The 57,671-nt window shown below is 35.0% G+C and carries 56 protein-coding genes and 1 riboswitch (1 of these 57 only partly in view); of the genes, 45 read left to right on the top strand and 11 right to left on the bottom strand.

Annotated features, from left to right (window positions below; translation table 11 throughout):
* Window positions 1-47: 47 nt before the first annotated feature.
* The 4 genes from J5J03_RS03810 to J5J03_RS03795 are packed head-to-tail and all read right to left on the bottom strand — an operon-like array spanning window position 48 to window position 3,853.
* Window positions 48-719, bottom strand: coding sequence for a YesL family protein (locus tag J5J03_RS03810; protein WP_208586172.1), 672 nt, complete (start codon window positions 717-719; stop codon window positions 48-50).
* Window positions 720-759: 40 nt separating this feature from the next.
* The gene (locus J5J03_RS03805) at window positions 760-1,629 is read right to left on the bottom strand and encodes a carbohydrate ABC transporter permease (protein ID WP_208586171.1); all 870 of its coding nucleotides are present in this window, start codon (window positions 1,627-1,629) and stop codon (window positions 760-762) included.
* 12 nt (window positions 1,630-1,641) lie between these two features.
* Complete coding sequence (locus tag J5J03_RS03800) at window positions 1,642-2,541, bottom strand: carbohydrate ABC transporter permease (protein ID WP_208586170.1); 900 nt, start codon at window positions 2,539-2,541, stop codon at window positions 1,642-1,644.
* Window positions 2,542-2,581: 40 nt separating this feature from the next.
* The gene (locus tag J5J03_RS03795) at window positions 2,582-3,853 is read right to left on the bottom strand and encodes an ABC transporter substrate-binding protein (RefSeq protein ID WP_208586169.1); all 1,272 of its coding nucleotides are present in this window, start codon (window positions 3,851-3,853) and stop codon (window positions 2,582-2,584) included.
* 815 nt (window positions 3,854-4,668) lie between these two features.
* Here J5J03_RS03795 and J5J03_RS03790 point away from each other — a divergent pair.
* Both J5J03_RS03790 and J5J03_RS03785 read left to right on the top strand, forming a co-directional pair.
* Window positions 4,669-5,391, top strand: coding sequence for a MerR family transcriptional regulator (locus J5J03_RS03790; protein ID WP_231710589.1), 723 nt, complete (start codon window positions 4,669-4,671; stop codon window positions 5,389-5,391).
* A gap of 158 nt (window positions 5,392-5,549) precedes the next feature.
* Entirely contained in the window at window positions 5,550-6,233 is a 684-nt protein-coding gene (locus J5J03_RS03785) for a DUF554 domain-containing protein (RefSeq protein ID WP_208586168.1), read from the top strand.
* 287 nt (window positions 6,234-6,520) lie between these two features.
* Here the strand turns inward: J5J03_RS03785 and J5J03_RS03780 are convergent, their stop codons facing one another.
* Both J5J03_RS03780 and J5J03_RS03775 read right to left on the bottom strand, forming a co-directional pair.
* The gene (locus J5J03_RS03780) at window positions 6,521-6,826 is read right to left on the bottom strand and encodes a monooxygenase (protein WP_208586167.1); all 306 of its coding nucleotides are present in this window, start codon (window positions 6,824-6,826) and stop codon (window positions 6,521-6,523) included.
* A 15-nt stretch (window positions 6,827-6,841) separates the two neighbouring features.
* Window positions 6,842-7,768 carry a DsbA family protein gene (locus J5J03_RS03775; protein ID WP_208586166.1) on the bottom strand — a complete coding sequence of 309 codons (927 nt, stop codon included), beginning with the start codon at window positions 7,766-7,768 and terminating at the stop codon, window positions 6,842-6,844.
* Window positions 7,769-7,961: 193 nt separating this feature from the next.
* On the opposite strand from J5J03_RS03775, the gene J5J03_RS03770 reads away from it, so the two are divergent.
* From J5J03_RS03770 to J5J03_RS03745, 6 genes are all read left to right on the top strand, one after another.
* Complete coding sequence (locus J5J03_RS03770; protein WP_208586165.1) at window positions 7,962-8,531, top strand: TetR/AcrR family transcriptional regulator; 570 nt, start codon at window positions 7,962-7,964, stop codon at window positions 8,529-8,531.
* Window positions 8,532-8,866: 335 nt separating this feature from the next.
* On the top strand, window positions 8,867-9,730 hold the full coding sequence (locus J5J03_RS03765) for an aminoglycoside phosphotransferase family protein (RefSeq protein ID WP_208586164.1): 864 nt from the start codon (window positions 8,867-8,869) through the stop codon (window positions 9,728-9,730).
* Window positions 9,731-9,864: 134 nt separating this feature from the next.
* Window positions 9,865-10,380, top strand: coding sequence for a hypothetical protein (locus tag J5J03_RS03760; protein ID WP_208586163.1), 516 nt, complete (start codon window positions 9,865-9,867; stop codon window positions 10,378-10,380).
* Between the two features lie 118 nt (window positions 10,381-10,498).
* Window positions 10,499-10,759, top strand: a complete 261-nt coding sequence (locus tag J5J03_RS03755) for a YesK family protein (RefSeq protein ID WP_208586162.1) — start codon at window positions 10,499-10,501, stop codon at window positions 10,757-10,759.
* Between the two features lie 203 nt (window positions 10,760-10,962).
* Window positions 10,963-11,169: a helix-turn-helix transcriptional regulator gene (locus J5J03_RS03750; protein WP_208586161.1), complete on the top strand. Its 207-nt coding sequence runs from the start codon at window positions 10,963-10,965 to the stop codon at window positions 11,167-11,169.
* A complete protein-coding gene (locus tag J5J03_RS03745; protein ID WP_208586160.1) occupies window positions 11,166-11,555 on the top strand; it encodes a hypothetical protein in 390 nt (129 codons plus the stop codon). The genes J5J03_RS03750 and J5J03_RS03745 overlap by 4 nt, the downstream gene beginning before the upstream one ends.
* A 245-nt stretch (window positions 11,556-11,800) precedes the next feature.
* Here the strand turns inward: J5J03_RS03745 and J5J03_RS03740 are convergent, their stop codons facing one another.
* Both J5J03_RS03740 and J5J03_RS03735 read right to left on the bottom strand, forming a co-directional pair.
* A complete protein-coding gene (locus J5J03_RS03740) occupies window positions 11,801-12,397 on the bottom strand; it encodes a bifunctional transcriptional activator/DNA repair enzyme AdaA (protein ID WP_208586159.1) in 597 nt (198 codons plus the stop codon).
* Window positions 12,387-13,649, bottom strand: a complete 1,263-nt coding sequence (locus tag J5J03_RS03735) for an APC family permease (protein ID WP_208586158.1) — start codon at window positions 13,647-13,649, stop codon at window positions 12,387-12,389. The genes J5J03_RS03740 and J5J03_RS03735 overlap by 11 nt, the downstream gene beginning before the upstream one ends.
* A 305-nt stretch (window positions 13,650-13,954) precedes the next feature.
* Here J5J03_RS03735 and J5J03_RS03730 point away from each other — a divergent pair, with 305 nt between their 5' ends.
* From J5J03_RS03730 to J5J03_RS03695, 8 genes are all read left to right on the top strand, one after another.
* Window positions 13,955-16,246 (top strand): glycoside hydrolase family 3 C-terminal domain-containing protein, encoded by a 2,292-nt coding sequence (locus J5J03_RS03730; RefSeq protein WP_231710587.1) that lies wholly within the window; start codon window positions 13,955-13,957, stop codon window positions 16,244-16,246.
* Window positions 16,247-16,306: 60 nt separating this feature from the next.
* Entirely contained in the window at window positions 16,307-17,575 is a 1,269-nt protein-coding gene (locus tag J5J03_RS03725; RefSeq protein WP_208586157.1) for a prolyl oligopeptidase family serine peptidase, read from the top strand.
* A 550-nt stretch (window positions 17,576-18,125) separates the two neighbouring features.
* A complete protein-coding gene (locus tag J5J03_RS03720; protein ID WP_208586156.1) occupies window positions 18,126-19,103 on the top strand; it encodes a substrate-binding domain-containing protein in 978 nt (325 codons plus the stop codon).
* Window positions 19,104-19,105: 2 nt separating this feature from the next.
* Window positions 19,106-20,563 carry a sensor histidine kinase gene (locus J5J03_RS03715; RefSeq protein ID WP_208586155.1) on the top strand — a complete coding sequence of 486 codons (1,458 nt, stop codon included), beginning with the start codon at window positions 19,106-19,108 and terminating at the stop codon, window positions 20,561-20,563.
* Window positions 20,560-21,879, top strand: a complete 1,320-nt coding sequence (locus tag J5J03_RS22230) for a response regulator transcription factor (RefSeq protein ID WP_208586154.1) — start codon at window positions 20,560-20,562, stop codon at window positions 21,877-21,879. Before J5J03_RS03715 ends, J5J03_RS22230 begins: the two co-directional genes overlap by 4 nt.
* A 105-nt stretch (window positions 21,880-21,984) precedes the next feature.
* A complete protein-coding gene (locus J5J03_RS03705) occupies window positions 21,985-23,328 on the top strand; it encodes an ABC transporter substrate-binding protein (RefSeq protein WP_208586153.1) in 1,344 nt (447 codons plus the stop codon).
* 199 nt (window positions 23,329-23,527) lie between these two features.
* Window positions 23,528-24,436 (top strand): carbohydrate ABC transporter permease, encoded by a 909-nt coding sequence (locus tag J5J03_RS03700; RefSeq protein ID WP_208586152.1) that lies wholly within the window; start codon window positions 23,528-23,530, stop codon window positions 24,434-24,436.
* Window positions 24,436-25,248 carry a carbohydrate ABC transporter permease gene (locus J5J03_RS03695; protein WP_208586151.1) on the top strand — a complete coding sequence of 271 codons (813 nt, stop codon included), beginning with the start codon at window positions 24,436-24,438 and terminating at the stop codon, window positions 25,246-25,248. Before J5J03_RS03700 ends, J5J03_RS03695 begins: the two co-directional genes overlap by 1 nt.
* Before the next feature lie 126 nt (window positions 25,249-25,374).
* Here the strand turns inward: J5J03_RS03695 and J5J03_RS03690 are convergent, their stop codons facing one another.
* Entirely contained in the window at window positions 25,375-26,289 is a 915-nt protein-coding gene (locus J5J03_RS03690; protein WP_208586150.1) for a class I SAM-dependent methyltransferase, read from the bottom strand.
* Window positions 26,290-26,494: 205 nt separating this feature from the next.
* Between J5J03_RS03690 and J5J03_RS03685 the strand changes: the two genes are divergently transcribed.
* Window positions 26,495-26,782: a hypothetical protein gene (locus J5J03_RS03685; RefSeq protein WP_208586149.1), complete on the top strand. Its 288-nt coding sequence runs from the start codon at window positions 26,495-26,497 to the stop codon at window positions 26,780-26,782.
* 201 nt (window positions 26,783-26,983) lie between these two features.
* Here J5J03_RS03685 and J5J03_RS03680 read toward each other — a convergent pair whose 3' ends face one another.
* Entirely contained in the window at window positions 26,984-27,886 is a 903-nt protein-coding gene (locus J5J03_RS03680) for a LysR family transcriptional regulator (protein WP_208586148.1), read from the bottom strand.
* A gap of 129 nt (window positions 27,887-28,015) precedes the next feature.
* Between J5J03_RS03680 and J5J03_RS03675 the strand changes: the two genes are divergently transcribed.
* The 4 genes from J5J03_RS03675 (at window position 28,016) to J5J03_RS03655 (ending at window position 30,212) form a co-directional block, all read left to right on the top strand.
* Window positions 28,016-28,555 carry a flavodoxin family protein gene (locus tag J5J03_RS03675; protein ID WP_208586147.1) on the top strand — a complete coding sequence of 180 codons (540 nt, stop codon included), beginning with the start codon at window positions 28,016-28,018 and terminating at the stop codon, window positions 28,553-28,555.
* Window positions 28,556-28,700: 145 nt separating this feature from the next.
* Complete coding sequence (locus J5J03_RS03665) at window positions 28,701-29,177, top strand: GNAT family N-acetyltransferase (protein ID WP_208586145.1); 477 nt, start codon at window positions 28,701-28,703, stop codon at window positions 29,175-29,177.
* Between the two features lie 134 nt (window positions 29,178-29,311).
* Complete coding sequence (locus tag J5J03_RS03660) at window positions 29,312-29,791, top strand: SRPBCC family protein (protein WP_208586144.1); 480 nt, start codon at window positions 29,312-29,314, stop codon at window positions 29,789-29,791.
* A 7-nt stretch (window positions 29,792-29,798) separates the two neighbouring features.
* On the top strand, window positions 29,799-30,212 hold the full coding sequence (locus J5J03_RS03655; protein ID WP_208586143.1) for a hypothetical protein: 414 nt from the start codon (window positions 29,799-29,801) through the stop codon (window positions 30,210-30,212).
* A gap of 162 nt (window positions 30,213-30,374) precedes the next feature.
* Here the strand turns inward: J5J03_RS03655 and J5J03_RS03650 are convergent, their stop codons facing one another.
* Window positions 30,375-31,376 (bottom strand): nuclease-related domain-containing protein, encoded by a 1,002-nt coding sequence (locus J5J03_RS03650; RefSeq protein ID WP_208586142.1) that lies wholly within the window; start codon window positions 31,374-31,376, stop codon window positions 30,375-30,377.
* A gap of 430 nt (window positions 31,377-31,806) precedes the next feature.
* On the opposite strand from J5J03_RS03650, the gene J5J03_RS03645 reads away from it, so the two are divergent.
* From J5J03_RS03645 to J5J03_RS03530, 24 genes are all read left to right on the top strand, one after another.
* Window positions 31,807-32,250, top strand: coding sequence for a YrvL family regulatory protein (locus tag J5J03_RS03645; RefSeq protein ID WP_208586141.1), 444 nt, complete (start codon window positions 31,807-31,809; stop codon window positions 32,248-32,250).
* 419 nt (window positions 32,251-32,669) lie between these two features.
* Window positions 32,670-32,891: a hypothetical protein gene (locus J5J03_RS03640; RefSeq protein WP_208586140.1), complete on the top strand. Its 222-nt coding sequence runs from the start codon at window positions 32,670-32,672 to the stop codon at window positions 32,889-32,891.
* Window positions 32,892-33,411: 520 nt separating this feature from the next.
* Complete coding sequence (locus J5J03_RS03635) at window positions 33,412-33,873, top strand: GNAT family N-acetyltransferase (protein ID WP_208586139.1); 462 nt, start codon at window positions 33,412-33,414, stop codon at window positions 33,871-33,873.
* A gap of 549 nt (window positions 33,874-34,422) precedes the next feature.
* A riboswitch (cyclic di-GMP riboswitch) is annotated at window positions 34,423-34,509 on the top strand.
* 98 nt (window positions 34,510-34,607) lie between these two features.
* Window positions 34,608-35,237, top strand: a complete 630-nt coding sequence (locus J5J03_RS03630) for a LuxR C-terminal-related transcriptional regulator (RefSeq protein ID WP_208586138.1) — start codon at window positions 34,608-34,610, stop codon at window positions 35,235-35,237.
* Window positions 35,238-35,435: 198 nt separating this feature from the next.
* Window positions 35,436-36,200 (top strand): YveK family protein, encoded by a 765-nt coding sequence (locus tag J5J03_RS03625; RefSeq protein ID WP_208586137.1) that lies wholly within the window; start codon window positions 35,436-35,438, stop codon window positions 36,198-36,200.
* On the top strand, window positions 36,175-36,867 hold the full coding sequence (locus tag J5J03_RS03620) for a CpsD/CapB family tyrosine-protein kinase (protein WP_331460421.1): 693 nt from the start codon (window positions 36,175-36,177) through the stop codon (window positions 36,865-36,867). The genes J5J03_RS03625 and J5J03_RS03620 overlap by 26 nt, the downstream gene beginning before the upstream one ends.
* Before the next feature lie 209 nt (window positions 36,868-37,076).
* Window positions 37,077-37,838 carry a CpsB/CapC family capsule biosynthesis tyrosine phosphatase gene (locus J5J03_RS03615; protein ID WP_208586136.1) on the top strand — a complete coding sequence of 254 codons (762 nt, stop codon included), beginning with the start codon at window positions 37,077-37,079 and terminating at the stop codon, window positions 37,836-37,838.
* 159 nt (window positions 37,839-37,997) lie between these two features.
* The gene (locus J5J03_RS03610; protein WP_208586135.1) at window positions 37,998-38,765 is read left to right on the top strand and encodes a tyrosine-protein phosphatase; all 768 of its coding nucleotides are present in this window, start codon (window positions 37,998-38,000) and stop codon (window positions 38,763-38,765) included.
* An 87-nt stretch (window positions 38,766-38,852) separates the two neighbouring features.
* Entirely contained in the window at window positions 38,853-39,734 is an 882-nt protein-coding gene (gene galU / locus J5J03_RS03605; RefSeq protein WP_208586134.1) for a UTP--glucose-1-phosphate uridylyltransferase GalU, read from the top strand.
* A 25-nt stretch (window positions 39,735-39,759) separates the two neighbouring features.
* Window positions 39,760-41,589 carry a polysaccharide biosynthesis protein gene (locus J5J03_RS03600; RefSeq protein ID WP_208586133.1) on the top strand — a complete coding sequence of 610 codons (1,830 nt, stop codon included), beginning with the start codon at window positions 39,760-39,762 and terminating at the stop codon, window positions 41,587-41,589.
* Between the two features lie 64 nt (window positions 41,590-41,653).
* Window positions 41,654-42,814 (top strand): DegT/DnrJ/EryC1/StrS family aminotransferase, encoded by a 1,161-nt coding sequence (locus J5J03_RS03595; RefSeq protein ID WP_208586132.1) that lies wholly within the window; start codon window positions 41,654-41,656, stop codon window positions 42,812-42,814.
* The gene (locus tag J5J03_RS03590; RefSeq protein ID WP_208586131.1) at window positions 42,768-43,424 is read left to right on the top strand and encodes a sugar transferase; all 657 of its coding nucleotides are present in this window, start codon (window positions 42,768-42,770) and stop codon (window positions 43,422-43,424) included. Before J5J03_RS03595 ends, J5J03_RS03590 begins: the two co-directional genes overlap by 47 nt.
* Before the next feature lie 13 nt (window positions 43,425-43,437).
* Window positions 43,438-44,250, top strand: coding sequence for a sulfotransferase (locus tag J5J03_RS03585; RefSeq protein WP_208586130.1), 813 nt, complete (start codon window positions 43,438-43,440; stop codon window positions 44,248-44,250).
* A gap of 42 nt (window positions 44,251-44,292) precedes the next feature.
* Entirely contained in the window at window positions 44,293-45,351 is a 1,059-nt protein-coding gene (locus J5J03_RS03580; RefSeq protein WP_208586129.1) for a lipid II:glycine glycyltransferase FemX, read from the top strand.
* A gap of 26 nt (window positions 45,352-45,377) precedes the next feature.
* On the top strand, window positions 45,378-46,547 hold the full coding sequence (locus J5J03_RS03575) for a glycosyltransferase family 2 protein (RefSeq protein ID WP_331460420.1): 1,170 nt from the start codon (window positions 45,378-45,380) through the stop codon (window positions 46,545-46,547).
* Window positions 46,548-46,572: 25 nt separating this feature from the next.
* Window positions 46,573-47,883 carry a nucleotide sugar dehydrogenase gene (locus J5J03_RS03570; protein WP_269435778.1) on the top strand — a complete coding sequence of 437 codons (1,311 nt, stop codon included), beginning with the start codon at window positions 46,573-46,575 and terminating at the stop codon, window positions 47,881-47,883.
* 17 nt (window positions 47,884-47,900) lie between these two features.
* Window positions 47,901-48,998, top strand: a complete 1,098-nt coding sequence (locus J5J03_RS03565; protein ID WP_208586128.1) for a glycosyltransferase family 4 protein — start codon at window positions 47,901-47,903, stop codon at window positions 48,996-48,998.
* A gap of 13 nt (window positions 48,999-49,011) precedes the next feature.
* Entirely contained in the window at window positions 49,012-50,139 is a 1,128-nt protein-coding gene (locus tag J5J03_RS03560) for a glycosyltransferase (protein WP_208586127.1), read from the top strand.
* A 57-nt stretch (window positions 50,140-50,196) separates the two neighbouring features.
* Window positions 50,197-51,456 (top strand): O-antigen ligase family protein, encoded by a 1,260-nt coding sequence (locus J5J03_RS03555; RefSeq protein ID WP_208586126.1) that lies wholly within the window; start codon window positions 50,197-50,199, stop codon window positions 51,454-51,456.
* A 174-nt stretch (window positions 51,457-51,630) separates the two neighbouring features.
* Window positions 51,631-53,136, top strand: a complete 1,506-nt coding sequence (locus J5J03_RS03550) for a flippase (RefSeq protein ID WP_208586125.1) — start codon at window positions 51,631-51,633, stop codon at window positions 53,134-53,136.
* Window positions 53,137-53,149: 13 nt separating this feature from the next.
* The gene (locus tag J5J03_RS03545) at window positions 53,150-54,106 is read left to right on the top strand and encodes a sulfotransferase family protein (protein ID WP_208586124.1); all 957 of its coding nucleotides are present in this window, start codon (window positions 53,150-53,152) and stop codon (window positions 54,104-54,106) included.
* Between the two features lie 111 nt (window positions 54,107-54,217).
* Window positions 54,218-55,120 (top strand): sulfate adenylyltransferase subunit CysD, encoded by a 903-nt coding sequence (gene cysD / locus J5J03_RS03540; RefSeq protein ID WP_208586123.1) that lies wholly within the window; start codon window positions 54,218-54,220, stop codon window positions 55,118-55,120.
* Window position 55,121: 1 nt separating this feature from the next.
* Window positions 55,122-56,948 carry an adenylyl-sulfate kinase gene (cysC, locus tag J5J03_RS03535; protein WP_208586122.1) on the top strand — a complete coding sequence of 609 codons (1,827 nt, stop codon included), beginning with the start codon at window positions 55,122-55,124 and terminating at the stop codon, window positions 56,946-56,948.
* Between the two features lie 66 nt (window positions 56,949-57,014).
* On the top strand, window positions 57,015-57,671 hold the start of the coding sequence (locus J5J03_RS03530) for an SLC13 family permease (RefSeq protein ID WP_208586121.1). Its footprint extends 1,122 nt past the window's final position; the window shows 657 of its 1,779 coding nt (coding positions 1-657); it begins with the start codon at window positions 57,015-57,017; the stop codon falls past the right edge of the window.

Here is a 57,671-nt window from a genome sequence, read left to right as displayed (position 1 = left end):
CATAGGCTACCAAAGCCTATGAGTAGTTTTTCTATAAACAACCCTCATCAACGGCTTATTGCTTTCTTGCTACGTAATGGCTTGTATTCCTCACTCTGTTGTTGATATTCTATATTTTTGAAGGCACGGTACCCGAACCACATCAAATTTAGGCAAAATAAACTAACACAAAGTAATGGTATTAAACCAGAGAAGAACCAATACATACAGAAAACTACAACACTGCCCAGGATCATCATGATGGTAATCGGCAGCTGTGTAAGACCGATAATCAAGGCATATTTAAAATAATGCCATAACGGAACCTCGAAATGCACGTATACCGGAAAGAAATACAACAGTATAATGGCATACAATACTCCTAAAGAGAGTGTGATACCTAGGAGCAGTTGAAACGGAAATGATGGAAATGCTTTTAATAGTATGATATCCATTCGCAAAATAATGGCTGCCACTAGAAAGATCAAACCACATAAATTTGCTTTTAAGAATTCTTTTCGAAAATACTGCCGAAATGTTGGAAATACCGCAACAAATTCCTTACCTTGAATCCACTGACGTAAAACAGCAAATAAGCTCACGGTCGCTGGCATGATCCCAAACACTACTAAACCTAAAATCGTAAAGCCTATCCATAATAGGTTGAGATAGATAAGTCGGATTATCCATACACCAGCGTTGTAAAATACATTTAATAAACCATTTAACTGCATGCTCATCAGACCCTTTTCTCATAGAGTAGGTTTCGTTCATTGATCGTTAACCTTTGACTGCACCGATCGCTACACTACCGATAATTCGCTTCGAAAAAATTGTAAATACAATGATAATCGGCAGGACAGATAAGGCAACCCCTAAGTACTGCACGCCATAGTTAGAGCCATAATAGCCTTGCAGCATTTGTACAAGGACTGGTAATGGATACTTTTCATTAGAGAACAGTAGCACCAATGGACTGATGAAATTATTCCAAGAACCTATAAAGGCAAAGATACCTAGTGCGGCTAAGGCTGGTGTCAGCATAGGAAGTATAATCCGATTAAACGTTTTGAATTCACTAGCCCCATCCATCCTCGCAGACTCAATGACCTCATCAGGAATGGTTCCATCGATAAATTGTTTGACAAAAAATACGGCGAATGCGTTAGCAGCGGCTGGTAAGATAAGGGCAGCATATGTATCGAGTAAATTGAGGATATACATAATCCGAAATGTTCCTACTAGGCCTAACTGCTGAGGAACCATCATCGTTGCTAACACAAACCAAAACAATACCTTATTGCCTCTAAATTTATATTTCGCAAATCCGTATGCATTAAGTGCGCCGAAATAGAGGGTAAGTGCCGTTGAACAGCCTGCTATAATAAAGCTATTTAAGAACCCTCGCCAAATGTTAATATTTTCTGTCATATTTTGGTAATTGTCAATGAGTGCTTCCCCTGGGAAAAAGATAAATTTGGAAGCAATATCCGCATTTGTATGGGTACCATAAACGATCATAATGTAGAACGGAACAATACAAACAATGGCAAGTAGTATGAGAAGTATATGAATGATAATGTGGCTAGGCTTGATTCTTTTCGATTTTCTCTTGTCATGAATGGCTTCCACTTTTGTTTCTGAGATCATTCTATTTCCTCCTTATTTTTGTTCATTCTTTGTTCTGGCGTTCATTGTGGCAAAGGATATAATCGAGAAGACGACAATGACAAGGAACAACCCAAAGGCAATTGCGGAACCATATCCATATTGATAGCGAGTAAATGCCGTCTCATACAAATACATTACACTGGTGAGTGTTGAATTATCTGGCTGTCCCGATCCATCCGTCAAGGCATAAGGTTGATCAAAAATTTGCATGCCTCCAATAATAGAGGTTACTACTTGGAATAAAATGATTGGCTTTAGTAGGGGGAGAGTTATACTAAAAAACACCCTAACTTTGGAAGCGCCATCAATTTCTGCAGCCTCTAATAAGTCCCTTGAAATGCCTTGGAGACCTGCTATATAGATAATCATCGAGTAGCCAAAATATTGCCAGAAGAGAATAGACGATACTAAGCCCCTCATAAAATTCGGCATATCTGTCCATTGGATTGGATCATTAATCATTCCTATAGCCATTAGAAACTGATTAAAGCTTCCTGTTTGCCAGCTGAAGATTAAGGCGACTAATAAACCTAGCGATGCGGCTGTAACAATGTTAGGAAAGAAGAACACTGCCCTGAAAATACTTTTACCTTTAACAAATTTTTCATGCAAAATAACAGCTAATACTAAACTGACAGTTAACTGGGGGATGACCGAAACAATCCAAATAACCAACGTATTGAATAAGGATTTGTAAAAAAAGAAGTCACCAAAAAGTCTTAGATAGTTTTCCAACCCTACGATGGTTGGATTGGTAAAACCGTCCCAGTCTGTAAAGCTTAAGTAGAAGGAATACATGATAGGATATAGCCCGAACACAAGAAATATAATAAAGAATGGAGCGATAAATAGATAACCATAAGTATCTTTTCGTAATGTCTTTGAAAACATTATTTCTCCTCCTCAGAAAATCTAATAAGTCAGAATGACACTAATCTACTTGAATTTCTGGAAAATGATGACCGACATCTTTCTTAAATGATGCAATCATATCCTCTATCGTTTCTAATCTACCATTTAAAAAATCATTCACTTTTTCATCCCACAAGCCATTTATATCATTATCGTATGTTGATTGGGGGGAAGAAGGCGCTTCTTCGCCTGCCTCATTAAAGAATGCAAAGTATTTCTGACCGTTTAAAAAGTCTGAGGTTAATTCAGGTGCTAAATCGATATTAATCTCTTTGTTGCTTAGAAAGTACTGCTCGTTCTTGGCCAATTCAGTTAAAAAATCTCTATCTGTGGTGTAAAATTTCATAAATTCCCAAGCAACCTCTTTATTTTCACTTCCGCTATACATGGCTAAGAAAGTCCCACCACCAGTAAAGGCTTTTGGCCCATGGGTTACCCCCCATTTACCGGCTGTTTCAGGAGCATTATTCTCAAAAACATGGGGAAGCGCCCAAGTAGGCATGGCATAAAACATAACTGTTCCTTGCTGCATAGATGCAGTCCAAGCAGGGCCCCAGGATTCATAATTTGCCAATACCTTTCGCTCTCTAGCCTCCTTGGCAAGTTCTGCTGCTTCCACTCTAACTGGATCGATCACTAATTTCTTATCTACTACCCAAGGCTCTTTTATATTAGAGCTTTCTACTGAACCGATATCACTCCAATTTGCCAATGCATGAACCTCGCCATTACTTTCTTCTACTACCCGCTCTCCGATATCCATTATTTTATCCCAGTTTGAAATCAACTTACTTACTTCCTCTGGATCATCTGTGCCCAAATATTCCTTGGCTAGATCACGTCGATAGTAGAAAGCCCCTGGTGTACCTTGATATCCCAGTCCTCTTATGATGCCTTCTTCGTCTTTTTCATCATCCTGAATATATTGGTATTGCTGATCTAGTATTTCTTCGGCGTTATAAGGAGATTGCGATAAATCCTCTAATCGAGGAATCTCCCTAATCTGTGGCCAATAGGCTTTTTCTACAAAAAACACGTCGGGGACATTTTTTTCAACCTGTAACACAGACATTAGCTTTTTTACATGATTATCGTTATTGATAAAAAGGACGTCTACCTTAATATCTGGGTTTGCTTCTTGAAACTTTTCCACAGCATATTTGGCCTCATCTGTGAAAGTCCAAATCCTAAGCTCTTTTTTATCTTCAGCTGAAGATGACGAACAACCAACAAGTACAACGATTAACATGAGCCACACTAAAAAAACAAACAATAAATTACTTTTTGTCATTTCTACTCCACCTTTTACGTTTGGATTACACTGCTAATCTCTCAAGAGGGTTGGTCAGTATACGTAATGATGTCTCGCCTCATGCCAAAAAACTTGTATCCACTTCCTTCTATAAATTAAGGGTTTAAAAAGTAACCGCTTACAAATTCGTGGTGTGTCGTCAATTTGCCTGAGAAAGTAATTCATTTGTAACTCACTTTGTTCAAACGATAAACTTACTATGAAATTTTAAATGATTTTCCAATCCTTGTCAAGGAGGTATTATCATCATATTATACTCGTGTGACACACCTATATATAATATTGATTTATAGTCTTTCATTAAAAAAGGAGGGAACAAAGAAACATAAAGACGTGATCTTTTGATATGAAGGTATTTACCTGTTTCTTTTTAGTGTGGCAAACCAGTGACATAGGAACATTCGTGGGTAAAAAGGAACAAATACATGCAAAATGGAACCTCTAAGCGCCTAAAAATGATTGCGCCTTCGCATTAAAAAATACTTTCGCACATGCAGTAATTTCCCCGAAAAAGGAACATTTTGACCCCAAAAAGAAACAAAAAGTGCTCATTAAAGGAACAGGGTTTCATTATATAGAAACTTGTTGTAAGGGAATAAATAGTCATTCTTTATTTTATAATAGACCTAGATTGTAGTATCTCTTATTACGTAGTAGACGGATACTGCGCAGCTAGGAACATCTAGTTTAATTGACTTTATGAAATGCACTTTTACCATAGAAGCGCGATAGATTAACATCACACAAACAAGTATAATCGTATTAATAAAATGCTTTTGAAAAGGAAGATTAAATTGAAGAATCAATTTTCAATTGGAGAAATGGCTAAACTTCATAATACCACGATTAAAGCCCTTCGATATTATGATGAAATTGATTTATTAAAACCTATACATACGGATGTAAATAACGGTTATAGATATTATTCAACAGAACAATTCGAACATTTGAACACCATCCATTATTTAAAGGAATTGGGTTTTTCTTTAAAGGAAATTAAAGGACATCTGGATCACAGGGATATCGACAGTTTTTTAAATCTTTTAGAGGAGCAAAAACGTTTAACGGAAGAAAAAATTAAAGAACTAACACGAATTAACCACAGGTTTCAAAATCGAATCAAGGACATTAAATTGGCGCGAGAATCAAAGGAATTGGGCATTCCATTTATAAAGGAAAAGGAAGAGAGAAAAATAGTAAGATTAATGGAGAGAATTAGTTCAGAACCAGAGCTGGAAGTTTCGTTGAGGCGACTAGAGAGCCAGTCCAAAAGAAGTTCTTCTGTTTTCATTGGAGGAGTAGGTCTTACTGTAAGTTTGAATGATTTACTAATCAACAACTTTACTCAATATAACTCAATATTTATCTTAGCCGAGGAAGATGATATCCAGGGTCCTTTAGTAACAACGCTTCCAGAAGGAATGTATGCCTGCATTTTTTATAACGGCAATCATAGCGAATCCCCAGAACATTATAGATCCTTATTAAAGTTCATTCGAGATAATGGTTTGAAGTGAGCGGTGATTCCATTGAAAGAACAATCATTGACCATTATATCTCTCGCAGTAAAGATGACTATCTGACAGAAATTCAAATACCAATAAAATGTTGACCCTCCTCTTACAGGAGGGTCTATATTTTTAGATAGGAAAAATAATTAATAGGAGAGATGACTATGTTTGGAACGATATTCAATGTAGTAATGATACTACTCGGTAGCATTGTGGGCAGTATTCTCAAAAAAGGGATAAAAGACGAGTATCATAACATTCTAATGCAGGCTATGGGGTTAGTTGCATTAGGGTTAGGTATTAATGCACTAGTACAACACTTACCTTCCAGCAATTATCCTGTACTATTTATTGTCAGTTTAGCTGTAGGGGGAGTACTTGGTCAAAGGTTGGATTTAGAATCAAGATTTAATGCCTTAGTTAATAAATATTCAAAAGGTAATTTAGCTGAAGGGCTAGCGACTGCGATTCTTTTATTTTGTGTTGGAACACTATCTATTTTAGGCCCTGTCGAGGCAGCGTTAAACAAGGATTATACTTATTTGCTTGCTAATGGGATGTTGGATGGAATTACTTCAATTGTTTTAGCATCCACTTTTGGCATTGGTATAGCTGTTTCGGCAATTGTTTTATTTTTTTGGCAAGGTTCTATTTATTTGATTGCTACTTTAATAGGAAATTATATTAATCAAGATCTTTTGAACGAAATATCGATTATAGGGGGGATCTTGATAATAGCATCGGGTTTAAGTATTTTAGGGATTAAGAAATTTAATACTTTAAATCTTCTACCATCCATCATGATTCCTCCATTGGTATTTTGGGTCATGCATTTATTCCAATTATAATGTTATAAAAGATTTATACTTAATTAGAGAGATGAAATAAGTCACAACTGCACAGTACAAATATACTTGTAATTAAATTATCATGTGGGGCGATCACTCTTTTTAGGGTGGTCTTTTTTCGTATTAGACTAAATACAGTGCAACAAATATCTTCTTTTTTAGTCGACTTTGTGAAAGAATGGATTAAGCTAACGAGCAGTTTTTGTATAAGAAGGTAATAGAATAAAAAAGGAGTAGCAATTGAGCTACTCGCTTTCCTTTTTATTAGTGATTATATCAAATGTTACTTATTTTACTTTACCTTTAGTGATCTCAGTTAGTTTAGAATTGATGGCAAAGATCTTTGCATTAACATCTGATATTCCAAAGCTAGCTAATCTCTTAGAGTGCATGTCTAGATATTTTTCAGCAGTATCTTTTGTTTCGAATATATAAATTCCTCCTGCTTCATTTGTATCGGAGTTTTCTGTCCAGATTTTCCACATGAAGCCTTCTTCTTCATTAATACTTCTTGCTAAACCTGAAAACTCCGCAGCCATTTCATCTCCAAATGGTCCATTCATTTTGAAATCTACTTGTAATACGTATGCCATTGTTCATTCCCCCTGTTAATTTTTAATTGTAAAATACAATTCTCCAAGAAACTCCTTTATTTGGTAACGATCTTGCAAAAGCTCTCTTTCAACAAAAGCCTTAATATCACCTTTTTCAATATCATACATTGTCTCAATTTCTTTTGAGAATAGGAGCTTTTCTTCTTCGAGTAAAGCTGACAACGAAGCTGGTTGTTTCGGAAGAGGTTTTTCACCTAGAGCTTGCGTTAATCCATTGACATAATATTCTAAAGGACGACCACCAACGATTTTAACCCCTTTATTTTCTTCGTTAACCATGATAATAGTAGGGAACCCTCTAGCACCAAGGTTTCTAGTTTGCAAGAAGTCTTCATTTAATAAATCGTGACCAATTTTTTCGTCAGCTTCTTTTACAATGACTTCACCATCTAGTCCCATACCATTAACAATTTCTACAAGGACGGATGCTTCACCAATGTTCTTATTGAACACAAACAGAGCTTCTCTAGCACGACGTATGTATTCAAATGCTTTTTCTTCACCATGGTATTTTTGAATTATTTTAAAAACACGAGACGGTGGGTAAGATGACAGAACTGGATTGTCAATCATTAGGGAACCATCAATCGGCATGCGATAATGTTTACCTACTTCTCTCCAGTGACCTGCCACATCAGCAGGTCCGTTGATGCCGTTAGCAGGATCGACAGGTCCTCCATGCCATTTTTCTAATAGCCCACCCATGACAGTTTGGAAGTTAAAATAGTTTCCGTATTGCTTCATAAAACGACGAAGTGTTGGTTCTATTGCCCAGCAATGAGAACAAATAGGATCAGTCACATAATAAAGATTGATTGATTTTCTTGACTGATTAAAATCAATCATCTCCATTTCTTCCTCTTCAGCCACACCACATACACCTGTCTCGATGTCACATATCATGTTATTAATTTCATTCATTTAAGTTTCCTCCTTTGTGTTTGTTATAATAAACGTCAGGCACATTGAGCCATCAAATTTAATTTTGATTTACTATTTGTTGTACAATTGCATTGTAGTTCATAATGAAAAATACTAATACCAATAATTATTTAGATTTATCGTATATACAACACCTTAGAAAAATTGTTGAAAAAGTTGGAGGGATTTTTGAATGACCCAAGAAAAAACGGACCCCCGAATTCTTCGAACACGTAAATTAATCATGGATTCTTTTATTGAACTTTCGGGCAAAAAAGAATTTAAGGATATTACCATTAAGGATATTACAACAGAGGCTATGGTCAACCGTGCGACGTTTTATTATCATTTCAAGGATAAATATGACTTATTAGAAAAAGTATTATCAGAAGTCCTGTTGATCAATTTGAATTCTGATAAGGTTGAGCAATACGAACTAAATGAAGAAGTGATTGTTAGTATCTTTTTAGCCATTACGAATTTTCAAAATTCCTTATCCAATCGATGCCATAGAGGGTACGAAGACACCATAGCTCGCATTATAAGGGAACAACTAGAAATTATTTTTTACAAAATGTTTTTAAAAAGACGTTCAATTGACGAAAATCAAGTACTAAAGAGAATAGCTGTCATGTTAAATTGGGGAATCTACGGAGCATCAGTAGAATGGAGAAGAAATAGTGAGGTACCACCAGAAGAATTTATTAAATCACTAATCCCTTTTATTATGTATGGTAATGATTTTGAGCCTATAAACCAATAGATATTACAAAAAAGAATGTGTTGAATTTTATTTAAAAATAAGCGGGGGCTTATGCTAAACAAGAAAGGTGAAAAACAACAAAGTCAATGCTGCGTAGTACAACGATACTGCGTATTAAAACAATATTTATTTTTACTAATTTTGTGAAATCATGTACTTAAAATAAAGGGGGCGTTAATTCAAAAAGGATTAACGCTATTTATGTAGAACTCGTTATATTAACGAAGCAAGTTAGTTGAGGAAATGTTGTAATATAGATTTTGTTTAAAAGAAAAAGTATTTCTATGTAGTTTGTTAACAGGAGGTAGAATTATTATACAAGGAGGAAAAGTTTGATGTTAAATCGTATCATTCAACAATTTGGATTGCAGTTACTATCAATTAATGAGGTTGAAGACTCCCATAGTTCAACGGTTTATAAATGTACTTTATCTGATGGTGAAAATGTTTATTTGAAAATACCTTTTACAAAATTGAAGTGTCAGCGAGAGTTAGAAGCCTATGAAATTTTAAAAGGAAGAGTCCCCATTCCTAAAATGATGGATTATTGGTCAGGTGATGAGGAGTGTCCCGGTGCTTTTTTATTATCTGAATTAAAAGGAAAACCGTTAACATCTACGGCTACACCAACAATAGCGTACCAAATTGGGGTTCTTCATGCTGAAATGCATTCTATTTATCCTCCTGCCGAGAAAGTGTTAATGGGTATAAAAAATGAATTTCCGAACTGGTCTAATTTTGTTGAATACCAATTTTATAGTTTTGCTGAAGATGTAAGGGACATTTTGGATGAAAAATTATACAAAAAAGCCCTTGGAAAATTTAAAAAGATGAAACAACAGCTACCGTCTCCAGATGGGCCAAGCTTTGTACATATGGATTTTCGTCCAGCAAATATAATTGTTGATAATGATAAAGTTTCAGGAATGATAGATTTTGAAAGCGTAAGATTTGGTTCAACAGAAATCGATTTTACCAAACTGTATCGCGATTTTTTAAGTTTTGATGTTAACTTGTACAATGCATATCAAAAAGGCTATAACAGTATCAGACCATTAATTGACCTAGAAAATGTATTACCTTTTTATCAATTTACTGATGCCTTCAATAGTATTGGATGGTGTAAACGTCGAGGAATTGAAAAAAATACTTTATTTCTAAAAGAAAATTTAGCGAGATTAAAAAAATGGTTACTTTAAAATTGAGATGATTTCCATTTATCTCAGAATATTACATAATATATCGTTGTTTGTGAATGAATGTACTTAAACAAACGGGTAGCACTAGTAGAACAAGGCAAATGCTTGCTATCTATCATATGAGGGGGGATAAATTGAGTAAAAAAAGGAAGTTAATTTTTAGGATTTTAATAGGTTTAAATATCTTACTAATCGCTATCGTAATATGGGGATTTATTAAAATGAACTTCGTAAAAGAACAAGTGCTTTTAACAGAAGTCCAATATAACTTAGTCGAATTAGAAGGTTTAATTGCGCACCAAAGTGATAACAATTGGTCAGAACCTAACTTAGTGACAACTGAATTAGGAGATATATTGGAAGGTATTTCTCTTGGGATTACTACTGGTGAACAATTAGGGACGCTCTCAAACAGTGATAAGAAAACGTTAAGCCTTTTATATTCAAAATTAAATCAATATCCTAATGACGAATTATATAGTTTCGTTGATTTAACGGAAGATGATAAGAAGAATTTTGAACAATTACGAGAAATACTTCGAGATGTAGGTTTAGGTTTGAATATTTCAATAAGTAATAGTATGGACCCGTTTATGAGGAAGGTTGAGGAATTAGAAGAAAAACTCAAACTCAATTCACCAATAAAATAGAAAATTATCTTATGCTCACTGTCGCAAGAGTTCAAGAAGGTGGTTATCAAGTTGATCGTCAATTCAACTGATGAATAGTTGGAATAATATTAATATGGTAAGGGGAGGGATGTATTAAATGATGCTTTTAGGACCTTTTCTGATGGCCCTTATTCCGGGGGTCATTATTTTGACGTTAACCTGGTGGTTCAGCAAAAAAGGTTTTTCCTTATCTGTAAGGCTGTTGCCTGGATTCATAGCGATTGTAGTTGCTATTATTCTATTCTATATTGGTTTTGTTAACATTAGAGGATTCGAAGGTGGAGCATATGGGATTCTTGGATTCTTTTTAGGCATTTTTTCCATTATATCTTTTGTCTTGGGAGCTGTTGCACGGTAAAAAACTTTCTTCTTCAACGGAGTTACACATTTCTAAATGAATGTATTGAAAAAAATATGACTTCATAAACAAAAAGAAGGGGGAGTTCCTTAGCAAAACAGAATTTTTAAAATTAACGAGTAGGATAGGGTAATTAATTGTCCTTTTTTATAGTATATGTGTAAAAAAGTTTTTACACATATTGATGAGAGGGTGACATTCTTTTGCGAAATCGCATTAGAGAATACAGGAATAGTAAAAATATTTCACAAGAGAAATTAGCAGAATTATGCAATGTAAGTAGACAAACAATTAATGCGATTGAAAATGAAAAGTATGACCCTAGTTTGCAATTAGCTTTTGATCTTGCGCAAAATTTGAGAGTTAAAGTGGATGAGTTATTTTTAAATGAAGGGAAGGAAGAAAAATGAAAAAACGAATAATTGCTGGATTAATTGTTGGAATTACTGCATTAGTTATTATTGGATTTACGGTTTATAAGGTGTTTACGGGAAAAGATGTTGGTTTCAATGAAATAATCTCCATTGCAATCGTAATGAGTATGTTCTTCTCAACCATCACTTGGGGCACAAAAGAAGACAATGATGGTATATTTCAGGATGAGGAATTAGGAAAAAAGATTACAGAAAAAAGCTCTAAGATTAGTTATTTTCTTTTAATGCTTTTTCTGCTTGGTGCAGTAATGGCTGATGAATTAGTGAACGGCACTATAAATATATTTTTATTGCTTGTATTAGGATTATCTATGATAACATTGCCCTTTACGGAGTATTTGGTCGCTAAAAAGTACGAGTAAAATTAGCAAGATAATAAAAGCCGATTTTATGACATATGGGTGTTTGATAATGCAATACTAAAAAACGGGAGTATTGATATTTTTGTTTGGAATCACGAAGATGACAGTAGAACCTGGGTTGCAGCTTCATTAGATAGTATTTAGTTGGATAAAAAAGGAGTTTGAATGAATTATTAACAGGTGTAATCACACAATAAGCTAAGGTAGTAAAAGTACCATTGTTATTCATTCTAAACAACCTCAATTCATTCCATTTCTTTACTCCCTGTATTTCCAGTATAGTAAGCACGGAATTGACTAGGTGAAAGTCCTGTGTTTCGTTTAAATGCATGATAAAAGCTGGACATACTCTGAAAACCGATCTGATAACCAATCTCTGTATTATTAAATGCTGTTGTTAAGAGAAGTTCCTTCGCTTTCTTCACTCTGACTTTTTCTAAATATATTCGAGGAGTACACCCTATTCTTTTTTTGAAAACACGATTTAAGTGAAAACGACTAACTCCTATCCTTGATGCAATTTCATGTAAAGGCATTTTTTTATTATAGTTATTTTTTATCAATCGCATAGTATCTTCCAAAACATATTCGAACGGATCATAATGTTGAATACTTAGATCTGGTCGACATCTCTTGCATGGGCGATAACCTGACGTTTTAGCTTCTTCCGCGTTTGAAAAGAAAGATACATTTTCACGATTGGGTACCTTCGACTTGCAAGATGGTCGGCAGAAAATCCCGGTTGTCTTTACGGCGTAATAGAAAACCCCATCATAAGCTGGATCACAAGATGTCGTTGCTTGCCACATGGTTCCTTTGGAAAGATTATTTTCATTCATCATCAGACTCTCCCTTCATCTTCTTACTAATCATATAAACCATATATAAAATTACGATAACTAACGGAACAAATCCATACAGCTGAAAAAAAGGAATTACCAGCATACATAAAATAAAAGAGATTAACGATGCCCACCATGCAGGTGTGTAATTTTTAAGCAATTTAATGCCTGCTGCCATTGAAAGAACATAAACTAATATCCCTAGAGATGTTGGTATAAACAAGATATCATCGAACGACAGTGACAAAGCATTCGTCACTAAAACACCTGCTATCGAAAAACAGATAACAAACAATACCATCTGTCTTGGAATTTGAGTAGTTCCATGTAGTTTTGATAAAAACCTTGGAAAAGCACCATCCCTGCTTAGTGAATATCCTAATTGCGTTAGACTCGCTACAAAAGCATTCGCTGTCCCAGTACAAATAATTAACGCTAAAACAGCAGTGACGACTTTAGCACCAACACCTACTGTATCTTCCATTATAACACCAATAGGAGAGAGATTACTTTCTTGACTACCATACGTTGCCGTTCCGATAGTAACAACGCTTAACGATAAAAATAATAATCCGATGATAACTGCACTAACAACTGCCCCTCTGACTATATTTCTTTCAGGATTTTTAAAGCGCTCTGCCAGATTACAAATCGCTTCCCAACCGAAAAATGACCAAAAGATAACCGTTATAGCACTTCCAACAGAAAACCATCCATTAGGAACAAAGGGAGTAAAATTTCCCCATTGTATTTTTGAAAATGACACAAATACGGCAGACACTAAAAGAATCAGTAATAAAGAACTTAAAATAACTGCAACTTTACTACTGACATTTACGCCGTAATAATTGAAAACACCTGCAATGACCAATATAAAGATGGCAGTTATAGTTGATTCAGAATGCGAAAGTCCAAATGCCTGACTGATGTAAAAAGCTCCGGTTAAGGACACAATGGTTTGGCCAACTGCTGCTGTTACAAAGTAAAACCATCCAACAATATTGCCAAGGTGATATCCGAAAGAATTTCTAACAAAAGTTGCTGCTCCACCGGCATCAGGATATTTCTGTGCCAAACTAGCAAACGAATAAGCAAGTGGAAAGTTAATGAAAATAACCATAAGCCAAGATACGATAGATGCAGGGCCAGCAATTGCTGCTGTTACAGACGATAAAAAAAGGACACCTGATCCTAGAATAGCTGCCATGTATAGTGCAATTCCTTGGAATAATCCGATAGATTTATTATTCATATTTTCACCCCTTTTATAGCATTTAGTGTACTGGTAAGGGAGAAAAAATTCGTCTTGATTTTTGCTGTTTAATTCGTTTCATAATGCAATCAAAGATGGCACTATGAAATAGTAGTTCAGAATTTTCTTATTGTAAAAACACAATCCCCCTATCATAAATCAACCCACGTGGTAAATACTACCTAAACGCATGTCTCGTTCTTAAAATTGTCCATAAAATCATAAACTAATGCTATTTTTTACTGAAAACATGAATACGTTTACATTTTATGATAAAACCGTAAGTTAAAAAAGGAGGAGATGAAATGTCGAAAAAGGTAATCAGTATGTTGGCATTAGTAGTACTTTTGGTGACTAGTTTATCTGTACCGGTTGCTACAGCAGAAGAAACAGATGCTCCTCAACTTAGACATGACAACATTGATGAAGTGATTGCAGCCATGACCTTGGCTGAGAAGGCGAAAGTAGTTACCGGTATTGGCTGGTCAGCATTTAACGACGAATTAGGTGCAGCCGGAAAGACACATGCAATTCCTCGTTTAGGTATTCCATCGATTGCACTGGCAGATGGTCCTGCGGGTGTCCGCATTAATCCAACAAGAGAGAATACTGATGATACGTTTTATGCGACGGCTTTTCCTATCGCAACAGCTGTAGCATCTTCATGGGATACAGTAGTAGCAGAACAAGTCGGTACAGCTATGGGAAATGAGCTCAAAGAATACGGAGTAGATGTTTTATTAGCTCCTGCACTGAACTTACACCGGAATCCGTTGAACGGACGCAATTTTGAATATTATTCAGAAGATCCTTTAGTATCAGGAAAAATGACAGCAGCCGTTGTGAATGGGGTCGAATCAAATGGTGTTGGTGCAACCATCAAACACTTTGTTGCTAATAACCAAGAAACGAACCGGCAAACCATTGACACGATTGTTTCGCAACAGGCATTACGTGAAATTTATTTGAAAGGATTCGAAATTGCTGTTAAAGAATCGCAACCATGGGCAGTGATGAGTGCGTACAATAAACTGAATGGAGTCTATACACCGCAAAACAGTGAATTGTTAACAGATGTTCTTCGTGAAGATTGGGGATTTGAAGGATTAGTCATGACTGATTGGGGAGGAGGAGATGACCCTGTTGCCGCGATGGAAGCACAGAATGACCTCCTTATGCCAGGTAGTGAACAACAATCAGATGCTATTATCGCAGCCGTAGAAAATGGCGAACTTGAGGAGTCTTTGCTAGACCGCAATGTAAAAAATATATTAAATATTGTTGTCAAAACACCTTCATTCTTAGGATATGAACACTCTGACAATCCAGACTTAGCAGCACATGCCCAAGTATCACGTGAAGCAGCTACACAAGGTATGGTGTTACTGGAAAATCGTGAGCAGGCATTACCATTACGAGAAAATGTCTCTATTGGGTTATTTGGAAATGGTCAAGTAGATACGATCAAAGGTGGTACAGGTAGTGGTGATGTAAATGTGGAACATACTGTTACCATTGCAGAAGGACTTCAGGCAGCTGGCTATACACTAGATGATGAGCTTGTTGAAAGCTATCAAGCCTATATTGATGAATTAAAAGAAATGCCTGAATACCAACCGCCAAGTCCGTTCCAACCAGCACCACCATTACCAGAACGTGAAGTAACGCCAGAAGAAGCAAGCGCGTATGCAGAATCAACAGATGTTGGCATGATTGTGATTAGTCGTAATTCTGGTGAGTTTGCAGACCGCACTGCAACAGAAGGTGATTTTTATTTAACCGAAACCGAACAAACAAATATTGATACGATCGCAAACGCATTCCATGATGAAGGAAAGCAAGTTGTTACGGTATTAAATATCGGTGGTCCGATCGAGATGATGAGTTGGAAGGATAAAGTGGATGCTATATTATTAGCATGGCAGCCAGGATCTGAAGCGGGTCATGCGGTCGCAGATGTGTTGTCAGGAAAAGTTAATCCGTCTGGTAAATTGGCTACTACATTCCCGAAAGATTATCCAGATACACCATCAGCTGATAACTTCCCTGGTTATCCTGAGGAAGATCCAACAGAAGTTGTCTACGAAGAAGATATTTATGTCGGCTATCGTTATCACCATACTTTTGGAGTAGAACCAGCATACGAATTTGGTTATGGTCTATCCTATACTGAGTTTGATTATAACAAGATTCGTGTCAACAAGAACGGTCGCTTTAAAGATAAGATTACTGTATTTGCCTCTATTACAAATAGTGGAGATGTAGCAGGTAAAGAAGCCGTACAAGTATACGTTTCTGCTCCAGATGGTTCTATTGAGAATCCGGATATTGAATTAGCTGGCTTTACAAAAACAGACACCATCCGTCCAGGTAAAAAAGAAAACATTAAACTCGATATTACGGCACGTGATATTGCTTCCTTTGACGAATCTAGGTCTGCATGGGTTGTAGAAAAAGGCACCTATCAATTACATGTTGCCTCATCATCAGAGAGTGTAGAAGGTACCGTAAACTTTACTGTAGCGGAAGAAATCGTTGTCGAAGAAGTAAATGATGTACTAGCACCTGAGCAAGACATCAATCGCTTGACGAAATAAATCAGTAGGGAAAGGTCCGACATTTTGCTTGGATCTTTCCACCAATAAGGAGACTACGCTATGCTAAAAAAGTTATTTATTTTTTGTACTCTGATTGTACTGACAATCGGCTTCAGCCTAACTGTTGCTGCAAAAGAATCAAACGGATACTACACGATAACAGAAATTCAAGATTGGGGGCCAGCAATTACGAAGGTGATCGTAGAACTTGGAAAACCAATACCAACTGATTCCATCGATGAAGAAACTTTTTCCGTTCACGTGACGCGCAGTGATAATAGATTGGCAGATCCATTTTTAGAAGAAGGATATCGTGATGTGAACCATGCATATGTAGCGGATAAAAACGGCAATCCAGCGAAAAAAATGGGAAAATATGCTGTCCTTGAATTAGCAATTGGTCCTGATCAAACGTTAGGTTCACCAATGAATTATGATTGGCAAACAACAGGCTTTAATAATTGGATTCAAACGGATTATACTATCTCTCAACAAAAAGAAATCAACACACCATATGGAGAAGTAACCGACTTAGAAATAACGACATTTAAAGGTGATACGAAAAAAGCTGTAGAAGATTTTGACATGAACAGTGGTACTTTTGCTGGAACGGAGATGTCTTATGCCAGCTTCACACCGGATAAAGATAAGCAAGAAAATCCATTAATCATTTGGTTACATGGTGGTGGTGAGGGTGGCACAGACCCAACAATCCCACTTTCAGCAAATAAAGCAGTAAGTTTTGCTTCTGATTCAGTTCAGAATTACTATGACGGTGCATATGTATTAGTACCACAGGCTCCAACAAGATGGATGCATGGCGAATCTGGTGGTGCAGATGGGACATCCATCTATACAGAACCACTTATGGAACTGATTGAAGAATTTGTAGCGGAACATGATGACATCGATACCGACCGTATCTACATTGGTGGAGCTTCCAATGGTGGTTATATGACACTAGTGATGACAAGAGACTATCCAGACTATTTTTCTGCTGCTTTTCCAGTATGCGAAGGGTTAAATGATTCGTTAATTTCCGATCAAGATATTATCGAATTAGCCAAAACACCAACATGGTTCATTACCGCAGAAAATGATCCAACATTAGATCCAACAGAAAATACGATCCCAACTTATGAACGAATGGCAGCAATCGATGGAGCGGATGTACACATGACCTTATTCGATGGAGTATTTGACACATCAGGGCATTATACGAATGAAGATGGCGCCCCGTATGAATACAATGGTCATTGGTCATGGATCTATGTTTATAATGATGAAGTACCGGGTCTGTTCGAATGGATGGCAGATAAAGAAGCTTGAGTTCGCTCAAGCTTCTTTATTATGTATCACAACTTATATTACCAACAAATCCAGCAAGGAAGCCAAATGATTTGTTGAATAAATGAAGATAATCAACAAATCCAGCAAGGAAGCCACAAGATTTGTTGAATAAAAGGAGATAATCAACAAATCCAGCAAGGAAGCCAAAAGATTTGTTGAATAAATGGAGATAATCAACAAATCCAGCAAGGAAGCCACAAGATTTGTTGAATAAAAGGAGATAATCACCAAATCCAGCAAGGAAGCCATAAGATTTGTTGAATAAAAGGAGATAACTAACAAATCAAGCAAGGTGGTTCAGTCGCTACGTTTCTGAACGTGCGCACTGTGCTTTTCTAAGATAATAAGGTAAAAAAGACTCTCAAAATCTTCCATGCGTCCAATCACCTAGACTCGAGGAAATCATTCTGTCCGTTGGCGAGGAAGTAATAAAGAATCCCTTGCCAACACCATAGACAACAACTAAAAAAACGCTTACAATCAAATCAGTAGAAAAGATATCTCAATTTCAAGAAGAAGGTGTATAATCATGTTGCGAAAAATCTTCTTTACTATTCTTTTTCTTGTCCCCTTCAGCCTGATGCTTTATTACGGCAAAGAAACGTTTTATATTGACCAACAAGCTGCCTCTGAGCAAATGTATGATTATCATTTCGCACTTGTCACCGAAGAAGTCGGGAATAATTATTGGCGTTTGATTGAAAAAGGTGCCAAGCAGAGAGCGGAAGAGCTTAACATTTATTTAGAATATGTAGGCCCAAAGGTAACAGATACCGATGAACGTCTCGATACCTTGGATCGCATGATTGCTGCCAATGTCGATGCAATTATTACAAAAGGGATGAGTGGTCCGCGGTTTCGTCAGCTCGTTCACAAAGCGAAGGAACACAATATCCCGGTTGCAACAATTGATACCGATAATGCCACAAGTGGACGAGATTTTTATGTCGGCTCCGATAATTTCGAAGCGGGTTATCTCGCAGGAAAGACACTAATCGAAGCAACAGAAGGAGAACAAAAGGTTGTCGCAATCATTGGGCAAAAAGATGCGCAGAATCAAATGGAACGTTTAGAAGGATTTGAGGAAGCAATTAACCAAGAAAAGCGGATCGAGTTAGTCGCAGTCGCCGAATCGAATATTACCGAACTAGGTGCAGCAGATGCTACCTATCAATTGCTCAAAAGTCGATCTGATATTACCGCTATTTTTGGTATTACTGCGTTAGATGGGATGGGAATCGTGCAAGCAATCCATGAATTTCAGCCGACAACAAGACCATATGTATTGGCATTCGATATTCTTCCTGAAACCATTGATTTAATCGAAGAAGACAAAATTCAAGCAACGATTGCCCAGTACCCAGAGGAAATGGGGCAAAAAGCGGTCGAAGAAATGTATCAGTTGTATCAGAACGGTACTCCGGAGAAAATTCACCACACCAAAACAGGCGTGATTAAGAAAGAAGACATTATGAATGGCGAGGTATTTTTGAAAGAAGGTGAGTAAACATGCGGATAAAGAATCTACTAAATGGTCGGACGATCAAGTCGAAATTAACACTTATTTTCGCTGGAATCATTATTTTATTTAATATTGTGACGATTTCGATTTATGTTAGCTCGACCCAGTTAATGCAACAATACCATCAAGAGTTTGAAACGTTACTGAACTTGAACACGATTTCGCAATCTGCTCAGGATCTATCCGATAAAACCAAAGCATATGTATTAAGCGGGGAGCAAGAAGACTTAGTAGCTTATTATGAAGCAAGGGAAACATTTCATGACAGAACAGCTCCGATTATGCAAGAAACGAATTCGGTACGTTATAAAAATTATATTAACTTAATCGACGCACTCCGTTATCAAACCGAATTAACGATAGGATTCGTACTCCGTGATGATATGGAACGCTACTCGATGCACGTAAAAGAAGTCCAGCAAACAACTTCTTATATTCAGAAATCCACCTTGGAATTATTAGATGGATCCCTAACAGAATATCAATCCTTGTACGCGGATATTCGTGAACGTAATGAAGCATTCAAATATTTCACACTCTACTTATTAATTACTTCCATTATACTTGGTGCTTTTATTACAGTAAGGTTTTCCAGAGGCATCCATCTTCCTGTTCAAGCATTATCCCAAGCAGCAAAAGAGGTCTCTGTTGGGAAATTCGATGGCAAATCTATTCGAATTCAGTCACCAGATGAACTAAAGCTGTTAGGTGATTCTTTTAACAAAATGCGCGACAATATCCGCAATTTAATTAAAGAGATTAAAGATCAGTCTGAACAGGAGCGATTGATGAAGGAGCTGGAGCTCAAGCATTTACAAAATCAAATCCAGCCGCATTTTTTATTCAATACGTTAAACACTGTATCGAAAATGGCCTATTTAGAAGAAGCCCGAACAACGTCCCATTTGATTGATTCATTAGCATCAATGATGAGGCACAGCCTTGGTGATTTGAAGAAAACAACAACATTAAAAGATGAATTAAAAATGGTTGAAGATTATGTCGCGATTCAGAAAATGCGCTTTATGGAGCGAATTGAATTTGATATGGACCCATTGCCAGAAGATTGTAATATGCCTTTGCCAAGGTTAACCTTACAGCCACTTGTCGAAAACGCCTTTATCCATGGTCTGGAATCATTAGAGGAAGGTGGTAAAATTTCAGTCCATTTCAAAACCTATCATAGCGGCGTTATTGTAGAAGTTACTGATAATGGTGCCGGAATGCCAGAAGCAAAACGTAGCCAATTAATCCAATCAACAACAGAAACGGAGCAGCATGTCGGTCATATGACAGGGATCGGATTAGTCAATGTCATTAAACGACTACAAATGTTCTATCAAACAGAGGATGTTCTCGAAATAGATACAAGCGTCGGAAAAGGTACGACCATCCGATTATATTTACCAGATAAACAACAGCAAGAACTGGGGGTATTAGCGTGAAAGTAGTCATTGCAGAAGACGAATTTTTAGAGAGAAAAGCAATGCGTAAATTTTTAGAGGAACACTTTTCTGATATTAAACAAATTGAAGAAGCGGTGAACGGTCGTAAAGCGATAGAATTAGCGGAAACCATCCAACCGGATATTATGTTAATGGATATCAAGATGCCAGGTATCAATGGCTTGGAAGCGATGGAGTCAATCTGCAAAGCATTTCCTTTAACAAAATTTATTATGGTAACCGCTTATGATTCATTTGATTATGCCAAACAAGCGATGAAGCTAGGAGTACGCGAATACATTCTCAAACCGAGTAAAAAGGAGGAAATCATTCGCGCTATTTTAAATGTCAAAAATGAACTGGAACAAGATAAGCAAATGCTTGAAAACAGGCGTGCGCTCTTTCTAACAAAGGTGATCCAAGGAGAAGATGCGCATACAATTCAACACAGTCTTTTTCCCAATATGCAGAGCGGTTTTTTTATCATGGCTAATAAACCACTCTCGTTATCAGATGCCTATATCTCACAAGATAATATGGCCTTCTATGTATCTAACGAAAAACTTGACAATGCCGATGTGTTAAAACAAATTCGCAGTCTGCAATTATCTCTCGGTGACAACTATTATATTGGCGCAGGTCACCCGTATCAATCCTTGGAGGACCTTACAAAATCTTATTATCAGGCAAAGAAAGCATTAAGACAGCTATTACAGGCAAAACAAAAGAATTACGGATTCGCCAGCCATGAAACAGAAGAGGTTCCAACTGATAAATTGTTAGAAGCAATCCGTGATGGTGAAGAAGAGAAAGTCTGGGTTTTATTCGATGCGATCGCACCACATGCGAATATTGAATTATTTGTGCAAATTAAGCAAATCGCAGACGATAAAGGGATAAAACTCGACATGACACCTGAAGAATTAATCACAACGGAAGACTGGAAAGAATTTATTCAGTACGTCTGTAAAGAAATGAAACACTATTTCCAATCACAAGACAAAATTGTCAAAGCAAAACATTTTATCGCAACCAACTATCACAAACCAATCAATCTCGTCGATGTCTCAGCTTACACTGAACTAAGCACAAATTACTTATCCAATCTATTTCATGAAGCAACAGGCAGTACATTTATTGATTACTTAACAGACATCCGAATCAAGAAAGCAAAAGAACTGCTGCAGACGAACAATGCGACACTAAAGGAGATCAGCTATGAAATCGGCTATAAAGATCCGAACTATTTCAGCCGTGTTTTCAAAAAACATGTCGGTCTCTCTCCAAAGCAATACCAGAGCCAAATCGTAAAATAATACAGATTTTCGTAATAAAATACAGAAAAATAACGTCAGATCGTAAGCGTTTTCTCTATATAATTATAGCTGAAAGCGCTTATATTAATCCGAGGGGGTAGAAACATGTTAAAAAAGAGTTTAGCATTTCTGTTTATGTTCATCCTAATGATTGCGTTAGCGGCATGTGGCGGAAATGAAGAGACGACAGATAATACCGGCACAACAGACGATCAAACTGAAGATACTTCAGATAATGGTGCAAGTGAGGAAGAAAATGCAGAATCGTCAGGAGACGGTGGAACAGTAGAAATCTTTAGTTGGTGGACTGGTGCAGGGGAAGAAGATGGTTTACTTGCACTTATTGACTTATTCGAAGAACAGCATCCAGACATTACAGTAGAAAATGCTGCAGTAGCGGGTGGTGCGGGCACAAACGCAAAAGCCGTTTTAGCTACTAGAATGCAAGGGAATGACCCACCATCCACTTTCCAGGTACACGGTGGAGCGGAACTCAATGAAAGTTGGGTTGCAGCAGACAAGATGGAACCGTTAAATGACTTTTATGAAGAAAATGATTTAATGGATAAATTTCCAGAAGAATTAATTGACATGGTAAGTAAAGACGGAAATATCTACTCTGTACCAGTAAACGTTCACCGCGGAAATGTCATCTTCTATAACATGGAAGTATTCGAGGAGCACGGCATTGAAGTACCAACGACGTTAGATGAATTTGTCGATGTATTAGCACAGCTTGACGAAGCAGGTGTGACACCACTTGCAATGGGTGATAAAGAAGCTTGGACAGCAACTCAAATTTTTGAAAATTTACTATTAGCCACACTTGGTCCAGACGACTATCGCGCATTGTGGGAAGGAGAAGTTGGCTTTGACGACGACCGTGTTCGTCAAGCAGCAGAATACTTCGAAACCATCTTAGGTTATGTCAACGAAGACCACGCATCTCGTAACTGGCAAGACGCTTCACAGCTTGTTGGTGAAGGCGAAGCAGCAATGACCAACATGGGTGACTGGGCAAAAGGTTACTTCTCTAATGACTTAGAATTAGAAACCAATGTTGACTTTGGTTACTTCCCATTCCCAGGTACGACAGAAGACTTCATGGTTATCACTGATACATTCGGTCTACCTAAAGGTGTAGAAAATCCGGATACGGTAAAAGAATTCTTGAGCGTCCTTGGTTCTGTAGAAGGCCAAGATGCATTCAACCCACTAAAAGGTTCGATCCCAGCACGTGTTGATGCTGATCCATCCAATTATGATGAATATGGTACAGACACTATGGAAGATTTCCAAAACAATAACCTGGCACCAAGCTTAGCACACGGTTCAGCAGCATCAGAGGGATACCTAACGAAAGCAAACCAAGAAGTAAATATCTTCGTAACCCAACAAAATGTTGACCAATTTATCGAAAAACTACAACAAATAGCAGGAGATCTTTAAAATCGAAGGCTCGCCCTGTGCGAGCCTTTCCTTGTAAAAGAAGCGCGGAAGTTGCAAGAAGAGGAGCGGAAGTTGCAAGAAGAGGAGCAGAAGTTGCAAGAAGAAGCGCGGAAGTTGCAAATAAAACTTTATGCGAACCAAAACAACAATCACTTCAATAAAAAATAAAGAATTTACTTCAGATGGGAGGACAATCGCGATGAAAATTACCAGAGATCAGCTGATGGCATTATTGTTCTTAACTCCATCCTTTTTGCTCATTATTATATTCGTCTATGGGTTTATTGGTTGGACTGGTTGGGTTTCCTTAAGTAATTGGAATTCTCTTGTGCCTGATATGTCATTTGCTGGTTTGAAGAACTATATCTATCTATTTGGGGATTATCGTTTCCAAGCAGATTTACGTAATACTGTCTTTTTTACGATTCTATTTATCGGATTTGTTATTATCCTAGGTTTAGGCTTAGCCATTTTACTCGACCAAACGAAAAAAGCTAATTCGCTATTTCGTAATATCTTTTTATTCCCGATGGCATTATCATTTGTCGTAACGGGGGTTGTTTGGCAATGGTTATTGAATCCGTCTACTGGTTTCAATCAATTCTTGCAAGTGTTCGGCATTCAACCGAAATGGTACACCGATACCAATATTTTGGCGGGATTCCAGTGGGGAAGCATTGAATTTGGTTTACCTGTCGCCATGATTGCTGTTGTAATAGCGGCTGTATGGCAAATGACAGGATTCTCACTTGCGATGTATGTCGCAGGACTTACTGGAATTCCAGATGAGCTCAGGGAAGCGGCGCGAATTGATGGTGCATCCGAACTGCAAATTTATCGCAAGGTGATTCTACCAATGTTAACACCAATCACGATGAGTGTTGTGATCATCATGGCACACATTTCTTTAAAAATATTTGACCTGATCTACGCGATGACAGGTTCTGGTGCCAATTTCGTCACCGATGTACCAGGTGTCTACATGTTTGAGACGACATTCCGTGGTAACTATTACGCAAACGGTGCAGCAATCGCAATCATCATGTTGCTACTTGTTGCTATATTCATCGTGCCATATTTGATTAACTCAAGAAGGGGGGCATCATGATGGTAGTGAGAAAAATTGCTAAATATGCCGTGCTAATCGCGATCGCTATCTTTTTCCTGACACCGGTCTATGTGATGCTGATTACCAGTTTCAAACCACTTGATGAAGTATCGTTATCTGAAATGTGGTCACTGCCATCAGCGATTGACTTTTCCAGTTATACGCACGCATTCTCGGAGCTTGCACCAAATTTAATGAACAGTCTCTATCTCGTTATCCCAGCAACATTATTGTCAGCGATACTAGGGGCGATGAATGGATATGTGTTGTCAAAATGGAGATTCAAAGGCTCCGAAGTCGTATTCACGCTGATTCTATTCGGCATGTTTATTCCATATCAAAGTATTCTGATTCCATTAATCCAATTCTTGAACTCTATTAATCTCTATAACTCGATTATCGGATTGATCTTTACCCATGTGGTTTACGGACTACCGATTACAACCTTGATGTTCCGCAACTTCTATGCTAACATTCCTGATTCGATGATTGAAGCAGCACAGGTGGACGGTGCAAGTTTTCTTGGAATCTTCCGTCAAATCATTCTACCACTGTCGATCACCGGATTTGTTGTCGTAGCGATCTGGCAATTTACGAACATTTGGAACGAATTCCTCTTCGCCGTAACGATTACTAACAACAACGCTCAACCTGTCATGGTCGCATTACAAAATCTGTCCGGAAGCCAAATTGTGCAATGGAATGTCCAGATGGCAGGTGCATTGCTCGCCGCCATGCCGACATTACTAGTTTATATTTTATTAGGAAAGTATTTCGTTCGTGGTTTACTTGCTGGGTCGGTAAAAGGGTAAGGTGATTAGTTCTCTGTCAATCAAAAAAATGGCATACCAAATCATATCAAGATTGGTATGCCATTTTTGATTAAAAGCATTATAGACAATAATCATTCTGCTTTATTCAGCAAATTGACTAGCAAATTATCGCTTCACAGCATGAATAAAATGAATAGTCTCGAATGCAGTTAAATAATCTGTCCTATTGCTAAAGAAATGCTCATTTATATCAGTTGGTGATAAATGTTCATAAATTTGCAAACCTGCTTTTTCTAACATATTCTCGATCTCCGCATAAGTAAAACAAGATTTCATGGGTTCCCCGCTCGCAGCTGCCATTTTAACCATATTTTCAACTCGATTAGAAATACCCTGTTCTTCAAAGAGTTTTTCATCAGCATAATCAAAAACAATAGAGCTACCAGAAGGAAGGTTAGTAAATAAATGTTGGATCAAATTCGCATTTTCCTCTTTCGTTAAATAATAGGAAACACCCAAAAGGCTAAAGAATGTTTTTTTATTATCAAATCCTTGATCAGTTAAATCTTGTTGAGAAAAAGTCGTAGTGAAATCCACAGCAACAAAATGGAGATTTTCAGGAATATCAAAATTAGCATCAGCTAACTTTTGTTTTTTAAATGCCTGTGTAGCTGGGAAATCGATTTCATATATATCTATACTATCTGTCAATTCTGGGTGACGAAAAGCAAAAGAGTCTAACCCTGCTCCAAGTATGACATATTGTCTTGAACCCAACTTAACTTCATGAAGTAATACTTTCTCGCAATACGCTGCACGTGCTAAAGGGGTTGGAGAAAGCTGTACTTGTGTAATCCATTTCAACATTTCTTCTGGCTGATCTTTAAAACGCTCTCCAATATCTTTGTTAAAAAACTGAATTCCGTTCACCATATTCTTACTAACAGCTGAAAACTCTTCTTCGGAAAGTAAATCGTTGGCAATAAAATCATCGAAAATTTTAGGTGTATCGTATTTATGGTGATATGCTCGGCCAAAAGCCGCTACTAAGGAAGTTAGACTTGACTCATTCTGCTTCATTAACATCTTCCTCCTATACAAAAAAATAAGATTCCCCTGGCCAAGAGAATCTTATTATATCACCTAATTCTTAATATTACATTATAGCATAAATCAACTTTTTTATCAACTCTTTTGCTTCTGACTTAACACTAGTAATGGAAGATAAAGGTTTGTTTATGTTAAAATATAACAAATGGTACATTAAAATTTAGGAGGGATTCAATTGAGGAATTTCGTTCTGAATTTGTTAAGTATTATTACTTTCTCCCCTTTGATCACGGAAGTCACTGAAATGGAAATAGAAAAAAACATAAGAGAGCTTAAAAAATATCAGTGGTTCAACAACCTCCTTGAAGATGAACAATATAGCAACCTGATTATTCACGATAAAGATGTACGTGAGACTATCGGGAGATTTAATTATAAGAAAATCCATAGTGAAGCTTATCAAAAAAAGCTCCATAAAATTTTACGAAAGAAAGTAATTCATCTAGAAGAAGAAACGGACTGATGTCAGAAGAGGACTCATTCCATGAGATGAACAAAAAGAGAAACTCATTCGGTGTCGCAATAACACTCTTATTATCATGGCAGTTGGATTTGTAGAGTTTTTTGAATTACTGGATGGCCGGTTACGATTTTTGCAATATAAGGACATTTGCAAAAAGGTTAGTTGGGATTCCCTGATGTGCACGTAATTACATTTAACCTTTTAAATTTCCTCTGTATCTTTTAACATCTGACAAGTCAAATCTATGAAAGATTTTAACGGAAGATTCATTGATTTATCTTTATGCCATGCGATTTGCGTGAAAAAAGCTGGTGCATCACTTTGCCATTTTAGTTCTTTCAATCTTCCTGAACTTATATCTTTCTCTACAGCCATATATGGTAGTTTAGCTATTCCTAGTCCTGCTATCGCACATTGTTTAAGTGCTTCAATACTAACAAATTCTATTTTATTGGAAGGGTAAATTTCTGCTTCCGTTAAAGTATTCTCAAAAATGGTACGATATGAACAACCTGTTTCCGTCAATAATAGCGTTTCATCTTTTAAATCCTGAGGATACACTTCTAAATGATTGGCTAATCGATGATCAGGTGACGCCACAATCTTCATTTCATCCTTTACCAATGGCTCAACTACTAAAGAATCGGTATATCTCACTTCATCCATGATAAAAGCAACATCTAAATTTCCTTTTAGTAATTGTTCTTTCGCGATTTCATCTGAATGAGCAGGCTTAAATATTAATTTGACCTTTGGAAATTGCTGTTGGAACTCCTTTAGTAAAGGTGGGAGCCTATATGTACATTGACTTTCTTGTGCGCCGATAATCAATGTGCCTGAGGGTTCATTGCCTCCTATTGCAATTGATTTTGCTTCTTCTGATAAGTATACCATTTTGTCTGCGTAAGTCTTGAATTGCTTTCCGGTTTCCGTTAAATATAATTTCTTACCTAATCTTTCAAATAACTTTGCATCTAGTTCTTTTTCAAGAGATTTAATTTGAGAGGTAACACTTGATTGAGCAAAATTTAAGATTTTAGCTGTTTTGGTAAAATTCAAAGTTTCTGCTGCTATTTTAAAAGTATCCAACTGTTTGATATCCATATGTTTTCTCCTGTAATCGAATATTTCGATTGATACAATCAAAATATTCAGTTTTATTAATTGCTGTTTTTATTTTAAGATATGGATAACCTTTTCTCAAAGGATATGAATAATGAAGGAGTGGATACGATGTCGATAGCAGTTATCTACGGTGGGGGACGAAAAAACGGAAATACGGAAATTCTAACCGAACATGCCATCAACGGTGTGCAGGTAGAACGTATTTATTTAGATGATTTTCAGATAGTGCCAATCAAAGATTTACGGCATTCAAAAGAAGGATTTAAAGATATGGATGATGATTATAACTCATTAGTAAGGAGGCTGTTAGCTCATGATACCTTAGTGTTTTCAACACCTATTTATTGGTTTGGTATGACGGGGCAAATGAAAAACTTTATTGATCGCTGGTCTCAAACACTAAGGGATTCCAACTTCCCAGAATTTAAAAAACAGATGCAATCCAAAAACGCCTTTGTAATAGCAGTAGGAGGAAGTAATCCGCGAATTAAAGGATTGCCTTTGATCCAACAATTTCAATATATTTTTGATTTCATTGGTGTTTCATTTGATGGCTATATCCTTGGAGTCGGTAATAAGCCTGGTGAAATATATGAAGATCAACAAGCATTATCTATGGCGAATCAACTTTTGCGTGAAAAGGTGTAGAGTTGGTGCCATGATGAAGTGGAAGTTTGCAACAGACAACCAAACATATCTCCTAAGTGCGGTAACTTGCGTGTTATTTATTATTGGCTCGATTGTTTACAGTTCCATACATTTCGGTATCATAACTTAAAAGGAGATTTGCTATATGAATAAAACTGATATGATCGAATTAAGACATTTTGAAATTGAACATTTAGAAGTATTAAATTCCTTTGAACTTCCTAGCGAACAAGCGCAATTTACATCGTTGCCCATTAATTATAAAGAAGTAACAGAAGGTCAGCATCGAATTGTTATCGTTAACGATAGGGAACCGGTCGGCTTTTTTATATTGCATGCAACCGACAGAGTAAAGGAGTATTCGGATAATCCTCAGGCAATGTTGCTCACCTCATTATCCATAAATCAAGCTAAACAAGGAAAAGGCTACGCAAAGGAAGCTATGAAATTACTAAGAAAATTCGTTATCACTGAATTTCCAGATTGTAATGAAATTGTTTTAGCTGTTAATCACAAAAACACAGCTGCTCAAAAACTGTATGTAAAAGTTGGATTTCAAGATACAGGAAAGAGAAAACATGGTCCAATTGGTGAGCAATTTGTTATGAAGTTAATGTGGTGAAATAGCCTTGTAGATCTTTAACAGATTTTATAATCAAGAGAGACTATACAGAAGAAACAGTAAACCAAATTATTGATATTATTAACAACCAATCGTAATGGCGAGAAATCCGTTCTTGCAAAGGAGAATACAACATGCCTATTGTTTATCATAAGCAATTTATAGAAGCATCTGTAGAAGAATGTTTTAATCTTGCAAGAAGCGTAGATATACATACTAAAACAACAGCTAATACGAAGGAAAGAGTTGTTGGTGGAGTTACACAGGGGTTATTAAAAGAGGGGGATACGGTTACTTGGGAAGCTACTCACTTTGGCATTAAACAAAGACTAACTGCAAAAGTAATCCATATGAAAAAGTCTACTGAGTTTGTTGATATCATGGTAAAAGGAGCCTTTAGTTCATTTACTCATACACATCAATTTGTAGAAGAAAAAGGTGGAACCATAATGATTGATACATTTGAGTATAAATCACCTTTTGGGTTAATTGGAAGAATTGCTGACAAGTTGTTTCTAGAAAAATATATGACGAGGTTTATTATTAGCAGAGCAAAAGGGTTAAAAGCAATTGCTGAGAGAAACGCTCAAACTGGTTCGTCCTGTTTAAGTTAGGGAATACATGCAGAGTATTAAAGCAGAATCCTGTTCCAAGGAAAAAGTCTCCTCTTCCCTGGAAGGGAAGCAAATATCCCCGGAAGAGGAACACTTATCCCCGGAAGCAGAATCCTGTTCCGAGGAAAAAGTCTTCTCTTCCGAGGAAAAAGCCTTCTCTTCCCTGGATAAGTGGATATATCCCTGGAAGGGAAGCAAATATCCCCGGAAGCGGAGCACTTATCCCCGGAAGCAGAATCCTGTTCCAAGGAAAAAGTCTTCCCTTCCAAGGAAAAAGTCTCCTCTTCCCTGGATAAGTGGATATATCCCTGGAAGGGAAGCAAATATCCCCGGAAGAGGAACACTTATCCCCGGAAGCAGAATCCTGTTCCAAGGAAAAAGTCTTCCCTTCCAAGGAAAAAGCCTTCTCTTCCCTGGATAAGTGGATATATCCCTGGAAGGGAAGCAAATATCCCCGGAAGCGGGGCACTTATCCCCGGAAGCAAAATCCTGTTCCAAGGAAAAAGTCTTCCCTTCCAAGGAAAAAACCTCCCTTCTCTTGAATAAATACCTAAATTTATGAATAGCACTTGCTTAAGTAACATCACTTCTTCAAAACATACACTCGTCCGCTTTTACTGCCGTACCAATCTAATATACCGGCGTTTGTCATTAATGTTCTAGCGGTATATTCTTTTTCTACATGCAAAAACTCCCTGCACTCCTGATTCGTCATGGTTGGTTTTATGAATACAAAATGATCGAACAGGCTCATGACATGTGCGCGACGATCTCGTCCGCCACAATGGGGGCAATCCCAAATTACCCGTAAGCGATCCATCGCCAGCCTACCGCAAAAAGGACAAAGCACCCCACTCTCGACATCGCCTTGTTCAAGTCCAAACCTTTTCCAATAATGCATCCCTGGCTTGCAATGCGACTGTGCTAATTGATAACCAATACGCGTCAGCTCACTTACTTGAAAAAAGGATTGCGTATATTGATCAACAGCCTGCTTAAATGATTTTTTCAATAACTCAAAAGGCATGACACAATCATATATCCAATCACTACTCGAGTCCGTAACTATCTCAGCATTTGGATCCGCTAGAGCTACGAGATTGATTATTGGATAATTTTCCCACCAGCTACCAAGCCATGAGCGGAGTTGATCACGCTGCTCTTCTACCTGTGAAATTGGATGTGTCATCCCGTATTTCTTTCCATGTAAATCGTATTGGAAATTTCGTGCGTTGTTTTGAAAGGTGAATGTACCTGGTTGGCTTTTTACATCAATGTTGACAGCAAAGTGTGAAGTGAGGAGAAGGTTATCGATTTGAAAAAAGGAATGCCGATCTGCAGTGGGGAGACGGAGGTCTTGAAGAACAATGACATCGTTTGAGTTAATTCCGATTCGTTCCAAGTAAAAGTCGAGTTCACATTCACCTTGATAGCCTTGCACGATATTGCGAAGTTCCAACTCCATGTCACGCCTTCGTTTTCTAATTCGTTTCAGTCCACGGTTCAGCATCAAAATACTTTTTGGTTCCTGTCGTTTTTTTATAATAATTGAAATCACATCCTTTCTTTCTAAAATATTCGACATAGATAGTGAAATTCCTCCCGAAGTGTAACGATAAGATATCCACTGAAGGAAAATTCACTTTGTGTTAAAATATACCAAAAGATATCCCGAAAAAAAGGAGCAATTCAGTTGAAAAAATTTGCTTTGAATCTCATAAGCTTAATCACCTCTTCCCCATTGATCACAGAGGTAACAGAACAAGAGATCGTACAAAATATTAGACACTTGAAAAAGTATCAATGGTTCCGGGATTATTTTCTAAATGAGACATACAGGAAACTAATCATTCACGATCAAGATGTGCGTGAGTTGATTGGGGGATTCAATAGTAAGAGTTTCCATAAAGACACTTATCAAGAAAAGTGTCAAAAAAAGCTCCAAAGAATCTTGCAGAGGAAAGCAAATTAAATCATCTAAGAATCGCTAGTGATAGAAAAGGAGCTACAAACCTATGTCAGAACAAAATAATGATTCATTTCGCGATATGAATAAAAAAGAAAAACTAATAACTGTTGCAGCAATAGCGCTTCTTATTTTCTTTGTAGCCGGCTTTGTAATAGGAGTTTTTTTCTTTGGATTGGCAGGGCTTTTTGAACTTCTCGGTGTCCGGTATCACTCTATCTGGTCATTGCTAACCTTTGTTGTTAGTTTCTTTGTGCTAGGAATAATTGTCGATTTGTTTTTCAAGGTTTTCTACAAGATAACCGTTCGAAATATGATAGGTAAAGTAAAGATAGGATTTTTCCGGTTCACTTTTGACTTCCTTTCAAACTGGTTAGTCTTGTTTACGGTAGACGAATTCATGAAGAGTATTACATTGACCTTTAAATCAGAGGTTATCATCGCATTACTACTTGCCCTATTAGAAATAGTTTTTGATAGTGATAAAGAATAAGAGGAGGGAATTGTGATTAAACACTATAAAAATAAGCGATATTGGATACTAATGCCACCATTTTTTATTATTGCTATAATCCTATTATTCTCCATTCCAAGGGAGTATACGAGCTACTACTCACTTCTAATAATCATCGTATTTTGGTCTATATTTTATATTTGGAATTATTACGCAGAAAAGAAAAATCGCAAGAACTCATCCAGATAAATAGTTAAAAAAAGAAAGGAGTATATACATTGGAAATCATCATTGGATATTTTCTAGGTGTTGTCGTCTTCGTCCTATTTCTCATTTCACTAATAAAAATGATATCAAATCGAATAAAGACCACCAATAGCGAATTGATGAAAAGGATAGATCATTTGGAAAAGCGAATAGAAGATTTAGAAAACAAATAAGAGGAAAGGAGTTTTCAAATGGAGGTCATTTTAATCAGTATCTTCTCAGCATTTATTATTTTTATGACGGTTTATTTTTTGATTAAAGCATTCGATATTGCCTATCAAAGAGAAGAAATATCGCTTAGTAAATTTAGAGTTTTAGTAACTTCCTCAATCGTAATAGGTTTATTAATAGCTTCAATGCTTCCCTTTGGTTACCAAAAAGTATTTGATACAATCGTTAAACCAATTATGTAACAACACAATAGAGATTCAAGAAAGGGGAAGAAATATGTGAAGAAAACCAGGTACAAAATGTGGTTAGTATTGTTGCTAATGCTTATGGGAAGGAGAGGCTGTGGCGTATGATCAAATGTTTCTTTTACAAAGTATTTTGAATTGGGGATTGTGGTTAGGAATTATCCCCCTATTGATCGGATTGTTCGTATGGAATAGATATCGAAATAACACTAGTAAGAATAGCAAATGTTTTTCTATAGCTACCTTCATTCTGCTTATTGAAATTCTCTTATTATTATCGCCTCGCTTAGGGTGGTTCGCTAGTTTACATTGGAATTGGCAAGGAAAGCTATTGGTGAATTAAAAGAGAAGTTAGAGAAAGAAATCCATGGATTAATGAAGAAAGCTTATTGAATGAGGAGAAATGAAAAATGAATTATATACAACATTTAAGATTGATGGTTGCGGGGGCGTTTGTTTTTGATCAAGATAATCGAATGCTGACACAAAAACGTTCTGATAATGGTAGTGATAGATTATGACCACGTATCAAATGAAAAAATTAAAACCCGAAGAATATAATAAGTGTAGTAATATTTGGAATATGGAAGAGAAACCGAAAATGAAAAAGTTATTTTATGACGAACTAGTAAGTGGAAACAGAATTACCTTTATTTATGTAGTGAATAACGAGTTTTTAGGAGAAGGATCATTAGTTTATTCAAACGATGACCCAGATTATACTATTCCAAATAAACGAATTTATCTATCTCGTATGATTGTTAAAGAAGAATATCGTAATCGTGGAATAGGTGGTATTATAGTTGATTATTTGATTGATTATGCAAAACAACTTAGATATGAGGAAATAACACTTGGTGTAGATGCAGATAACATAAACGCAAGACATCTATATGAAAAGAAGGGTTTTACAATCGTATTAGATATTTGTGAGGATGAGCATGGTGAATATGTAAAACTCTTAAAAAAATTACAATAAACATTATAGAAATAACGATAGAGCTACTTTCTTCTCCAAGTATTAGGCAGTATATTTGAAAAAATATATACAATAATTAATTAGTTCTTCTATCTTATACTTACTTATATAGTAGAAAGCAACAAGGAGTCGATATAAAATAAGTTGAGCTATCAAAGGATATACTCAAGAAACATAAGATGTTGGTTGATATTCCTAAAATTATTAAATAGTCATATTTCATCATGTAAGTCGCTTTAGAAAGATAATTTAATTCCCCTCCTTCTCTCTTTACTTTTTTTCGACACGACTGTCAGAATTCCTCTGATTATAATGAAAAAACCTAAAAAATAGCTAGAATTCACTCGAAATAATGCCAAAATTAAGGAATCGATTTACGACTAATGACACTAAGTGCCATAAACCGACAAACAATAAAGATTACATATACCTAATTTATTGCCAGATAATTAACATTAAATAGATCAAAAGGATTATTTTAAAAAATGTTTCCACCTAATTATTGAAAAAAATATAGGAAAGAGGTAATATATAAGACAGAATAGAATAGTAAGAAAAAGGCAAACTGTTTGAAAAATCAGGACGCAAAGCCTAGGGTCTAAGGGTAAAAATACCTATGATAGCCTGGTTACCTAATTGTTCGTATATATCATCGGAAGTATTTTAGGCTATTTCTGCATACATTTAGAAATAGCCTTTTTTATTTTTAAAAAAGGAAACAGGAGGAAATATCAATGCGTATAGCAATTGTGAAAGAAGCTTCTATCTATCGAGAAGGTCTAGTAGGGGTGCTTTCAAATGAGTTTAAAGCTTATGATATCATTGCGGTTGAACCAAATCAACAAGAAAAACTCCGAGACTATATTATCGACCTGCTCATCATTGATATTGACACAGATATAGATACCATAAGTTTAATAAACACGTACATGAAAAACAACAAGCAAATTATTGTATGGACAGAAGATAACAATCACCCAGACCTCACAGAATTATTTAAGATGGACCTTAATGGCTATTTCTTTAATGGTATGGAGAAGAAAGAACTGGTTTATGCCATTCAAAAGATCGTTTCCGGTCAAAACTATATTCATGAAGAATTAACTCAAATTCTATTAGGAGACTATCGTGAAATCCACAACCGTAAAGAAAGGCGTCCAGTCGGCGTTTTCACCAATCGTGAATGGGAAGTGATGGAGCTCTTGACACAAGGGTATAGTAACAATCGTATCAGTTCGACATTATACATTACTGACAAAACGGTAAAAAATCATATCAGCTCGATCTTAAGAAAGTTAGAAGTACCCGATCGAACGAATGCTGTGATCACAGCATTAAAAAATCAATGGTTCCATGTATCTTAATGAATTAAGCCTGTGTTGATAGATAACACAGGCTTTTTTTTACGATTTTAACAAATTATACCTAGTAATTTCATAAAAAATCACAAGTTTGTTATGACAAATAAAAACGGTTTATGTTATAATTTCGATTATGGTGTGAACGTATGCAATGAAGTGACAAAATTCATCTGAAAGAATTATATGCGGAGGTTACGAATAATGGAAGAAACCATATCACTGAAAGAGATTTTCGAAGTCCTGAAAAAACGTATGTTATTAATTATATTATTAATTGTAGGTGCTGCAGGTATTAGTGCAATCATTAGCTTCTTTATTTTAACACCAACCTATCAATCTAGTACTCAATTTATTGTGAATCAAGATACGAATGAAGTGAATAATGTCGATTTGAACCAAATTCGATCCAATGTGGAAATTATCAATACATATAAAGGAATCATTACAAGCAATCGCATTTTAGATCAAGTTGTAGAGGAAATGAATTTAACCATTTCAACAGGAGCGTTAGGTGAAAAAATATCTTTATCTAATGAAGAGGGCTCTCAGGTTGTTACCTTAACAGCAACTGATTATGATCCGGGAGTAGCGGCAGATATTGCCAATACAACAGTGGATGTATTCCGCGAAGATCTTCCTGAATTAATGAACGTTAACAACGTCAGCATTTTATCCGAAGCGGTAGTGCCAGCGAATCCAACACCGGTTAATCCTAAACCATTACTCAACATCGCAATCGCTATGGTGCTTGGTGCCATGGCAGGGGTAGGTCTAGCGTTCCTGTTTGAATACTTAGACAATACTGTGAAAACTGAGCAAGATGTGGAAGACAAATTGGAATTACCTATTCTAGGAGTAGTCTCGCACATTGACGAAAAAGATATGATGTCGATGGGGAATCCTGTTTCCATCAATCAAAAACCGGAGAGGGGGAGCTTAAGTGGCCAGAGGAAAAAAACAGTCTAATTTAAAAAATGTAAGACACTTAATTACTAAGATGAACCCACGTTCTCCAATTTCAGAGCAATATAAAACGATTCGAACAAACTTACAATTCTCATCTGTAGATGGAGAGCTGAAAACGATGCTTGTGACATCTTCTGGACCCTCAGAAGGGAAATCATCTACAACAGCGAATTTAGCTATTGTATTTGCTCAACAAGGAAAGAAAGTATTGCTGATTGACGCCGATATGCGTAAACCAACATTACATTATACTTTCCGCATTGATAATCGCAAAGGATTAAGCAGTGTCCTAGTAGGCGAGACAGAATTAAGTGAATCGATTACAAGTAGTGATGTAGCAGGTCTAGATTTATTAACATGCGGACCAATTCCGCCGAACCCGTCTGAGCTGCTGGGATCTAAAGCAATGGAAAATCTCATTTCTAATGCAAGTTTGGATTATGATTTAGTACTCTTTGATACACCTCCTGTTTTAGCAGTAACCGACGCACAAATTCTCGCTAACATCTGTGATGGTGCGGTAATGGTTGTCCGTAGTAATCAGACAGAATATGATGCTGCTACCAAGGCTAAAGAGTTATTGGAAGTAGGCAATGCAAAATTGTTAGGGGTCGTGCTAAATGACCGTGAACAGAAAAAAGGGCACTATTACTATTATGGAAATTAATAAAAACCTTTCGGCTAGCAACAATTGGTCGAAAGGTTTTTTATTCTTTATTAAATAATCCCCCACAAAAACACCTCGTCAAACTAATGTATATAGTATGAACCAAAAATGCTATTACTTTCCAAATAACAGTTAATATGCTATTCTTTACTAAGAACAGGACTAAGGTCTTACATGTACGAATAGGATATAAGGAAAGGGTGGTGCATATGTTGGATATCAATCCATATATTCTTCCAATTAATAGAGAAAGTGTAGCAAATATTTCTTTGTCAATTGCCATTGCAAAAGAAGCAGAAAAAGCAGGGGTGAGAAAAATCTTTGCAGCACCCAGATACGTACAAGGTAAGCAAGAAATCAATACAGATACCATCATTACCCTAGTGCAAAAAATCAACGAACAACTAATAGAAGAAAAGGTAGACGTGGAAATTCTTCCTGGACAAACGATTCGAATCTATGGAAACTTGGAAGAGGATTTGGAGGCTGGCAATTTAATTACTCATGGCACAGATCCTAAATATGTCTTTATTGAATTAATGTATGATCAAATTCCGGAATATACGAAGCAGTTATGCTACGACCTTCAACTAAAAGGCTATAAACCAGTCTTTGTTAACCCTGAGAAGAATGTGCATATACAAGAGGATCATGACCACCTCTACAGTATGGTCAAGAATGGTGTTTTAGTGCAAGTGAGTGCTAAAAGTATAGCCGGTAAAAAAGGTAAGAAACTACAAAAATTAACACAAGACTTTGCTAAAAATAACCTTTTCCATTTTATTGGGTCCGATACGGCAGAAGCTAAGGATTATTACTTGCAATCAGCGTGGAAGACAATTAAACGTAACATATCTTTTAATCAGTGGTATTTATTACGAGAGAATATGAGTTTATTCTTGGATGATAAGATGGTTCAGGGCGAAGAACCAACCCGTATCAAAAAGAAGAAACTCTTTGGCCTTATCTAAATATGGAGAAGATAGACAAAGTTTACAGAATTTAAAACAAAATCGACAAAAAACAGCTTTTTGTTCCTATTTTCATTTAGTTAGTTTCCTGTTATACTTTAGTATGATACTGTGAAGGGTAATATACATATTTTATGATCAGAAAGGACGATGAATGAAATGATCGATATTCATTGTCATATCCTGCCTGGTGTGGATGACGGTGCAAAACATATGGAAGATAGTGTGCAAATGGCGAAAAGTGCCGTATCACAAGGAATTAACACGATTATTGCCACACCACATCACTTAAATGGTAGTTATGATAACTATAAAGAAGACATATTAGTAGCTGTAGATCAATTGAATGATAGATTACAAGTAGAAGATATCCCTCTTACCATTCTTCCAGGTCAAGAAACACGAATAAATGGAGATATGTTAGACGACTTACAGAACGGGCAACTGCTACCGCTAAATGATACAAGTGGCTATTTATTTGTGGAGCTCCCATCCAACCATGTTCCGCGTTATACGAAACAGTTAATGTTTGATTTGCAATTACAAGGAATCAAACCTATTATTGTGCACCCAGAACGCAATAAAGAGCTGATCGAAACCCCTAATATATTATATGATCTAGTAAGTAATGGAACATTAACGCAGGTTACCGCAGCAAGCGTCGCTGGTAAATTCGGTAAAAAAATCAGAAAATTCAGTATGCAATTAATTGAAGCAAACTTAACGCATTTTATTGCATCTGATGCGCATAATATTACGAGTAGAGGTTTTGTGATGCAAGAAGCACATAGTGAGGTTAAAGATAAATTCGGCGCTTCATTAGTCTACTGGTTTATGGAGAATGCGCAATACTTAGTGAATGGTGATCATGTTGTAGGCGATGTTCCGGAGAAAATTAAAAAGAAGAAAATTTTGGGAATTTTTTAGTTGTGAAGCAGTACAAGTTCCGTTATACTTTTGAAAGTGTATTTTAGATGAATTTTATAATAATTTTTTGGAGGATTGTTATCTATTATGAAAAAAGTAAGGAAAGCGATCATTCCAGCAGCAGGGCTGGGAACTAGATTTTTACCTGCGACAAAAGCAATGCCAAAAGAAGTGTTACCAATTGTCGATAAACCAACGATTCAATATATTGTAGAGGAAGCAATTGCATCAGGAATAGAAGATATTATTATTGTGACAGGCAAAGGGAAACGTGCAATTGAAGACCACTTTGATCACAACTTTGAATTGGAAGATAACTTATTGAAGAAAGGTAAGTTTGAATTACTAGAGAAGACAAAGCAACCAGCAGAAGTAGATATCCACTACATTAGACAAAAAGAACCTTTAGGATTAGGACATGCCGTATGGTGTGCCCGTAAATTTATTGGGGATGAACCATTTGCGGTTTTACTTGGGGATGATATTGTCCAATCAGAAACGCCATGTCTAAAGCAGTTAATTGATGAGTATGAAAGCACAGGTGGTTCTATTATCGGTGTGCAACAAGTTCCAGACCATGAAACGCACCGTTATGGAATTGTAGATCCAAAAGAACAACAAGGTAATAATTATTCTGTTAATAAATTTGTTGAGAAACCCAAACCAGGAACAGCACCATCCAACTTAGCAATTATGGGGCGCTACGTATTATCACCGACGATCTTCAAATATTTAGAACAAAAAGAGGTAGGCGCAGGTGGTGAGATTCAATTAACAGATGCAATTCAAAGATTAAATGAATCTCAAAGTGTATTTGCCTATGACTTTGCAGGCAAACGTTATGATGTGGGAGAAAAGCTCGGATTCATCAAGACAACCATTGAATTCGCATTACAAAATGAAGAAATCGGTGATGAAGTGCAAAAAATCATTAATCAATTAGCACAGGAAAACAAGGTAAAACAATAAATCTCACGATGGAAGGGATGCCCCAATGGGTTACAAACAACGAATTTCCTTATTAATATTATTAGACTCTCTCATTGTTAGTACCGCGATTTTTATAGCTTCATGGATTGTTTACCCAAACCATTCATTTGGTGAACTAGATATAATGGCGATTACAGCAATCGCCTTACTTCTTTTTCACCATTTATTTGCGTTTGTGTATAAGCTCTATCATAAAGTATGGGCATATGCGAGTATTGGTGAATTATTGGCAATCGTAAAAGCAATTACTTTCACGATAGTAGCAACAGGTATCGTTCAATTCCTAGCGAATGATTTCACCATTTATCGAAGAGCACTTATTGTCACTTGGTTATTACATATTATGTTAATTGGTGGTTCCAGATTCGTTTGGAGAGTTTACCGTGATCGTTATATGCAAGGCAAGACCAATAGAAAGCGTACGTTAATAGTCGGAGCTGGTGCAGCTGGTGCAATGATTGCTAGACAGTTAAAGAATGAACAACAACATACAGAACTTTTGCCTGTAGCTTTTGCAGATGATGATATGGCAAAACATAAAATGCAGCTTTATGATTTACCGGTTGCAGGTAACACGAAACAGATTCCGGACTTAGTGAAAGACTTAGAGATTGATCACATTGTCATAGCTATTCCATCTTTAACAAATGGTGCATTATCCGAATTGGTAGCTATCTGTAACAGTACGAATGTGAAAGTGCAAATGGTACCGAAGATAGAAGATATTGTCTCAGGGAAAATATCGGTTAGTTCCTTAAAAAATGTAGATGTCGAAGATGTATTGGGACGTGATCCAGTTGAATTGGACATCAATTCTATATCAGAATATGTAACAGGTAATACCGTAATGGTTACTGGTGCCGGCGGTTCAATAGGATCTGAGATTTGTAGACAGTTAATGCGATTTACACCATCCAAAATATTGTTAGTCGGTCATGGCGAGTTTAGTATTTATTCGATTGATATGGAGCTTCGCCAAAAGTATCAACAAGAAGAAATTGAAATTATTCCTATTATTGCAGATGTACAAGATCGACAGCGTATTTTTGAGGTTGTACAAGAACATAACCCAAGGATCATTTACCATGCCGCAGCACACAAGCATGTACCGTTAATGGAATACAATCCACATGAAGCAGTAAAAAATAATATTATCGGAACGAAAAATGTAGCGGAAGCGGCAGACGCATTTGGCATTCATACGTTTGTTTTAGTTTCTACAGATAAAGCCGTAAATCCTACTAATGTGATGGGAGCAACGAAACGCATAGCAGAAATGGTTGTACAAGATTTAGCAACTAGAAGTAAAACAAAATTTGTTGCGGTACGCTTCGGTAATGTACTTGGCAGTCGTGGTAGTGTTATTCCACTATTTAAGAAACAAATTGAAAAAGGTGGACCTGTTACGGTTACACATCCAGATATGACTCGATACTTCATGACGATTCCAGAAGCATCGCGATTAGTTATCCAAGCAGGTACTTTAGCTAAAGGTGGAGAGATATTTGTCTTAGACATGGGGAAACCTGTAAAAATAGTAGATTTAGCAAAAAATCTAATTAAATTATCTGGATACACAGAAGGTGAAATACCTATTGAATTTACAGGAGTAAGACCCGGCGAGAAATTGTATGAAGAACTACTTGGAGAAGGTGAAGTACATCCGAATGCTGTGTATGAAAAGATTTATGTTGGCAAAACAAAAGAGGTGAATGAAAAACAACTATGGGAATTGATCAACAAATTCACTTCCTATAATAATAAAGAACTTAAAGAAAGTTTAATGAAGATAGTTTATATGGATATCCAAAGGGCAGTAGAGTCCATTAAATAATAGTGATAGATTTGTAATACTCATAGTACTTAATAATTCTTTTTTGGAAGGAAGTCTTTTTCTCATGGCTAAACAAAGAATCTTTCTTTCTTCTCCACATATGAGTGAAGAAGGATATGAGCAACAATATGTTCAAGAAGCTTTTGATACTAATTGGATAGCACCGTTAGGCACAAACGTTAATGAGTTTGAAAAAGAACTAGCTACTAAGGTAGGGGTGAAATCAGCAGCTGCCTTATCTTCTGGAACCGCAGCGCTTCACTTAGCATTGCGAGCAGCTAATGTAGGTGAAGGGGATATTGTTTTTTGTCCATCTCTTACATTCTCAGCAACAGCAAATCCAATTGTTTACCAAAATGCTACTCCTGTTTTTATAGATTGTGATAAAGAAACATGGAATATAAGCCCTGAAGCATTAGAAGCTGCTTTTCAAAAATATCCTAAAGTAAAAGCAGTTATTATAGTTCACTTATATGGATTATCAGCTGATATGGATAGAATAATGGAAATTTGTAATAAATATAACGTCGTAGTTATAGAGGATGCGGCCGAATCACTTGGGGGTTATTATAAAGGAAAACAGACGGGGACATTTGGAGACTATGGTGTTTTCTCTTTTAATGGAAATAAAATCATTACCACTTCAGGAGGTGGTATGTTAGTTTCTAACGATGAAGAAAAAATATCAAAAGTACGCTTTTGGTCAACACAATCACGTGACCAGGCAAGACATTATCAACATAGTGAATTAGGATATAATTATCGAATGAGTAACGTTCTTGCCGGTATTGGTCGTGGACAACTAAAAGTACTAGAAGAACGAGTGAAAAAGAAAAAATACATATTTGAATTTTATAAGAGAGAGCTTGGGGAATTGGAGGGGCTTTCCTTTATGCCAATCAATACATGGGATGAACCAAACTATTGGTTAACATCTTTAACAGTAAGTGGAAAGATAACCCCAATTGATATTATTGAAGCTTTGGAGTCTGAAAATATAGAATCAAGACCTATATGGAAACCGATGCATATGCAGCCATTTTTCAAAGAATACGATTTTATCGGTGATGGTATTTCTGAAAGGTTGTTTGAAACAGGAGTTTGTTTACCTAGTGATACAAAAATGACGGATAAGGATTTATCTAAGACAATTAATATTATAAAAAGGTTGTGGTATAATGCCTTCTACAGCGCAGCAAAAAGAGCACATAAAACCACACAATAATCGTTTGTATTCGAAATTTATAAAACGAATCATTGATCTTGTTGTAGCATTACTTTTAATTATAGTCATAAGTCCATTGCTTTTAATAATCTCAATATGCATAAAGTTAGACTCTAAGGGACCAGTATTTTATAAGCAACGGAGAATTGGATATCAAAATAAAGAATTTCAAATATATAAGTTTAGAACGATGGTTGATAATGCCGAAAAGATAGGTGCTGGTTTACGAACTAGCGAAAATGATGCCCGAATTACAAAAATAGGTAGAATATTAAGAATAACTAGTTTAGATGAGGTGCCTCAAATTATAAATATAATAAGAGGTGAAATGAGTATCATAGGACCTCGCCCAACTGTGCCACAAATCATAAACAAGTTGGAATATGGAGCACAAGATAGACACTTAGTTTTACCAGGGGTTACGGGTCTTGCACAGATTAATGGTAGGCAATCAATTGATTGGAAAGAAAAAATTAATTATGATCTAAAATATGTGAAAAGAATTTCATTTAAATTAGATTTATTGATCTTCTTTAAAACATTCTTAGTAGTGTTCAAAAAAGAATCAGTACATAAAAAAGAAATATCAAAAGAATTCAATGATTTATAGAGAGGGAAAAATAATGTTTAAACAAATAATATCCATACATGGTGTTCCGCGATCAGGTACATCTTGGTTAGGGCAGATATTTAATAGTTCAGAAGAGGTAAGGTATAAATTTCAACCTCTTTTTTCCTACACTTTTAAAGATGCAATACATGTACGTAGTTCTAAAGAAGAAATATTAAAATATTATAATGAATTATATAATACAGAAGATGAATTTTTAGATCAAACTCAACAAATAGAAAAAAGTATATATCCATCATTTGAAAATAAAGAAAGTAATCCTAAGAAACTTGTTACAAAGATGGTACGGTATCATTATCTAATACCTACTTTGCTATCTTCTGTAGACGATTTTAAACTTGTAGCCATAATAAGAAATCCACTAGCTGTTTTAAATTCCTGGAGGAATGCACCTAAAGAATTACCTCCTCATTTAAGTTTTGAAGAGGAATGGCGATATGCTCAGAATCGAAATTTATTTAGGCCAGAAGAGTATTTTGGATTCGAAAAATGGAAGGAAGCTACAAAACTATATTTATGGGCGAAAGAAAAGTATCCTAAAAAAGTTTATTTGTTAAAATATGAGGACTTAGTTTCCAATACTGTAGACGTTACGAAGGATATGTTTGATTTTTGTGACTTGACAATTGGTAAACAAACAAATGATTTTATAGGTGATTCTAGAAGTAAAATGAATGACAATCCTTATAGTGTATATAAAGGTAAAAATAACACAAAAGAATGGGAAAACCAATTGCCAAAATCCGTGATCGAAGAAGTGTATCATGAATTAACTGGTACAGAATTCGAGCAGTTTTTGAAGTGAAATTTTCTTAGAATGAATGTCGTTTATTAAAGGTGTGGTGAAATGTTAAGGGTGGTTACAGTTCAAGAAGAGGAACTTTGGAATAATCTTGTCAAATCAATGGATCACTATGATGTTTACCAATTAGTCGATTATGTAAAAGCATTTAAAATCCATGGGGATGGAGAGCCTTTACTATTTTATTATGAAGATAACGAAATCAAAGCGATTAATGTCGTAATGAAAAGGGATATTGCTTCAGATCAGAACTTTAAAGGAATAATTGAAGAGAACAAGTTTTTTGATCTATCTACTCCTTATGGTTACGGTGGCTTTCTAATTGAAGGTCAAAAAAACAATGATAATATGAATCAATTGTTTGAAGAATATCAAAATTATTGTATTAAACATAATATCGTCTCTGAATTTGTTAGATTCCATCCATTATTAAATAATTGTCATGATGTTGAGGACTATTATGAAGTAGTACAATTAGGAAATACTATTACAGTTAAACTTGAAACGGAAAAGAAACTCTGGGAGAACATGGTTGGGAAAAACCGTAATGTTATTAGAAAAGCCATGAAATCCGGAGTGAAAATTTATTGGGGTAGAAATCAAGAACTATATAACAAATTTATTGATATGTATAATGACACGATGGATAAAGATAATGCCAGAAATTACTATTATTTTGATATAGCATTTTATGATAGTGTGTTGAATGATTTAAAATATAACTCGATGATTTTTTATGCTGTCTTAGAAGGGGAAATTATCGCTATGTCTATGATATTGTATGCAAATGGTAAAATGCATTATCACCTTTCAGCATCTTGGCGCGAGTACTTGAGATATGCTCCCACAAACCTGTTATTAACAGAAGCTGCGACGTGGGGAATAGCTAATGGTTTTGATTTATTTCACCTTGGCGGAGGTTTAGGTTCGGGGGAAGATAGTTTATATAAATTTAAAAAAGCATTTAATAAAAATTCAGACACTTACTTCTCGGTTGGAAAGAAAGTATTTAATAATGAAATATATGAGAAATTATTAAGAATGAGAAGTTTAAATGATAAAGAAGTACCATCAACTGATTTCTTTCCAGCTTATAGACAGTAAGTATTGAAAAAAAGGAGAATTGAAAGGTGGTTAACATATTCTTTATAGTGGTATTTAACATAAGTTTATTTATTATTTTTTGGGCAATGGTTGGATACCCACTATCTATGAAATTACTAAATAGAGTGTATATAAGTAGATATACCCCGAAAGATTATAAGCATGATCCGACTGTAACAATAATGGTTGTTGCACATAATGAAGAAGACGTCATCAAAGATAAACTACAGAATATCATTAATTTAGACTATCCAAAACACAAAATAAAGTATTTGATTTCATCTGATAATAGTACAGATAAAACAAATGAGATAGTAGAGGAATTTATTAAACAACATCCTAATGAAAATGTATATTTACATAAAGTGAAAAATAGGCTAGGTAAAACAAATGCTCAAAACGAAGCTCAAAAGTTAGTCAATACTGAATTTTTAGTTATGACAGATGCAAATTCTATATTAGAAAAAAATGCAATAAGAGAATTAATGGCAAGTTTTACATCTGATGATATAAGTTATGTAACAGGAAAACTAATAATATCGAATGAAAAAAGTGGATCAGTAAGTAATAGCGAAGCAGGATATTGGAACAAAGATTTGGAAATTAGAGAAATTGAATCGAAAATTCAAACTATTACTGCAGGAAATGGTGCTTTATATGCGTGCCGTAATAGTGAATATGTTGATTTCGAACCTATAAAATCACATGATAGCAATATGCCACGTTACTATGCATTAAAAAGGAAACGGGCAATTTCTAATCATGAAGCAATTGCTTACGAAAAAGCTGGAGAAAAAATTGAAGATGAGTTTAAAAGAAAAGTAAGAATGAATAGAAGGATTTTACAAAATATCTTACCCGATATCAGAATTCTGAATGTGTTTAAGTACAAGTGGTATTCCTATTTTTACTTTGGGCATAGAACATGTAGATATTTGCTATGGATTGCACATTTGTTATTATTTATAAGTAATGTAATTTTGATTAGTGAACAATGGATTTACTTAGTGACATTTGTTGGACAAGGTGCATTTTATTTTCTAGCATTAATTAAATTAATATTAAAGTGTAATAATAAATATATTAATCTTATTTATTATTACTGTGTTACCTTATCAGCGCAATGGGTTGGAGTATATAATATACTTACAGGTAAGGCCAAACCTTTCTGGGAAAAGGCGGAAAGTACGCGCTAAAACCTAAATGTGGAGATGGTTAAAAATGCTTTATAATGAACTGTTAAATAGGGAAGAAAAAATATCAGTCATAGGACTAGGTTATGTAGGTATGCCGATTGCTGTGGCTTTTGCTAATAAAGTAGATGTAATTGGATTTGATGTAAATGAAAAAAAGATAAATCTATATAAAAGTGGTATAGATCCTACAAACGAAGTTGGAGACGAGGTGATTAAAAAAGCAAGTGTTGATTTCACTTCTGAGGAATCTAGATTAAAAGAAGCTAGGTTTCATATCGTATCTGTACCAACCCCAATTAATGTTGATAAAACACCTAACTTAGCACCTATAGAAAGAGCTAGTGAAACAATAGGCAGAAATCTTACAGAAGGTTCGATAGTAGTATATGAATCTACCGTATATCCTGGTGTTACGGAGGAAGTTTGTATACCTATTCTTGAGAAAGTGTCTGGTTTAAAAGTTGGTAAAGATTTCAAAGTAGGTTATTCCCCGGAGCGTATTAACCCGGGAGATAAGATTCATACTCTTGATAAGATTGTTAAGATTGTATCGGCAACTGATGATGATAGTTTAGAAGAGATTGCAAGTGTATATGAGTTAGTTATTGAAGCAGGTGTACATAAAGCTAGTTCAATAAAAGTTGCTGAAGCAGCCAAAGTGGTTGAGAATAGTCAAAGAGATATTAATATTGCTTTTATGAATGAATTAGCTATGGTGTTTAACCGAATGGGTATTGATTCACAAGATGTTTTAGATGCAATGAATACAAAATGGAACGCACTGGGTTTCTCACCTGGTTTAGTAGGTGGACATTGTATAGGAGTGGACCCATATTACTTCATTTATGAAGCAGAAAAGTTAGGCTATCATAGTCAGATTGTATTATCAGGTAGAAAAATAAACGACGGTATGGGAGCTTTTATTGCGGATGAAACTATTAAAAAGCTAATTGAAACTGATAAAATTGTACGAAAAGCAAAAGTAGCAATTTTAGGTATGACTTTTAAAGAAAATACTCCGGATACTAGAAATTCAAAAGTTATTGATATTGTAGACCGTTTGAAGGAATATGGTGTAGAACCAATAGTTGTTGACCCAATAGCAGATAAATCAGAAGCTAAAAAAGAGTATGGTATTGAATTGGAAGAGCTAGAAAATATAAATAATGTTGACTGCGTGGTTCTTGCAGTTGCACATAATGAGTATCGACATATGACACTAGAAGATTATAAAAAGTTATATGCTAAACATAGTAAGAATATCTTTATAGATGTTAAGAGCGTATTTAGTAGAGAAGAACTCGAGAAATCTGATTTAACTTATTGGAGATTATAATTTAGGAGATTTGATTTATGAAAGTCTTGCACATTAATTCCTATTACAGTACAAGTAAGTTTTATAAAAATTTTTTTGATGAACAAATTGATTCAGGTTTAGATATAGATGTTTTTGTTCCTGTAGATAAAGGTTTTAAGTCTGATTTTGATTTTGGTTCATATTCCAAGATAAGTAGTAATCATAATAAACATGACCGTTATATATTTTATCTAAAGCAGATGAAAATACTAAAAGATGTTCAATATCAATATAATATTGATGATTATTCAATTATTCATGCACACTCTCTTTTCGTTAATGGTTATGTAGCTTATAAGTTGTATAAAAAATATAAAGTACCTTATATTGTAACGATTAGAAATACAGATATAAACATATTCTTTAAAAAAATGATTCATTTAAGAAAAATAGGTATAGATATATTATTAAATGCAAAAGAAATTATTTTTATATCAAAAGGTTACAAAAAAATAGTACTTAAAGAATATATTCCAGCTAAATATGTGAAAATAATTAACGGTAAGTCTTCAATCATTCCGAATGGGGTTGATCCATTTTGGTTAGAAAATAAGCCAAGCTTTTCCAAAAGTAAACTTGATAGAAATATTAAGTTATTACAAGTAGGCGACATTAATAGAAATAAAAATCAATTAACTACGCTAGAAGTAGTGCAGAAATTAAGAGATTCTGGTTATAAGATAGAGTTGACTGTAGTAGGGAAAGATAAGGATAACTTTATTTTAAAGGAATTAAATAAGCATAAGTTTGTTCATTATATTTCTCATACAACCAAGGAAAACTTATTAAATATATATAGACAACATGATATTTTTGTATTGCCCTCTTTGCGCGAAACCTTTGGTTTAGTTTATGTGGAGGCGATGAGTCAAGGTTTACCGGTTATTTACTCGAAAAATCAGGGGTTTGATGGGCATTTTAAGGATGGGACTGTGGGGCATTGTGTTGATAGCCTAAATAAGGAAGAAATTGCTCATAAAATAATGACTTTAATAGAAAACAGAAAGAAATATTTTGAAACCAATAGTAAATTAGCCCACAATTTTTCTTGGGAATTAATTTCAGAAAAATATTTAAAATTATATGACCAATAAAAGGAAAGATTATATGAAAGTTATGATTGTTGCAAGAGGTTATCCTACAAATAAATATAAAATGAATGGAATATTTGAATTTGATCAGGCAAAAGCCTTAGTTAAAGAAGGAATAGAAATAATTTATGTAGCTATAGATATTCGTTCTGTTAGAAGATGGAGAAAATGGGGAATTGAAAAGAAAAAGATAGATGGGGTAAATATTTATGTTTTAAATATACCATGTGGTAATTTTCCTAAAAAAATACAAAATAACATAAAAATATGGGGACTAAAAAAAATATATAATATCATATATAAGGAGCATGGTAAGCCAGATTTAATTCATTCTCATTTTATAACCGTTGGTTATATTGTATCAAAAGTTTTTAACCATTCTTCTATTCCATTAGTTATGACTGAGCATTACTCGTTAATGAATCAAAATAAGTTAAATGAATATTTTAAAAAAATTGGTTTATATACTTATAATCGAATGGATAAGGTTTTAACCGTAAGCAGTTATTTAGGAGATAATATAGCTAGTAGATTCAAAATAGAAACTGAAGTAGTTCCCAATATTGTAGATTTATCAAACTTCAATCATATTAGTAATGCATCAAAAAAAGGCTTTGCTTTTATATCAGTAGGTCGTCTTCACATGGATAAACGCATGGATTTACTGATTGATGCCTTTAGTTTAGCTTTTAAGAAACAGCCAAAAGTAAAACTTTTCATATATGGAGATGGTAATGAGAGGAAAAAATTGGAAAATAAAATAAAAGAACTAAACATGAATTCTCAAGTTAAATTAAAAGGTTTAGTAGATAGAGAAGTTATAGCTGATCAAATGGAGAATAGTCATTGTTTTGTATTAGCTTCAAAGTTGGAAACATTTGGGCTTGCATATGTAGAGGCATTAGCAAAGGGTTTACCAGTAATCTCGACGCGTTGTGGCGGGCCAGAAGATTTTATCACTCCAGAAAATGGAATTTTAATTGAGGAAGAAAATATTCAAAGTTTAAAAATTGCAATGGAATATATGTATAAAAATATATCCGAATACAACAGTTTCACCATTTCTGAGGATATAAAAAGTAATTTCAGTCCCCATTCAATAGCTATAACGTTAATAGATATATACAAAAAATTGTTAAGCTGATAGTATTGAGAAATATATTGATAAGTAAATATTTTTAATTAGTGATGAGGTATAGTGATGTTTTTAGGTACAGATAATAATAATATTAACGTAATTAAATTGATCCTTTTTTTTTCAATTTTAACTCCAAGTATAAATATTGGTAATTTACCGAGCTTTCGATTAGAGCAACTTTTGATCATTATAATAGTTTTTTATGTAATTATTCGTACATTTAAGCGAAAAAAGGTAATATTATCAATCTCACCTTTTGTAAAAATATATATTTTCTTTGCTTTTATTATTATTATTTCTTCTTTTGTAGGAAGTATAAAAGGATATACCCCGACCATCAATGACTATTTTGAATTATATAAAGTTTTTTTATACAGCTCTATATTTTTGATTACTAGCACATTGATAAATTCTGATCAAGATAGAATTCAGGTATTAAAAGCTATAGTATTGTACTCTTCCTTATCATCTGTGATAGCTATAACACAATACTTTAATTTATTTGGTTTAAATAGTTTATATGTTCCAGCTATTGCTCCAACACAATACGAGTCACTGATGCCTGGTTACCAAAGTCCGAGAGTAGTTGGGTTATCTAATAATCCAAATGTATATTCTGTTATTCCAGGAATTGGTTTTTTATTATCGTTGTGGTTACTAATTGAAAAAAATGAAAGAAAATATGTATTTACCTTAATTCTTACTTTCTTTGCGAACTTAATGACTTTGTCAAGGACTGGGTTTGTTTTTTTAATATCAACTAGTTCCATAATGATTCTCTCAACTTTAATTCTACAAGGAATAAATTTGAAACTTCTTTTAACCGGTATAATAAAAAAAAGAACTATGATTATACTTTTTCTTTCTTTCATAACGGTCTCCAGTTTGGTCTTCATAATAATAAATTTTGTACCAGAAGAATTGTTATGGAGATTACGTAGTACAAATTTACAAGAAGACAGTAGTTGGCAAGCGAGGCTTACAAACTGGAATGAAGCGCTGACTTTTTTTAAGGATAGTCCACTATTCGGAATAGGACCTGCTAAAGACTATTTTAGTATTCATGTGGATAACGAATGGTTATTTTTGTTAGCTAGATATGGAACATTTGGACTGACAGTTTTGGTGTTAGCATTTCTAGCTCCTGTATTCACCAATCGTGGAGTATATAGAAAATATAAAAGCATTTATTACGGGATTATTGTTGGTATGGCTTTATATATGATTCCAGCATCTATATACCACTCTTTTCAATTAATGATAATTATTTTAGTAATATTAGCATGTGTGATCAATGCTAAAAAAAACTTTTTTATAAAATAAAATTATTATTTTTTGAATGGTTTAGGTGTACTAGAGATTATCAATTACTTATTAAAATGATAAATCTATAAAGTAAATACTCTTATTAGAAGATTCTCTTACTCGCTTAACACATTTATATTCACAATTATGCTTAAAATTTAAAAACAATATGAATCTTAGAAAGGTGAACTAATGAATAGAGAATTAAAAAATGTAACAAAGCAGTCAGGGATAGTATTTGTGGGAAAACTGATTGGATTAGTAATAACATTTTTGTTTAATTTAATTGTAGCTCGTTTATTAGGTGCTGAAGTTTTTGGGGAATTTACTTATTTATACACTTTTATAAGTTTCTTTCCTATCATAGCGCTGTTGGGTATACAGCAAGGTTTAGTGTACTATATTCCTAAATTATCTGAAGAAAAAGAACATAAGATTAAAAGAGAGTTCATCACAATTAGTTATTTAATAGTTAGTATTTCTAGTATTCTATTAGTAGTTATAATAATAGTAAATTCAGAATTAATTTCAAAACATTTGCTTAATGATTCAAATTTAAGTACTACTCTTAGGTTAATAGCTCCTATGATTATATTATTGACATTAGTACAATTATCACAAGGAGTATTTAGAGGTATTAAAGAAATAAAACCTTTTATAATAAATCAAAATTTGATTGTACCGAGTTTTAAGGTTATTTTTTTTATTGTGGCTGTAAGCATCATAAGTTATAATATCAACTCAATAATCTTGTCTTTTTATTTATCAATAGGTATAGGTGTTATATATCTACTATACTATATTTATAGTAGTTTATTATTTGGAAAATTCGCTTTCAATTCTATTATATTATATAAAAAAGTATTAATTTATTCATTACCGTTATTATTGACTGGTTTTTTAGGGTTTATCAGCCAAAAGACAGATATTTTTATGATAGGATATTATTTAAATAATGAAAATGTAGGAATATATAGAGTAGCCCTACAAATTGGAACTATAAGTAGTTTTGTTTTAGTTGCCTTTAATATGATATTTGCTCCTACAATATCATCATTATTTAATAGAGGTGACATGAACAAGTTGAGTTATATGTTTAAGACAATAACAAAATGGGTAGTAACAATTAATTTAATTGCATTTGGATTAATAGTTTTAAATAGTGCTGAAATTATGTCTGTATTTGGAGAAGAGTTTGTTTCAGGGAATGTGGCACTAATTTTAATTTCTATAGGTCAAGTTGTAAATGTCGGTGTAGGGTCCTCGGGTTATATGTTAATTATGACAGGTTTTCCTAAGTACGAAATGTATAATAATTTTTTGACAGTCAGTATTAATGTAATATTAAATTTAATTCTGATTCCTAAATATGGAATAGAAGGAGCTGCAATTGCGTCTTTAGCATCTGTATCTATAGCTAATATAACAAGATTATTAATGGTATACAAAATTCATGAAATTCATCCCTACAGTAAAGATTATTTAAAAATATTTAGTGTTATAACACTAAGCTATTTAATGTGTGTGTTTCTAAAACAAATAATTAATTTTAATATATATATAGACCTTATATTATATACGATGTTATTTACTATTTTATCTGGAAGTATATTATATATTTTAGGTGTGTCTAAAGAAGATAAACAGCTTATTCACATGTTTATTCGAAAAATCAAAAAAAGTTCAAATAACGGATGAAAGGTTGACTTAGATGTATAAAAGAAGGAAACTTAGTGGCCTTAAGAACCTGCGATCATATTATTATTACAATAGTCTTAAAACATTATTAAAACCAACAAAGGCTTTTCCTTTGTCAGATGAAAATATAGAGCCTTTTTTTATAATTGGTTCGGGTAGATCAGGGAACACGCTTTTAAGAAGTATTTTAACGCAAAACAAGAATGTAGTAATTCCGCCGGAATCTTATGTCTTAGGTAAAGTTATTCACAAATATTATCATTATATACACATGAATAACATAACGTGGAATGAATTATGTGCTTTAATACTAGCGAATTTTGAAAATCATCCTGAATTTAAATGGTGGGGAATTGATGATATTTGGAGGGTATATAAACGACTGGTGAACTTAGAGAAAAAAAATCAAAGTTTAGCATTTATTATTCAAGAAATTTATAAAGAATATGCTAAATTAAATAATTTACAAATGAAAAAATGGGGTGATAAAACTCCTTTAAATTCATTTAGTCTTACCGAAATACTAAAAGTATTTCCAAATGCAAAATTTGTTCATCTTATAAGAGATGGACGAGATGTTGTCGCTTCATATAAAACAGCCAAATTATATGAAAACGTAGAAGAAGCTTGTGATAGATGGGTTGATAGTCTCCGGCATATAAGGAAATTTTCCAGTCTTTTATCAAATGATTTTTATCATGAAGTCAAATACGAAACTTTAGTAAACTCTCCTTTAGATGAAACAAAGAAAATATGTAAATTTTTAAACATTGGCTTTCAGACAGAAATGATATACCGAAGCAGTAATATCAGAATGGGTGATGTTGAAGGTTTAAATCATCATAAAAATGTAAAAAATCCAATTAGCACTTCTTCTATAGGTAAGTGGGAAACTTCATTGACAGCAAAAGAAAAAAATATAGTGTTAGAAAAATGCAACTATTATTTAAAAGCGTATTATTATATTTGAAGCAGATATAGATAATTAAACTGAGCATTGAAAATAACTGAACATGAAAGCATTAAATAAGATGATAGTATTTATATTCTCAATGATTTTAATTTACTAGGAGGTATTAAAATGAGACATCATCTATCTCACCTCGACCAACTCGAGGCAGAAGCAATTTACATAATCCGCGAAGTAGCCGCAGAATGCGAAAAACCAGTAATGCTATATTCAATCGGTAAAGACAGTTCTGTCATGCTACATTTAGCAATGAAAGCTTTCTATCCGGAGAAACCACCATTTCCATTCTTGCATGTGAATACAACATGGAAGTTTAAAGAAATGATAGATTTCCGGGATCGAAAAGCAAAAGAATTAGGTATTGAAATGATTGAACATATCAATCAAGAAGGTGTAGAACAAGGCATTAATCCGTTTGATCACGGTTCTGCCTATACCGATATTATGAAAACGCAAAGTTTAAAACAAGCTCTTGATCAATACGAATTTACCGCTGCATTTGGTGGTGGTCGTCGTGATGAGGAGAAATCACGTGCAAAAGAACGGGTTTTCTCTTTCCGAAATAAAAATCATGCATGGGATCCAAAAAATCAAAAACCAGAAATGTGGAAGTTATACAATACTAGAATTAACAAAGGCGAAAGTATGCGAGTATTCCCACTGTCTAACTGGACAGAGAAAGATATCTGGCAATACATAAAACGAGAGAACATTGACATTGTTCCGCTTTATTTTGCTAAAGAGCGTCCTGTAGTCGAACGTGACGGTAATATTGTGATGGTAGATGATGACCGTTTGAAATTAGAACCAGGTGAAGAAATCAAGCATAAGAAAGTTAGATTCCGTACATTAGGATGTTACCCTCTAACTGGCGGCGTAGAGTCAGAGGCGGAAACGTTAGATGAAATTATCGATGAAACATTAGGTGCTGTTTCATCTGAACGTACAAGCCGTGTCATTGACCAGGAAGCTGCTGGGAGTATGGAACGCCGTAAGAGAGAGGGGTATTTCTAGAATGAAAGGTTTATTAAAGTTTATTACATGTGGTAGTGTTGACGATGGAAAATCTACGTTAATTGGACATATGCTTTATGATGCAAAGCTATTATTTGCTGACCAAGAAAAAGCATTAGAACTAGATTCAAAGGTTGGTAGCCGTGGAGGAGAAATTGACTACTCCCTACTGCTTGATGGTTTAATGGCAGAACGGGAACAAGGTATTACGATAGACGTTGCTTACCGTTATTTCACAACCGATAACCGTTCCTTTATTGTTGCTGATACACCGGGACATGAAGAATATACTCGTAATATGGCTGTTGGTGCGTCCTTTGCTGATTTAGCAGTTATTTTAGTAGATGCAACAAAAGGTGTGATCACCCAAACAAAACGTCATGCGCGTATTTGTGCATTAATGGGTATTAAACATGTCGTGCTTGCAGTAAACAAGATGGATCTCATTGGTTTTGATCAAAAACGTTTTGAAGAAATTAAAAATGACTTCTTACAAATGACCTATGGTTTTAATCTTGAAAGTGTTCAAGTCATTCCAGTTTCTGCTACAGAAGGGGATAACATTACGAAGAATTCTGAAAATACACTTTGGTATGACGGTAAAGCATTATTACCTTATCTAGAAGACATTGAAGTAGAAGAAGATGTGGATCAAGAGGAATTTGTAATGCCTGTTCAGCGTGTAAGTCGTCCAAACCATACTTTCCGTGGTTTTCAAGGACAAGTTGAAGCCGGTCATATTAAGGTTGGTGATGAGCTTATTACACTTCCTAGTCAGGAAAAGGCTAACGTTAAAAGCATTCTCGTAACCGATCATGAAGTATCTGAAGCTGGTGCTGGACAACCTGTAACGGTACAATTAGACCGAGAAGTGGACGTTTCTCGAGGATGTGTAATAACGACATCAGAAAATATTCAGGTTACCGATATGTTTACTGCTACTATTCTATGGATGGATGATACGGAATTAGTAGAGGGACGTAATTATTTAGTAAAAGTAGGAACCAAACTATTACCAGGTACGGTGATGTCTATTAAGAATAAAATTGATATTAATACTGGTAAAGAGGTTCCAGCTGATAAAATCTTCAAAAATGAATTAGTAGAATGTGATATTTCATTATCAGAAAACATGGTTTTTGATAAATTCGAAAATAATGAAGCACTAGGTGGGCTTATTTTAGTTGATCGTGTCACCAATATGACATCTGCTTGTGGTGTCATTAAACATGAATTACGTCGTTCTACAAATGTCGTATGGCAGGATACAGATGTAACACGTGAGGTTAGAGCGCAGCAAAAAGGTCAAAAACCATTAACATTATGGTTCACAGGACTGTCTGGTTCTGGTAAGTCTACACTTGCTAACGAAGTAGAAAAACGTCTTGTAGCGACGGGTCATCATACGATGTTATTAGATGGTGATAATGTACGCCATGGTTTAAATAAAAACTTAGGCTTTAAAGAACAGGATCGTGTAGAAAATATTCGTCGTATTGCAGAAGTTGGTAAATTGATGAATGATGCTGGTTTGATTGCTTTAACTTCCTTTATTTCACCGTATGACAGTGATAGACAAAATGCACGTGAAATTATTGGAGATTCCTATATTGAAATTTTCGTAAGTACACCGCTAGAAGTTTGTGAAGAACGAGATGTTAAAGGGCTTTACAAAAAAGCACGTGCTGGCGAAATTCCTAATTTCACTGGTATTTCTAGTCCATACGAAAAACCAGAAAATCCTGAAATTGAGATCGATACAAGTAAATATTCGTTAGAAGAAGCGACTGACTACGTAGTGAAAGAAATTATGAAATACTTAGACTAAAGAGATAACAGCTGCTATCAACTTACATGGTAGTAGCTGTTTCTTTCAGAAGGAGGTGATCCCTCTATGACATTTGATATGGCATTTGTTTTAGTTATTATTATCTTGATGTTTTTAGCATTGCTCTTTGAAGTAGCAAGGCCTGATATGATCATTTTTTCAGTCCTAGTTATCTTTGTCTTAACAGGACTATTAACTCCAGAAGAAGCCTTTAAAGGTTTTTCTAACCAAGGGATGTTAACCATTGCTTTATTATTTATCGTAGCAGGAGCTGTTCAAAAGCATGGTATGCTCGAACGTATGATGACTGGGTGGTTAAATAAAAGTAGTCAAAAGAAAGGTTCGTTACTACGTTTTTATTTTCCTGTTTCGCTTTCATCTGCATTCTTAAATAATACGCCGATCGTGGTTGCCTTTACGCCAATGATCAAAAAATGGTGTGAAGAAAGAGGGATCGCCCCTTCTAAGTATTTAATTCCATTATCTTATGTCACGATATTAGGCGGAACGATTACTTTGATGGGGACATCTACTAATCTAGTTGTCCATGGTATGCTAATTGATTTTGGCCTAGAAGGATTTACTCTTTTTCAATTAGCTGTGGTCGGTATTCCGGTTTTAATCTTAGGTTTTATTTATCTTTTTACAATAGGGTATAAAATCTTACCAAACCATAAGGGCTTTAGTGAACAGGTGAAGAAAGATACGCGTGAATATATGGCC

The sequence above is a fragment of the Gracilibacillus suaedae genome (assembly GCF_017599345.1).
Taxonomy (GTDB): Bacteria; Bacillota; Bacilli; order Bacillales; family Amphibacillaceae; genus Gracilibacillus; species Gracilibacillus suaedae.
Note: the sequence above shows the minus strand (reverse complement) of the source record. Positions and strands in the feature narration are given on the sequence as shown.

Excerpts from the sequence above, each read along its gene's own strand:
- J5J03_RS03810 (WP_208586172.1), bottom strand. The coding sequence starts at position 719 with ATGAGCATGCAGTTAAATGGTTTATTAAATGTATTTTACAACGCTGGT.
- J5J03_RS03805 (WP_208586171.1), bottom strand. The coding sequence starts at position 1,629 with ATGATCTCAGAAACAAAAGTGGAAGCCATTCATGACAAGAGAAAATCG.
- J5J03_RS03800 (WP_208586170.1), bottom strand. The coding sequence starts at position 2,541 with ATGTTTTCAAAGACATTACGAAAAGATACTTATGGTTATCTATTTATC.
- J5J03_RS03795 (WP_208586169.1), bottom strand. The coding sequence starts at position 3,853 with ATGACAAAAAGTAATTTATTGTTTGTTTTTTTAGTGTGGCTCATGTTA.
- J5J03_RS03785 (WP_208586168.1), top strand. The coding sequence starts at position 5,550 with ATGTTTGGAACGATATTCAATGTAGTAATGATACTACTCGGTAGCATT.
- J5J03_RS03780 (WP_208586167.1), bottom strand. The coding sequence starts at position 6,826 with ATGGCATACGTATTACAAGTAGATTTCAAAATGAATGGACCATTTGGA.
- J5J03_RS03775 (WP_208586166.1), bottom strand. The coding sequence starts at position 7,768 with ATGAATGAAATTAATAACATGATATGTGACATCGAGACAGGTGTATGT.
- J5J03_RS03770 (WP_208586165.1), top strand. The coding sequence starts at position 7,962 with ATGACCCAAGAAAAAACGGACCCCCGAATTCTTCGAACACGTAAATTA.
- J5J03_RS03765 (WP_208586164.1), top strand. The coding sequence starts at position 8,867 with ATGTTAAATCGTATCATTCAACAATTTGGATTGCAGTTACTATCAATT.
- J5J03_RS03755 (WP_208586162.1), top strand. The coding sequence starts at position 10,499 with ATGATGCTTTTAGGACCTTTTCTGATGGCCCTTATTCCGGGGGTCATT.
- J5J03_RS03745 (WP_208586160.1), top strand. The coding sequence starts at position 11,166 with ATGAAAAAACGAATAATTGCTGGATTAATTGTTGGAATTACTGCATTA.
- J5J03_RS03740 (WP_208586159.1), bottom strand. The coding sequence starts at position 12,397 with ATGATGAATGAAAATAATCTTTCCAAAGGAACCATGTGGCAAGCAACG.
- J5J03_RS03735 (WP_208586158.1), bottom strand. The coding sequence starts at position 13,649 with ATGAATAATAAATCTATCGGATTATTCCAAGGAATTGCACTATACATG.
- J5J03_RS03730 (WP_231710587.1), top strand. The coding sequence starts at position 13,955 with ATGTCGAAAAAGGTAATCAGTATGTTGGCATTAGTAGTACTTTTGGTG.
- J5J03_RS03725 (WP_208586157.1), top strand. The coding sequence starts at position 16,307 with ATGCTAAAAAAGTTATTTATTTTTTGTACTCTGATTGTACTGACAATC.
- J5J03_RS03720 (WP_208586156.1), top strand. The coding sequence starts at position 18,126 with ATGTTGCGAAAAATCTTCTTTACTATTCTTTTTCTTGTCCCCTTCAGC.
- J5J03_RS03715 (WP_208586155.1), top strand. The coding sequence starts at position 19,106 with ATGCGGATAAAGAATCTACTAAATGGTCGGACGATCAAGTCGAAATTA.
- J5J03_RS03705 (WP_208586153.1), top strand. The coding sequence starts at position 21,985 with ATGTTAAAAAAGAGTTTAGCATTTCTGTTTATGTTCATCCTAATGATT.
- J5J03_RS03700 (WP_208586152.1), top strand. The coding sequence starts at position 23,528 with ATGAAAATTACCAGAGATCAGCTGATGGCATTATTGTTCTTAACTCCA.
- J5J03_RS03695 (WP_208586151.1), top strand. The coding sequence starts at position 24,436 with ATGGTAGTGAGAAAAATTGCTAAATATGCCGTGCTAATCGCGATCGCT.
- J5J03_RS03690 (WP_208586150.1), bottom strand. The coding sequence starts at position 26,289 with ATGAAGCAGAATGAGTCAAGTCTAACTTCCTTAGTAGCGGCTTTTGGC.
- J5J03_RS03680 (WP_208586148.1), bottom strand. The coding sequence starts at position 27,886 with ATGGATATCAAACAGTTGGATACTTTTAAAATAGCAGCAGAAACTTTG.
- J5J03_RS03675 (WP_208586147.1), top strand. The coding sequence starts at position 28,016 with ATGTCGATAGCAGTTATCTACGGTGGGGGACGAAAAAACGGAAATACG.
- J5J03_RS03665 (WP_208586145.1), top strand. The coding sequence starts at position 28,701 with ATGAATAAAACTGATATGATCGAATTAAGACATTTTGAAATTGAACAT.
- J5J03_RS03660 (WP_208586144.1), top strand. The coding sequence starts at position 29,312 with ATGCCTATTGTTTATCATAAGCAATTTATAGAAGCATCTGTAGAAGAA.
- J5J03_RS03655 (WP_208586143.1), top strand. The coding sequence starts at position 29,799 with ATGCAGAGTATTAAAGCAGAATCCTGTTCCAAGGAAAAAGTCTCCTCT.
- J5J03_RS03650 (WP_208586142.1), bottom strand. The coding sequence starts at position 31,376 with ATGTCGAATATTTTAGAAAGAAAGGATGTGATTTCAATTATTATAAAA.
- J5J03_RS03645 (WP_208586141.1), top strand. The coding sequence starts at position 31,807 with ATGTCAGAACAAAATAATGATTCATTTCGCGATATGAATAAAAAAGAA.
- J5J03_RS03640 (WP_208586140.1), top strand. The coding sequence starts at position 32,670 with ATGGAGGTCATTTTAATCAGTATCTTCTCAGCATTTATTATTTTTATG.
- J5J03_RS03635 (WP_208586139.1), top strand. The coding sequence starts at position 33,412 with ATGACCACGTATCAAATGAAAAAATTAAAACCCGAAGAATATAATAAG.
- J5J03_RS03630 (WP_208586138.1), top strand. The coding sequence starts at position 34,608 with ATGCGTATAGCAATTGTGAAAGAAGCTTCTATCTATCGAGAAGGTCTA.
- J5J03_RS03625 (WP_208586137.1), top strand. The coding sequence starts at position 35,436 with ATGGAAGAAACCATATCACTGAAAGAGATTTTCGAAGTCCTGAAAAAA.
- J5J03_RS03615 (WP_208586136.1), top strand. The coding sequence starts at position 37,077 with ATGTTGGATATCAATCCATATATTCTTCCAATTAATAGAGAAAGTGTA.
- J5J03_RS03610 (WP_208586135.1), top strand. The coding sequence starts at position 37,998 with ATGATCGATATTCATTGTCATATCCTGCCTGGTGTGGATGACGGTGCA.
- galU (WP_208586134.1), top strand. The coding sequence starts at position 38,853 with ATGAAAAAAGTAAGGAAAGCGATCATTCCAGCAGCAGGGCTGGGAACT.
- J5J03_RS03600 (WP_208586133.1), top strand. The coding sequence starts at position 39,760 with ATGGGTTACAAACAACGAATTTCCTTATTAATATTATTAGACTCTCTC.
- J5J03_RS03595 (WP_208586132.1), top strand. The coding sequence starts at position 41,654 with ATGGCTAAACAAAGAATCTTTCTTTCTTCTCCACATATGAGTGAAGAA.
- J5J03_RS03590 (WP_208586131.1), top strand. The coding sequence starts at position 42,768 with ATGCCTTCTACAGCGCAGCAAAAAGAGCACATAAAACCACACAATAAT.
- J5J03_RS03585 (WP_208586130.1), top strand. The coding sequence starts at position 43,438 with ATGTTTAAACAAATAATATCCATACATGGTGTTCCGCGATCAGGTACA.
- J5J03_RS03580 (WP_208586129.1), top strand. The coding sequence starts at position 44,293 with ATGTTAAGGGTGGTTACAGTTCAAGAAGAGGAACTTTGGAATAATCTT.
- J5J03_RS03570 (WP_269435778.1), top strand. The coding sequence starts at position 46,573 with ATGCTTTATAATGAACTGTTAAATAGGGAAGAAAAAATATCAGTCATA.
- J5J03_RS03565 (WP_208586128.1), top strand. The coding sequence starts at position 47,901 with ATGAAAGTCTTGCACATTAATTCCTATTACAGTACAAGTAAGTTTTAT.
- J5J03_RS03560 (WP_208586127.1), top strand. The coding sequence starts at position 49,012 with ATGAAAGTTATGATTGTTGCAAGAGGTTATCCTACAAATAAATATAAA.
- J5J03_RS03555 (WP_208586126.1), top strand. The coding sequence starts at position 50,197 with ATGTTTTTAGGTACAGATAATAATAATATTAACGTAATTAAATTGATC.
- J5J03_RS03550 (WP_208586125.1), top strand. The coding sequence starts at position 51,631 with ATGAATAGAGAATTAAAAAATGTAACAAAGCAGTCAGGGATAGTATTT.
- J5J03_RS03545 (WP_208586124.1), top strand. The coding sequence starts at position 53,150 with ATGTATAAAAGAAGGAAACTTAGTGGCCTTAAGAACCTGCGATCATAT.
- cysD (WP_208586123.1), top strand. The coding sequence starts at position 54,218 with ATGAGACATCATCTATCTCACCTCGACCAACTCGAGGCAGAAGCAATT.
- cysC (WP_208586122.1), top strand. The coding sequence starts at position 55,122 with ATGAAAGGTTTATTAAAGTTTATTACATGTGGTAGTGTTGACGATGGA.